This window comes from Peribacillus sp. TE19612, from assembly GCF_056279465.1.
This window is the reverse complement of record NZ_JBWCCL010000003.1, coordinates 230,687-287,001: the sequence shown is the minus strand read 5'-3', so window position 1 is coordinate 287,001 and position 56,315 is coordinate 230,687. Positions and strand designations below refer to the sequence as shown.

The 56,315-nt window shown below is 42.0% G+C and carries 64 protein-coding genes, 1 pseudogene and 2 riboswitches (2 of these 67 running past the window's edge); of the genes and pseudogenes, 21 read left to right on the top strand and 44 right to left on the bottom strand.

The annotated features are described in order from the left end of the window. Nucleotides 1-1,293: the 3' portion of a hemolysin family protein gene (locus ACZ9AO_RS07320; RefSeq protein ID WP_096339913.1), read on the top strand. The gene continues 39 nt to the left of window position 1, outside the view; 1,293 of the gene's 1,332 nt are visible here — the last part of the coding sequence; its start codon lies off the left edge, out of view; the stop codon is at nucleotides 1,291-1,293. A gap of 56 nt (nucleotides 1,294-1,349) precedes the next feature. Here ACZ9AO_RS07320 and uptA read toward each other — a convergent pair whose 3' ends face one another. The 4 genes from uptA to ACZ9AO_RS07300 form a co-directional block, all read right to left on the bottom strand. Beyond that, entirely contained in the window at nucleotides 1,350-1,979 is a 630-nt protein-coding gene (gene uptA, locus ACZ9AO_RS07315) for an undecaprenyl phosphate transporter UptA (RefSeq protein WP_251543561.1), read from the bottom strand. Between the two features lie 161 nt (nucleotides 1,980-2,140). Then, on the bottom strand, nucleotides 2,141-2,305 hold the full coding sequence (locus tag ACZ9AO_RS07310) for a hypothetical protein (RefSeq protein WP_156319568.1): 165 nt from the start codon (nucleotides 2,303-2,305) through the stop codon (nucleotides 2,141-2,143). Nucleotides 2,306-2,397: 92 nt separating this feature from the next. Continuing rightward, nucleotides 2,398-3,111, bottom strand: a complete 714-nt coding sequence (locus tag ACZ9AO_RS07305) for a FixH family protein (RefSeq protein WP_053534025.1) — start codon at nucleotides 3,109-3,111, stop codon at nucleotides 2,398-2,400. A 94-nt stretch (nucleotides 3,112-3,205) separates the two neighbouring features. Beyond that, nucleotides 3,206-3,778, bottom strand: a complete 573-nt coding sequence (locus ACZ9AO_RS07300; protein ID WP_048678063.1) for a YitT family protein — start codon at nucleotides 3,776-3,778, stop codon at nucleotides 3,206-3,208. 618 nt (nucleotides 3,779-4,396) lie between these two features. Between ACZ9AO_RS07300 and ACZ9AO_RS07295 the strand changes: the two genes are divergently transcribed. Next, nucleotides 4,397-5,749 (top strand): hemolysin family protein, encoded by a 1,353-nt coding sequence (locus ACZ9AO_RS07295; RefSeq protein ID WP_048678061.1) that lies wholly within the window; start codon nucleotides 4,397-4,399, stop codon nucleotides 5,747-5,749. A 343-nt stretch (nucleotides 5,750-6,092) separates the two neighbouring features. Here the strand turns inward: ACZ9AO_RS07295 and ytvI are convergent, their stop codons facing one another. Further along, complete coding sequence (gene ytvI, locus ACZ9AO_RS07290) at nucleotides 6,093-7,136, bottom strand: sporulation integral membrane protein YtvI (RefSeq protein ID WP_197281806.1); 1,044 nt, start codon at nucleotides 7,134-7,136, stop codon at nucleotides 6,093-6,095. 128 nt (nucleotides 7,137-7,264) lie between these two features. On the opposite strand from ytvI, the gene ACZ9AO_RS07285 reads away from it, so the two are divergent. Beyond that, nucleotides 7,265-7,468, top strand: a complete 204-nt coding sequence (locus ACZ9AO_RS07285) for a hypothetical protein (protein ID WP_082196735.1) — start codon at nucleotides 7,265-7,267, stop codon at nucleotides 7,466-7,468. A gap of 665 nt (nucleotides 7,469-8,133) precedes the next feature. Beyond that, nucleotides 8,134-8,553, top strand: a complete 420-nt coding sequence (locus ACZ9AO_RS07280; protein WP_034314851.1) for a MarR family winged helix-turn-helix transcriptional regulator — start codon at nucleotides 8,134-8,136, stop codon at nucleotides 8,551-8,553. Between the two features lie 65 nt (nucleotides 8,554-8,618). Here the strand turns inward: ACZ9AO_RS07280 and pdxR are convergent, their stop codons facing one another. Then, nucleotides 8,619-10,010 (bottom strand): MocR-like pyridoxine biosynthesis transcription factor PdxR, encoded by a 1,392-nt coding sequence (gene pdxR, locus ACZ9AO_RS07275; RefSeq protein WP_476108775.1) that lies wholly within the window; start codon nucleotides 10,008-10,010, stop codon nucleotides 8,619-8,621. A gap of 103 nt (nucleotides 10,011-10,113) precedes the next feature. Here pdxR and ACZ9AO_RS07270 point away from each other — a divergent pair, with 103 nt between their 5' ends. Beyond that, on the top strand, nucleotides 10,114-10,692 hold the full coding sequence (locus ACZ9AO_RS07270) for a GNAT family N-acetyltransferase (protein ID WP_476108774.1): 579 nt from the start codon (nucleotides 10,114-10,116) through the stop codon (nucleotides 10,690-10,692). A 47-nt stretch (nucleotides 10,693-10,739) separates the two neighbouring features. On the opposite strand, the gene ACZ9AO_RS07265 is transcribed toward ACZ9AO_RS07270, so the two are convergent. From ACZ9AO_RS07265 to ACZ9AO_RS07255, 3 genes are all read right to left on the bottom strand, one after another. Further along, on the bottom strand, nucleotides 10,740-10,883 hold the full coding sequence (locus tag ACZ9AO_RS07265) for a hypothetical protein (RefSeq protein ID WP_161922753.1): 144 nt from the start codon (nucleotides 10,881-10,883) through the stop codon (nucleotides 10,740-10,742). A gap of 75 nt (nucleotides 10,884-10,958) precedes the next feature. Then, nucleotides 10,959-11,414, bottom strand: coding sequence for a GNAT family N-acetyltransferase (locus ACZ9AO_RS07260; protein ID WP_251543559.1), 456 nt, complete (start codon nucleotides 11,412-11,414; stop codon nucleotides 10,959-10,961). A 17-nt stretch (nucleotides 11,415-11,431) separates the two neighbouring features. Next, a complete protein-coding gene (locus ACZ9AO_RS07255) occupies nucleotides 11,432-12,448 on the bottom strand; it encodes a nitronate monooxygenase (protein WP_476108773.1) in 1,017 nt (338 codons plus the stop codon). A 141-nt stretch (nucleotides 12,449-12,589) separates the two neighbouring features. On the opposite strand from ACZ9AO_RS07255, the gene trhO reads away from it, so the two are divergent. Next, nucleotides 12,590-13,555 (top strand): oxygen-dependent tRNA uridine(34) hydroxylase TrhO, encoded by a 966-nt coding sequence (gene trhO, locus ACZ9AO_RS07250; protein ID WP_048678052.1) that lies wholly within the window; start codon nucleotides 12,590-12,592, stop codon nucleotides 13,553-13,555. Nucleotides 13,556-13,861: 306 nt separating this feature from the next. Here trhO and ACZ9AO_RS07245 read toward each other — a convergent pair whose 3' ends face one another. Together ACZ9AO_RS07245 and ACZ9AO_RS07240 are read right to left on the bottom strand one after the other, a co-directional pair. Beyond that, nucleotides 13,862-14,494: a superoxide dismutase family protein gene (locus ACZ9AO_RS07245; protein WP_476108772.1), complete on the bottom strand. Its 633-nt coding sequence runs from the start codon at nucleotides 14,492-14,494 to the stop codon at nucleotides 13,862-13,864. 172 nt (nucleotides 14,495-14,666) lie between these two features. Next, on the bottom strand, nucleotides 14,667-15,974 hold the full coding sequence (locus tag ACZ9AO_RS07240; protein WP_048678050.1) for a CitMHS family transporter: 1,308 nt from the start codon (nucleotides 15,972-15,974) through the stop codon (nucleotides 14,667-14,669). Nucleotides 15,975-16,175: 201 nt separating this feature from the next. Between ACZ9AO_RS07240 and ACZ9AO_RS07235 the strand changes: the two genes are divergently transcribed. The 3 genes from ACZ9AO_RS07235 (at nucleotide 16,176) to ACZ9AO_RS07225 (ending at nucleotide 20,412) form a co-directional block, all read left to right on the top strand. Then, nucleotides 16,176-17,387 carry an MFS transporter gene (locus tag ACZ9AO_RS07235; protein ID WP_053534017.1) on the top strand — a complete coding sequence of 404 codons (1,212 nt, stop codon included), beginning with the start codon at nucleotides 16,176-16,178 and terminating at the stop codon, nucleotides 17,385-17,387. Between the two features lie 251 nt (nucleotides 17,388-17,638). Further along, nucleotides 17,639-17,729, top strand: a riboswitch (cyclic di-GMP riboswitch). A 993-nt stretch (nucleotides 17,730-18,722) separates the two neighbouring features. Then, nucleotides 18,723-20,180, top strand: coding sequence for a SulP family inorganic anion transporter (locus ACZ9AO_RS07230; protein WP_476108771.1), 1,458 nt, complete (start codon nucleotides 18,723-18,725; stop codon nucleotides 20,178-20,180). Nucleotides 20,181-20,265: 85 nt separating this feature from the next. After that, complete coding sequence (locus ACZ9AO_RS07225; RefSeq protein ID WP_153246080.1) at nucleotides 20,266-20,412, top strand: hypothetical protein; 147 nt, start codon at nucleotides 20,266-20,268, stop codon at nucleotides 20,410-20,412. Between the two features lie 100 nt (nucleotides 20,413-20,512). Here the strand turns inward: ACZ9AO_RS07225 and ACZ9AO_RS07220 are convergent, their stop codons facing one another. Continuing rightward, nucleotides 20,513-21,442: a manganese-dependent inorganic pyrophosphatase gene (locus tag ACZ9AO_RS07220; protein ID WP_034314865.1), complete on the bottom strand. Its 930-nt coding sequence runs from the start codon at nucleotides 21,440-21,442 to the stop codon at nucleotides 20,513-20,515. 292 nt (nucleotides 21,443-21,734) lie between these two features. Then, a riboswitch (cobalamin riboswitch) is annotated at nucleotides 21,735-21,915 on the top strand. A gap of 138 nt (nucleotides 21,916-22,053) precedes the next feature. Here ACZ9AO_RS07220 and ACZ9AO_RS07215 point away from each other — a divergent pair. The 4 genes from ACZ9AO_RS07215 to ACZ9AO_RS07200 all read left to right on the top strand — a co-directional run bounded on the left by ACZ9AO_RS07215 (nucleotide 22,054) and on the right by ACZ9AO_RS07200 (nucleotide 26,145). Then, nucleotides 22,054-24,351, top strand: coding sequence for a ribonucleoside-diphosphate reductase subunit alpha (locus ACZ9AO_RS07215; protein ID WP_476108770.1), 2,298 nt, complete (start codon nucleotides 22,054-22,056; stop codon nucleotides 24,349-24,351). A 45-nt stretch (nucleotides 24,352-24,396) separates the two neighbouring features. After that, entirely contained in the window at nucleotides 24,397-25,449 is a 1,053-nt protein-coding gene (locus tag ACZ9AO_RS07210; protein WP_476108769.1) for a ribonucleotide-diphosphate reductase subunit beta, read from the top strand. Continuing rightward, a complete protein-coding gene (locus ACZ9AO_RS07205) occupies nucleotides 25,421-25,858 on the top strand; it encodes a flavodoxin domain-containing protein (protein ID WP_476108768.1) in 438 nt (145 codons plus the stop codon). The genes ACZ9AO_RS07210 and ACZ9AO_RS07205 overlap by 29 nt, the downstream gene beginning before the upstream one ends. A 119-nt stretch (nucleotides 25,859-25,977) precedes the next feature. After that, a complete protein-coding gene (locus tag ACZ9AO_RS07200) occupies nucleotides 25,978-26,145 on the top strand; it encodes a hypothetical protein (RefSeq protein ID WP_153246079.1) in 168 nt (55 codons plus the stop codon). A 41-nt stretch (nucleotides 26,146-26,186) separates the two neighbouring features. On the opposite strand, the gene ACZ9AO_RS07195 is transcribed toward ACZ9AO_RS07200, so the two are convergent. After that, a complete protein-coding gene (locus tag ACZ9AO_RS07195; RefSeq protein ID WP_028393295.1) occupies nucleotides 26,187-26,384 on the bottom strand; it encodes a cold-shock protein in 198 nt (65 codons plus the stop codon). Between the two features lie 197 nt (nucleotides 26,385-26,581). Then, complete coding sequence (locus tag ACZ9AO_RS07190; protein ID WP_034314870.1) at nucleotides 26,582-27,073, bottom strand: hypothetical protein; 492 nt, start codon at nucleotides 27,071-27,073, stop codon at nucleotides 26,582-26,584. Between the two features lie 110 nt (nucleotides 27,074-27,183). On the opposite strand from ACZ9AO_RS07190, the gene ACZ9AO_RS07185 reads away from it, so the two are divergent. Both ACZ9AO_RS07185 and ACZ9AO_RS07180 read left to right on the top strand, forming a co-directional pair. Continuing rightward, nucleotides 27,184-27,312 carry a hypothetical protein gene (locus tag ACZ9AO_RS07185; RefSeq protein ID WP_476108767.1) on the top strand — a complete coding sequence of 43 codons (129 nt, stop codon included), beginning with the start codon at nucleotides 27,184-27,186 and terminating at the stop codon, nucleotides 27,310-27,312. A gap of 9 nt (nucleotides 27,313-27,321) precedes the next feature. Next, nucleotides 27,322-27,669: a GNAT family N-acetyltransferase gene (locus ACZ9AO_RS07180; protein ID WP_476108834.1), complete on the top strand. Its 348-nt coding sequence runs from the start codon at nucleotides 27,322-27,324 to the stop codon at nucleotides 27,667-27,669. Here ACZ9AO_RS07180 and modB read toward each other — a convergent pair. Beyond that, the gene (gene modB / locus ACZ9AO_RS07175) at nucleotides 27,631-28,284 is read right to left on the bottom strand and encodes a molybdate ABC transporter permease subunit (RefSeq protein WP_048678036.1); all 654 of its coding nucleotides are present in this window, start codon (nucleotides 28,282-28,284) and stop codon (nucleotides 27,631-27,633) included. The genes ACZ9AO_RS07180 and modB overlap by 39 nt on opposite strands. 247 nt (nucleotides 28,285-28,531) lie before the next feature. On the opposite strand from modB, the gene spx reads away from it, so the two are divergent. Beyond that, on the top strand, nucleotides 28,532-28,927 hold the full coding sequence (gene spx / locus ACZ9AO_RS07170; RefSeq protein ID WP_034314875.1) for a transcriptional regulator Spx: 396 nt from the start codon (nucleotides 28,532-28,534) through the stop codon (nucleotides 28,925-28,927). 54 nt (nucleotides 28,928-28,981) lie between these two features. Here spx and ACZ9AO_RS07165 read toward each other — a convergent pair whose 3' ends face one another. The 5 genes from ACZ9AO_RS07165 to ACZ9AO_RS07145 form a co-directional block, all read right to left on the bottom strand. Then, the gene (locus tag ACZ9AO_RS07165) at nucleotides 28,982-30,412 is read right to left on the bottom strand and encodes a HAMP domain-containing sensor histidine kinase (RefSeq protein WP_207118124.1); all 1,431 of its coding nucleotides are present in this window, start codon (nucleotides 30,410-30,412) and stop codon (nucleotides 28,982-28,984) included. Continuing rightward, nucleotides 30,402-31,094 carry a response regulator transcription factor gene (locus ACZ9AO_RS07160; protein WP_251543524.1) on the bottom strand — a complete coding sequence of 231 codons (693 nt, stop codon included), beginning with the start codon at nucleotides 31,092-31,094 and terminating at the stop codon, nucleotides 30,402-30,404. The genes ACZ9AO_RS07165 and ACZ9AO_RS07160 overlap by 11 nt, the downstream gene beginning before the upstream one ends. A gap of 274 nt (nucleotides 31,095-31,368) precedes the next feature. After that, nucleotides 31,369-32,295 (bottom strand): cation diffusion facilitator family transporter, encoded by a 927-nt coding sequence (locus tag ACZ9AO_RS07155; RefSeq protein WP_476108766.1) that lies wholly within the window; start codon nucleotides 32,293-32,295, stop codon nucleotides 31,369-31,371. A 206-nt stretch (nucleotides 32,296-32,501) separates the two neighbouring features. Further along, complete coding sequence (locus tag ACZ9AO_RS07150; RefSeq protein ID WP_260088715.1) at nucleotides 32,502-32,630, bottom strand: hypothetical protein; 129 nt, start codon at nucleotides 32,628-32,630, stop codon at nucleotides 32,502-32,504. A 98-nt stretch (nucleotides 32,631-32,728) separates the two neighbouring features. Continuing rightward, entirely contained in the window at nucleotides 32,729-33,472 is a 744-nt protein-coding gene (locus tag ACZ9AO_RS07145) for a metallophosphoesterase family protein (protein WP_476108765.1), read from the bottom strand. Between the two features lie 215 nt (nucleotides 33,473-33,687). On the opposite strand from ACZ9AO_RS07145, the gene ACZ9AO_RS07140 reads away from it, so the two are divergent. Then, nucleotides 33,688-33,822 (top strand): YjcZ family sporulation protein, encoded by a 135-nt coding sequence (locus ACZ9AO_RS07140; RefSeq protein ID WP_065421098.1) that lies wholly within the window; start codon nucleotides 33,688-33,690, stop codon nucleotides 33,820-33,822. 202 nt (nucleotides 33,823-34,024) lie between these two features. Here the strand turns inward: ACZ9AO_RS07140 and ACZ9AO_RS07135 are convergent, their stop codons facing one another. After that, complete coding sequence (locus tag ACZ9AO_RS07135; RefSeq protein ID WP_476108764.1) at nucleotides 34,025-34,990, bottom strand: NAD(P)H-dependent flavin oxidoreductase; 966 nt, start codon at nucleotides 34,988-34,990, stop codon at nucleotides 34,025-34,027. Between the two features lie 82 nt (nucleotides 34,991-35,072). Here ACZ9AO_RS07135 and ACZ9AO_RS07130 point away from each other — a divergent pair, with 82 nt between their 5' ends. Continuing rightward, complete coding sequence (locus ACZ9AO_RS07130; protein ID WP_251543515.1) at nucleotides 35,073-35,585, top strand: gamma carbonic anhydrase family protein; 513 nt, start codon at nucleotides 35,073-35,075, stop codon at nucleotides 35,583-35,585. A 64-nt stretch (nucleotides 35,586-35,649) separates the two neighbouring features. Here ACZ9AO_RS07130 and paaX read toward each other — a convergent pair whose 3' ends face one another. From paaX to ACZ9AO_RS07055, 15 genes are all read right to left on the bottom strand, one after another. Continuing rightward, nucleotides 35,650-36,531 carry a phenylacetic acid degradation operon negative regulatory protein PaaX gene (gene paaX / locus ACZ9AO_RS07125; protein WP_095391064.1) on the bottom strand — a complete coding sequence of 294 codons (882 nt, stop codon included), beginning with the start codon at nucleotides 36,529-36,531 and terminating at the stop codon, nucleotides 35,650-35,652. A gap of 85 nt (nucleotides 36,532-36,616) precedes the next feature. After that, the gene (locus tag ACZ9AO_RS07120) at nucleotides 36,617-37,393 is read right to left on the bottom strand and encodes an enoyl-CoA hydratase-related protein (protein WP_095390983.1); all 777 of its coding nucleotides are present in this window, start codon (nucleotides 37,391-37,393) and stop codon (nucleotides 36,617-36,619) included. Nucleotides 37,394-37,460: 67 nt separating this feature from the next. Further along, nucleotides 37,461-38,669, bottom strand: a complete 1,209-nt coding sequence (locus tag ACZ9AO_RS07115; protein ID WP_476108763.1) for an acetyl-CoA C-acyltransferase — start codon at nucleotides 38,667-38,669, stop codon at nucleotides 37,461-37,463. Next, nucleotides 38,666-39,538, bottom strand: coding sequence for a 3-hydroxyacyl-CoA dehydrogenase (locus tag ACZ9AO_RS07110; protein WP_476108762.1), 873 nt, complete (start codon nucleotides 39,536-39,538; stop codon nucleotides 38,666-38,668). Before ACZ9AO_RS07110 ends, ACZ9AO_RS07115 begins: the two co-directional genes overlap by 4 nt. Nucleotides 39,539-39,656: 118 nt before the next feature. Next, complete coding sequence (locus ACZ9AO_RS07105) at nucleotides 39,657-41,177, bottom strand: aldehyde dehydrogenase family protein (protein WP_048678761.1); 1,521 nt, start codon at nucleotides 41,175-41,177, stop codon at nucleotides 39,657-39,659. Nucleotides 41,178-41,200: 23 nt separating this feature from the next. After that, entirely contained in the window at nucleotides 41,201-41,974 is a 774-nt protein-coding gene (locus ACZ9AO_RS07100) for an enoyl-CoA hydratase-related protein (RefSeq protein WP_476108761.1), read from the bottom strand. 10 nt (nucleotides 41,975-41,984) lie between these two features. Next, entirely contained in the window at nucleotides 41,985-42,761 is a 777-nt protein-coding gene (locus ACZ9AO_RS07095; protein WP_048678754.1) for an enoyl-CoA hydratase/isomerase family protein, read from the bottom strand. Continuing rightward, on the bottom strand, nucleotides 42,758-43,063 hold the full coding sequence (locus ACZ9AO_RS07090) for an EthD family reductase (RefSeq protein WP_251543505.1): 306 nt from the start codon (nucleotides 43,061-43,063) through the stop codon (nucleotides 42,758-42,760). The genes ACZ9AO_RS07095 and ACZ9AO_RS07090 overlap by 4 nt, the downstream gene beginning before the upstream one ends. An 18-nt stretch (nucleotides 43,064-43,081) precedes the next feature. After that, entirely contained in the window at nucleotides 43,082-43,579 is a 498-nt protein-coding gene (gene paaD / locus ACZ9AO_RS07085; RefSeq protein ID WP_054397354.1) for a 1,2-phenylacetyl-CoA epoxidase subunit PaaD, read from the bottom strand. Nucleotides 43,580-43,603: 24 nt separating this feature from the next. Then, on the bottom strand, nucleotides 43,604-44,404 hold the full coding sequence (paaC, locus tag ACZ9AO_RS07080) for a 1,2-phenylacetyl-CoA epoxidase subunit PaaC (protein ID WP_476108760.1): 801 nt from the start codon (nucleotides 44,402-44,404) through the stop codon (nucleotides 43,604-43,606). Beyond that, on the bottom strand, nucleotides 44,394-44,753 hold the full coding sequence (paaB, locus tag ACZ9AO_RS07075) for a 1,2-phenylacetyl-CoA epoxidase subunit PaaB (protein ID WP_034314912.1): 360 nt from the start codon (nucleotides 44,751-44,753) through the stop codon (nucleotides 44,394-44,396). The genes paaC and paaB overlap by 11 nt, the downstream gene beginning before the upstream one ends. 17 nt (nucleotides 44,754-44,770) lie before the next feature. Next, nucleotides 44,771-45,727: a 1,2-phenylacetyl-CoA epoxidase subunit PaaA gene (gene paaA / locus ACZ9AO_RS07070; RefSeq protein ID WP_034314915.1), complete on the bottom strand. Its 957-nt coding sequence runs from the start codon at nucleotides 45,725-45,727 to the stop codon at nucleotides 44,771-44,773. Nucleotides 45,728-45,854: 127 nt separating this feature from the next. Beyond that, entirely contained in the window at nucleotides 45,855-46,085 is a 231-nt protein-coding gene (locus ACZ9AO_RS07065; protein ID WP_251543497.1) for a ferredoxin, read from the bottom strand. Between the two features lie 49 nt (nucleotides 46,086-46,134). Beyond that, a complete protein-coding gene (locus tag ACZ9AO_RS07060) occupies nucleotides 46,135-46,314 on the bottom strand; it encodes a hypothetical protein (RefSeq protein WP_476108759.1) in 180 nt (59 codons plus the stop codon). Next, nucleotides 46,295-47,623 carry a phenylacetate--CoA ligase family protein gene (locus ACZ9AO_RS07055; RefSeq protein ID WP_251543492.1) on the bottom strand — a complete coding sequence of 443 codons (1,329 nt, stop codon included), beginning with the start codon at nucleotides 47,621-47,623 and terminating at the stop codon, nucleotides 46,295-46,297. The genes ACZ9AO_RS07060 and ACZ9AO_RS07055 overlap by 20 nt, the downstream gene beginning before the upstream one ends. Before the next feature lie 264 nt (nucleotides 47,624-47,887). On the opposite strand from ACZ9AO_RS07055, the gene ACZ9AO_RS07050 reads away from it, so the two are divergent. The 3 genes from ACZ9AO_RS07050 to ACZ9AO_RS07040 are packed head-to-tail and all read left to right on the top strand — an operon-like array spanning nucleotide 47,888 to nucleotide 50,250. Then, on the top strand, nucleotides 47,888-48,241 hold the full coding sequence (locus ACZ9AO_RS07050; RefSeq protein ID WP_476108758.1) for a DUF485 domain-containing protein: 354 nt from the start codon (nucleotides 47,888-47,890) through the stop codon (nucleotides 48,239-48,241). Beyond that, nucleotides 48,238-49,788 carry a solute symporter family protein gene (locus ACZ9AO_RS07045; protein WP_476108757.1) on the top strand — a complete coding sequence of 517 codons (1,551 nt, stop codon included), beginning with the start codon at nucleotides 48,238-48,240 and terminating at the stop codon, nucleotides 49,786-49,788. The genes ACZ9AO_RS07050 and ACZ9AO_RS07045 overlap by 4 nt, the downstream gene beginning before the upstream one ends. A gap of 15 nt (nucleotides 49,789-49,803) precedes the next feature. After that, on the top strand, nucleotides 49,804-50,250 hold the full coding sequence (locus ACZ9AO_RS07040; protein ID WP_214806627.1) for a PaaI family thioesterase: 447 nt from the start codon (nucleotides 49,804-49,806) through the stop codon (nucleotides 50,248-50,250). 284 nt (nucleotides 50,251-50,534) lie between these two features. On the opposite strand, the gene ACZ9AO_RS07035 is transcribed toward ACZ9AO_RS07040, so the two are convergent. The 8 genes and pseudogenes from ACZ9AO_RS07035 to ACZ9AO_RS07000 form a co-directional block, all read right to left on the bottom strand. Continuing rightward, nucleotides 50,535-51,797, bottom strand: a complete 1,263-nt coding sequence (locus ACZ9AO_RS07035; protein WP_476108756.1) for a pyridoxal-phosphate-dependent aminotransferase family protein — start codon at nucleotides 51,795-51,797, stop codon at nucleotides 50,535-50,537. A gap of 186 nt (nucleotides 51,798-51,983) precedes the next feature. Then, complete coding sequence (locus ACZ9AO_RS07030; RefSeq protein ID WP_476108755.1) at nucleotides 51,984-52,355, bottom strand: hypothetical protein; 372 nt, start codon at nucleotides 52,353-52,355, stop codon at nucleotides 51,984-51,986. A gap of 522 nt (nucleotides 52,356-52,877) precedes the next feature. Further along, nucleotides 52,878-53,036, bottom strand: a pseudogene (locus tag ACZ9AO_RS07025) (hypothetical protein); the annotation flags it as partial. A 148-nt stretch (nucleotides 53,037-53,184) separates the two neighbouring features. Further along, nucleotides 53,185-54,096, bottom strand: a complete 912-nt coding sequence (locus ACZ9AO_RS07020; protein ID WP_476108754.1) for a purine/pyrimidine permease — start codon at nucleotides 54,094-54,096, stop codon at nucleotides 53,185-53,187. Continuing rightward, nucleotides 54,026-54,403: a purine/pyrimidine permease gene (locus tag ACZ9AO_RS07015; RefSeq protein WP_476108753.1), complete on the bottom strand. Its 378-nt coding sequence runs from the start codon at nucleotides 54,401-54,403 to the stop codon at nucleotides 54,026-54,028. The genes ACZ9AO_RS07020 and ACZ9AO_RS07015 overlap by 71 nt, the downstream gene beginning before the upstream one ends. A gap of 217 nt (nucleotides 54,404-54,620) precedes the next feature. Further along, entirely contained in the window at nucleotides 54,621-55,004 is a 384-nt protein-coding gene (locus ACZ9AO_RS07010) for a cupin domain-containing protein (protein WP_207117649.1), read from the bottom strand. A gap of 128 nt (nucleotides 55,005-55,132) precedes the next feature. Beyond that, nucleotides 55,133-55,897: a (S)-ureidoglycine aminohydrolase gene (gene allE, locus ACZ9AO_RS07005; protein ID WP_476108752.1), complete on the bottom strand. Its 765-nt coding sequence runs from the start codon at nucleotides 55,895-55,897 to the stop codon at nucleotides 55,133-55,135. Nucleotides 55,898-56,233: 336 nt separating this feature from the next. Next, nucleotides 56,234-56,315: the 3' end of an allantoinase gene (locus tag ACZ9AO_RS07000; protein ID WP_048689595.1), read on the bottom strand. 1,271 nt of this gene lie beyond the right edge of the window; only the last 82 of its 1,353 coding nucleotides appear in the window; its start codon lies off the right edge, out of view — the gene reads right to left on this strand; the stop codon is at nucleotides 56,234-56,236.

Here is a 56,315-nt window from a genome sequence, read left to right as displayed (position 1 = left end):
GCTTTAACAGCCTTTTTTGTAGCTTCGGAATTTTCGATCATAAGGGTTCGCAGCTCCAGGATCGATCAACTGATTGAAGAAGGAAACAAAAAAGCCATTGCGGCAAAGAAGGTTACATCCGATCTTGATGAATACCTATCCGCGACACAGCTAGGAATTACCGTTACTGCCCTTGGACTGGGGTGGCTAGGACAACCGACCGTCCTTAAATTGGTTGGGCCCTTATTCAATGCCTTGAATATCCCACAAGAAGTTACAAGCATTCTGACATTTGTCATTTCATTTTCCCTGATTACGTTCCTGAATGTGGTTGTAGGTGAATTGGCTCCAAAGACGGTTGCCATCCAAAAGGCTGAGCAAGTGACCTTGGCAATTGCCGGCCCGCTGATTTTTTTCCATAAGATAGCCTTTCCCTTCATCTGGGCCTTGAATCATTCTTCCCGATTCGTTGTCGGATTATTTGGCTTTAAGCCAGCATCCGAAAGCGAAATAGCCCATACGGAAGAAGAATTGCGTTTCATCCTGTCAGATAGCTATAAAAGCGGGGAGATTAATCAGTCGGAATTTAAATATGTAAATAACATCTTTGAATTCGATGATCGAGTTGCCAAGGAAATCATGGTTCCACGGACAGAAATCATGACCATATCCAAGGATGAAACGGTACAGGAATTCGTCGATGTGGCCAAATTGGAAAAATACACCCGATATCCTGTTGTCGAAGGTGATAAAGACCATGTCATCGGCCTAGTGAACTTAAAGGAAGTTTTTTCGGATCTTATCAAGAACCGGGAAATCCATATCAAAGCGATTGAAAATTACGCTCGTCCGATCATTCGGGTAATGGAAAATATACCAATTCACGATTTGCTGTTAAAAATGCAAAAAGAACGCATTCATATGGCTATTTTGATGGATGAATACGGCGGAACTTCCGGACTTGTCACAGTCGAGGATATCCTCGAGGAAATCGTTGGGGAAATCCGTGATGAATTCGATATCGATGAAGTTGCCTCAATCAGGAAAATTAAAGAAGGACATTATATTTTAGACTCTAAACTTCTTGTAAAGGAAGTGAATGATCTACTTGGCATTCACTTGGAAGAAGATGATGTCGATACGATAGGAGGATGGGTCCTTACGGAAAACTATGATGTGAAGGTAGGGGACATCATGGAAAAAGACGGATTCTGCTTTAAAGTGATTGAAATGGAAGATCACGCCATCCGCTCCATCGAAGTCACAAAAAAGGTCGTACATCTTCCTCTTGAAGAGGATCTTACCCAAGGTTAATGATCAAAAACAGCCACGTAAAAGGTTATTTTACGTGGCTGTTTTTTACGATTTGTTCATTTATCGGGAAACCGTCCCATTTTTTTGACCGTTACGATTGGAGGTGTGCTCTTTTTTTTCCATAAGATATACAGCATGATGAGGGTAAAGGAAAAACCAGCAGCCGGTATTAGATAAGGTTCTGTTATTTCCCGGATTTGCTGCCAATTCTCGCCGAGGATCCTTCCTAAGGTCAGGAACAATATGGTCCAAGGTATGACAGCCGCAACCGTATAAAATATAAACTTCCATACTGACATCCTCGCAATTCCGGCAGGGATGGAAATGGCATGGCGAACAACCGGAATGAATCGAGCCGTAAAAACCACTCCCACGCCATACCGCTTAAACCACTCTTCAGCATGTACAATATGATTTTCTTTAATTAGAATATATTTTCCATATTTCAAGAGAAAGGGCCTTCCTCCGTAATACCCCGCCCAATAGAGAAATAATTGTGCCATCGTCCCGCCTGCCACACCGGCAAGAACAGCTCCCCAAAAATTCATTTTCCCCAGGCCGACCACATAACCACCGTATCCAAGAACAAGCTCACTCGGGATGATTTCAACCATCAGCCCCAATAAAATCCCCATATAGCCCATTTCCGCGAACCAATTCAATATCGTCATAATAAGCTGTGATATCATGCTATGGACTCCCCTTACCGCTAATTTCAAATTGTTTGTCCTTCTATCCTATTCAGCTCATAACGTTCTATTCGATTTTTCATATCCAGTTTCACAATGCACCACATTCAGGATTGCACAAAAAAAGACCAGCTGTTATGTACTCCGGTCTCTTTACATCAATATTCTTTTAGCTCCCCTTTTTGGGAAATTTGAGAAAAAACAGCGGTAGTGAGTAAGGATGAATCATTTTGTGAAACATTAGTGAAAATCTCCTGCCGTGATTTCGTTTTTTCAATATGAATCCCGAGATCTTTATACTTGTTGATTATTTGATTATTCATGCTTACCCTCCTTTTCTGCTGTACCGTTATCCTTTAACTTCCCATTTAACGAAGTAATAAAACCTGTTTAAACGTTTCGATCCAAAAAACAATCAATTGACATGAATGGTTTGCAGTTGGTGTTCATGCACTTCGTCTTTTTCAACATGGACCTGGACCTTATAGGTTCCCGCTTCTTCGAAAGATACCTTATTTAGATATGTTCCATTCCCATCTTCTTCAGCTTTGGTGAAATGACTCTCTTCGCTGCCTTCCTTCCACACCTCGAAATTCACATCTGCATTTGTCAGTGGCTTCCCATTCAATTCAACCGTCGCTTCAAAGTTCGAACTGTTTCCTGCCTTTACAGGGTTACTTTGAAACCCGATAGATACATCCGTACTAGGATGAACCGATGCACCTTCACTTTCATGTCCTGGAACGACAACTTCTTTTTCAGGCATTACATGAAGGCCTTTAGCCGTTACATGGGACACTACAATATATTTGCCTTGTTCCTCAAAAGTATGCATCACTTGATACATGCCACTTCCAGTATTCTTAGCTTCAAGCATTTCCCGTTTATCCTGTCCGGACTTTCTCACTTCAAACAGCACCTCATCAGCTTCATTCACCAATTGGCTTCCCTGTTTCACTGTCGTTTCAAGAATGACTTCTTTTCCAGGCTCCACTTTCCCTTTAATGACAATTGATGCATCCATCGATTCTGGAACAGCACTGTTAACTTCCTTATCCTCTGGCATTTCAGACTCTTGACACCCTGCCAACATAACTAACAACGCAGTACACATATAAAGTTTTTTCATATGAACTTCCCTTTACTATTTATTAGACTAAAACTCTGTCCTCTTCATATTGCCCATCCTTTCCTTTTTCCAGATTTTTATACATAATTTAACATCAAATAGTTCGCATTACGGTGACTGAAGTCAGCATGGCTACCGCGATGATCGTTAAAAATGAATATAAAAAGATTGAAGTCCCCACAACGCTCAATCCGCAAAGCAGTACACACCCATCAATGAAAAAAATCAGCAGACCTACATTGAGTCCACTTTTCCTGGAAAGGATCTGTGCCAACATATCGGTTCCGCCTGTAGAGGTCCCATACCGAAGCATTAAACCGATGCCAAGTCCAATCAACCCTCCCCCGATTATCGCACTTACATAAATGGGAAGGTTCCATCCTGTGACAGCGTCGGAAAAAATATCGATGCATAAAGAGGAAAAAAGCAAGCCATGCAAGCTGTTCAGGAATAATTTTTTTTCAAAGTACCAAGCATATATATATAATGGAATGCTGCTCAAAATCACACCCAGTCCTGTCGGAAGTCCTATATAGTAATGAAAAATCAGCCCAATCCCTATCATGCCGCCATCCAATAAATGATAAGGTATCAGAAAAAAATTGATTCCCACACCTACAAGCATGCTGCCGGCAATGATCGCTGCCATCCGTTCCATGATTTTCATGGCTGCCACCCCCTTTAATTCTTGCATTTAAAACTTGTCTTGGTTTCTATAGAATATGTTTGTACCATCAAAAAAATAATGAAACGGACCAATTTTTTATGAAACGACCATCAGTTTTCTGAATATTCTATAATATGTTACAATAAAGTAGAGAAAACAGTCAAAAACAGCTAATTATTAGCTCAAACTGATCCTTTACAAGCAATTTTCCGGATTTAAGGTGCCGTAAGCTGTTTGACTGAATGATTAACTCTTTCTATAATGAAAGTATTTAAATTAATTAGATTGAGGTGATTTGATGGGGCATTAAAGAATGTTCGTTTTGACGGAAGGGCGCTGCTTTGCGTAACGGATATGTGCATCCTTTTGGAAAATGGCTGCACTCCTTCAGACAGAAATTCTTCTATTTCCCGTCTACGCATCGCTAATCGGCATATACTATTATTCTCTTCATCACTAAAAGAAATGGGAGTTCAAGCGGCTGCACATCTATGGCCACAGGCCTTTTTGAAGCAATCCCGAAAATATTCAGCACGGCAAAAAAAATATACTTGTATATTTTAAAAATGTAGGAGGTGTACTCCTTATTCGTCTCGAAGGCGAGTTAAGGGAGACTATTTGGACATAATAAACTTGGTTCTTATTGCCATTTTAATTGCTTTAACAGCATTTTTTGTAGCTACGGAGTTTGCGATTGTTAAAGTGAGAAGCACGAGGGTCGATCAATTAATTGAAGAAGGAACGAGGAATGCTATTTCAGCAAAGAAGGTCATCTCCAACCTGGATGAATACCTCTCAACTTGTCAGCTCGGAATTACCGTTACAGCTCTAGGGCTTGGATTCCTTGGAGAACCGACAGTTGAAAACATTTTGCACCCACTCTTGAATCAATTGAATCTTCCAAATTCAGCTTCACATGCACTCTCGGTTGCAATTGCCTTTTCTTTCATTACGTTCATACATGTCGTTGTTGGAGAATTGGCACCGAAAACATTGGCGATTCAAAAAGCGGAGCAAGTAACATTATTGGTTTCGAAACCTTTAATTGCCTTTAACAAAGTCATGTATCCATTCATCTGGGTACTGAATGGCTCTGCAAGGACGCTTACAAGAATGCTAGGATTAAAAGCGGTTTCCGAACATGATTTGGCTCATACAGAAGAAGAGCTTCGAATCATTGTTTCCGAAAGCTACAAAAGTGGCGAAATTAACCAATCAGAGTTTAAATATGTGAATAAGATTTTTGAATTCGATGATCGGATCGCAAAAGAAATCATGGTTCCACGTACAGAAATTGCAACGGTATCCAAAGATGATACAATCCAGCAGTTTTTCACCGTAATGGCGGAAGAGAATTTTACGCGATATCCTGTCATTGATGGTGATAAGGATCATGTTATCGGAATGGTCAATATCAAAGAGCTATTCACTGAAATGATAGACAGAAACAATCAGGCAGCGTCAACGATCGACCGATATGTTCGTCCGATCATCCGTGTCATTGACAGTATCCCGATTCACGATTTACTTTTAAAAATGCAAAAGGAACGGATCCACATGGCCATCCTCATGGATGAATACGGCGGTACGTCAGGTTTGGTTACCGTTGAAGATATCCTTGAAGAAATCGTTGGCGATATCCGCGATGAATTCGACCTGGATGAAGTTCCCGATGTCCGCAAATTAAAAGAAGATCACTACATCATCGATGCCAAGGTATTAGTAAGTGAAGTGAATGATTTACTTGGATTGGATATCAATGATGAAGATATTGATACGATGGGCGGATGGATCCTTACCGAGGATTATGAGGCCAAACAAGGTGATATCCTGACTTATGGTCCCTATAACTTCAGGATAAAGGAAATGGAAGATCACCATATTCGTTATATTGAAATATATAAACAAGCAAAAGTCGTAAGCGAAGTGAAAGAATTCCCGATCATATCACAAACCGAAATCGTTTCATGATAATAACCCCCGTTCCTAAAACACTAGGAGCGGGGGTTATTTTTTTCAACTGGTACATGAAATAAAATAAATACATATTATATAAAACCTGCTTCATTTAACATTGGATGATTACATGAAGTATAGTTCTACCTTTATTGTTTCATACTGTTAAAAAAGCGATACTTTTTGAAGGAGTGAAGAATCATGAAACTCATAACCATTTGCCAGCACTGCAAAGGGAAAGGGAAAACCCGTTATCTTCAATTCTTTTCCCGGGACTGTAATCATTGCAACGGTCAAGGTAAAGCGGTAAAAGATATGTCAAATTTAAGAAATCAGGCCAAAAACATCTAATAATCTTTCATATTTTGAAGTTGGTTTTAATTACACCTGCCCTCTTTAACGTATCATAAACAATCAGTATCGAAGGTCCAAGGAAAAGCCCAAGGAAACCAAGCATCTTAAACCCTAAATAAAGACTGACCAACGATGCCAAGGGGCTTAATCCCATATTTGCTGAATAGATTTTTGGTTCAATGGTCCTTCTTATGATGGTAATGACCAGGAATAGGATGATGAGGCCAATACCAAGATGATGATTTCCTTGAGCCCAAACGATCGCTGCCCATGGAACCAGCACAGATCCCGTCCCCAAGATAGGAAGAATGTCCACAACCACTATTAACAGTGCCAATGGAATCATATACTTTACATTTAACAACCATAGTCCTCCATAAGCCATGATGAACGTTATTAAACTCAACAGGATTTGTGCCTTTATGAAGCCTACGGCTGCCATACTTAAATCTTGATAAACTAGCGAAATCTTTTGATAGGTGGATGTCTTTAAATAAAAGACTGCCTTTTTTCTTAATTTAGGCAATTCAAGACTGATTAAGAATAAAGCGATTAAGTAAATTAAAAAGTCAATGAAAAATCCCGGAATGAGTGTAACGAACTGAACCATATCCTGAACAAAGCCCTCTGCGAACCCCTCCAGAGCCATGACTCCCTTTTCCATCGTCTGTTCCACCGATTGGATGAGATTTGGCGGCAAAGTTTGCGAATACCGTTCCCATTGCCTAATGACTGGCAATATAGCCGTCAAATACACTTCACGTATGAAACCGGGAAATTCTTCCGAATAGACAATGACCTTCTTGATTAATACCGAAAAAGAAAAATAAGTGATGCTCATAAGCCCGCCTACATATAAAACAAATGAAATCAATACGGCCCAAAAACGATGCAGCTTTGCCGTTTCACCAATCATTCTGACCAATCCATCCAAAAGAATGGCGGTGAGCAACGCTAAAATCAACGCCCATGAATAGGGAATGACGATTAATATGACTAAAAGGAGAATCCCCCTCCAAAACCAGCGAAAAAAGACGGCGACATTCACTGAACAAACCCTCCTTGCACTTTCCTGTTCTCCTTATATTTATGAAACGGGGTCACATATATTTCGCTTATACGTTTTATTTTCTCAATAAAGGGAAAAAGAGATACAAAGAGATGGAGGGATTGACATTGGATAATAAAGATAAAGAAAAGTATATTGAGGAGCGTAATGATAAATCCAAGGCCTTCAAGAAAAATCAGGAAAAACAGCTGGAACGTGATCAAGTGGTCATGCCCATTGATGATTTACCAATTGATGAAATTAAATATGAACAGCAAGAAGAACGAAATAAAAAAGAAACAAAGCACCGCTCCACCAGCGAGAAGTTTTAAACAAAAACCAGCCACTTTTTAGAGGCTGGTTTTTGTTTGCAGGATATACTGCATTCAGCGCGTTTTATACCTTTACCAATTTCGTCGGCACTTATGGACCATTTCAAAGAAAAATATATTCTTCTCATCATATATTACAAGCAGTAGACTAAAAGGGGTCCGGAAAGTGTATCTATCTTTAATTGATGTACCGGCAGCACCTTCAACTCCTCAGGTATCTTTCTAACTAAATGTTATAACAAAATTGATTCGGGTGTTCGAGACTCCTGCGGGAAAAGCGCGTCCAAGGGAGGCCCCGCACGTGTAAGCCGAGGAGGCTCCCCGGACCGCCCACGGAAAGCGATTGCCTGGAACGGAAATAAACGCCCAAATGGACAAACCACAAAAAAACTGCAGGCAAACATGAATTCTCGAATTTGTCTCTAGGCTGAAATATATTCCATCATGATTAAGGTTCTTCTTGTGATTGTGCAGATGCTTCCCCCCTTTGTTGTTTGAGATTTGGGAAGACTGAGCTTTCCCTCAATTCATTCATTGCCAGAATTTTACCCTTCCCCGCTTTGCTTCCAAAAATAAACATTGACTGAAATAAATGATTCTTTACAATAGACTTTTAAGAATTAAAGAATATAATGGACTGGTCGACCATTATAAAGGAGAATCATATGACGAACCCTACTCAATTATTTCATCAATATTTACAAGTATCGAGATCATTAGTCAGCAAAATGAATGAACAAATTACAGCCCTTGAAATTTACCATAATCAGTGGACAATCCTGAATTACTTAAAGAACTGTGGCTATTCCACAATCCCCGATATTTGCAGTTACCTGGATGTAGACAGTGTGATCATCACACGTTCGGTCAACAGCATGGAACAGAATAATATGATTAAACAAGTTCCTGGTAAAGATGAACAGGAAAAACGAATCGAACTGACCCCCCGGGGCAAAGAGGTACATACAAAATGTCTTAAGATTGCAGAAAAAATCGAAGGAAAGGCCTTGGAAGGCATTACTGAAGAAGAACAGGAAGTATTTTTCCAGACGGTCCTTAAAATCCTCAATAATATAAGAAACTAAAATGGGTAGCTTGTATCATTGCAGAATAAGTGTGAAGCAAGGAATTTCCTTACTTTCACACCAAGCTATAGCCATGCCTTTTTTAAAAGGCGGATTCCAGCTTCGATTTCCCTTTCGGTTAAACCACCGTACCCAATCAAAATAGTCGGATCTTTCACTTTCTTTGAATGATAAACCGATGTTGGGTGGACTTTAACCCCCACACTGGCAGCCCTTTGGATGAGCTCTGCCTCACTGCTGCCGTTTTTTACGTTTAAAAGAACGTGCAATCCTGACTTTTCACCGATTATGGCTACACGATCATGGAAGCTCTCTTCCATTGCGTTCAGCAGCACCTTATTCTTTTTACGATAAATCGTTCTCATTTTATTCAGATGGCGTTCCCAATGTCCATTTTTCATAAAAAGACAGAGCGTTTCCTGAATCAGTCTGGAAACGGTCTGTTTATATCCGATTAACATCTGCTGAAATCGGCAAGACAACTCCATGGGTAACACCATAAATCCCACCCTGATCGATGGTATGAACGACTTTGAAAACGTGCCTAGGTAGACGACACTTCCATTTGTGTCCAATCCCTGCAACGACGGAATCGGTTTGCCTGCATGTCGGAATTCCCCGTCATAATCATCCTCAATAATATAACCTTTTTTTTCCACCGCCCAATTCAATAATTCCACCCGTCTAGTTATCGGCATGATCATACCGGAAGGAAATTGATGGGAAGGTGTGACATAGGCTACATCCGCTGTACTCTCTTTCAAATAGTCCACACTCATTCCACTTTCATCCAAAGGTATGAATTCCGTAACCGCCCCCTCCAGCCTCAGTACCTCCCTTACCCGATGAAAGCCAGGATCTTCTAACCCAAATACCCGCTCATTTCCAAGTAGTAACCGCAGAAGATGGATGAAATACTGGGTACCTGCCCCAATGATGATTTGATCAGCCCCGCAGCGAACTCCTCTTGATTGGAATAGATAGGATGAAATCTCAGCCCTAAGCCCCCATTCACCTTGCGGATCACCGCTCATGAACATTTCCCTTTCCTGTAGATACAACGTATTGTTCAAGCATTTTTTCCATACGGCATGCGGGAAAGAATCCACGTCCACCCGGCCATGATTGTAATCTATCTCATTTCTTTCATTCAGAGGGTCCATCATCCCTTCTGTTACAGGCAACGGCTCATTCAAAGCTGAAATCGGTTCTAAATCGGCTACGTAATAACCTTTCCTTAATTGACTTTCCACATATCCTTCTGCCATCAACTGCTGATAAGCCGTATCAACTGTATTCAGGCCTATCCCTAAATGCAAGGCCAGTTTTCGTTTAGAAGGCAGTTTCATTCCGGCCTTTATTTGTCCATTCTGGATTTCCTTTATAAAGTATTTATACAATTGCACATATAAAGCTTCTTTGTTCGTTTTATCTAGGGTTAGAGTGATTTCAAACATTTGGTCCTCCTTCAAACTGGTTCCATAAATTATATCAGCATTGGTCCTTATTGCAGAACCAGAATATTTTTATAATGAAGATATCAATCAAGAGGAGGAAACTATGGAGCATTTCGAATTATACGGTAAACACGTGATACTCACCCCGATGATGGAACATCATATCGAACCGCTTTACGCCGCTTCCCTGCCATCTGAAATATGGGAATGGAGTGCAACAAAGATTTTGTCATATGAAGAGGCGATCTCCTATGTAAAGGAAGGCATTCGAGCAAGGGAACAGGAACTTCATCATCCATTTGTCGTTATCGATCAGACAGATGATTCGGTAGTTGGCAGCACGAGCTTAAGGAATATTCACTTTCATAATCAATCGCTGGAAATCGGCGCGACTTGGTATCATCCCGACAAATGGCGAACAGCCATTAACACTGAATGTAAGTACTTGTTATTGCAGCATGCTTTTGAAAAGTGGCAAATGAAACGGGTTGAATTCAGGACGGACGAATGCAACAAAAGATCACGTTCCGCAATAACCAGGCTCGGCGCCCTTGAAGAAGGGATTTTGAGGATGGAGAAAAAGCTGCAAGATGGGAGGATCAGGAATACGGTGGTCTATAGTATTCTCGAGCATGAATGGCCCAGTGTGAAAAGGAATTTGGAAGCTTTTTTAAAAAGGTGAAAATGTGAAAAAAGAGTGCCGTTGTTTTGCACTCTTTTCTCTTAGTGCTATTTTTCATGTGAGTCTTTACGAATTTTCGATAAAGAATCCTTTTGCCTTTTCGTTGATCGAATGAATATGAAAACACCAATCGCAAATAAAAATGGCATTAGTAAAGCAAAAAGAAGATAAATCATATCACCAAAGAACAAGTTCATTACCCCCTAAGCAATGCGACGCACACTTTCGTCTGTAAAGCTTTTCTGTCAGACTTGGATGATCCCTGCTTAGTCCAAGCTTTGTGACAAGCGAATCATATCCTGGCACTGAATCCCATTTTCATAAATGGCCTCGGAATAGTTTCTAGTAAAAAAATCCCGATCGACCCCAGTTATTCTAAAACCGCATTTTTGGTAAAGGGCAAGCTGCCCTATCCCCGAATTCCCCGTTCCGATTTCAATCATTTTATATCCCTGTTCCCTTGCATGGCCTATCGCATGTTCAATCAATTGCCTGCCGATTCCTCTTCCATGGTACTGTTCATCGACCGCGATGTTCATTATCTCTATCAGTTCCGGGCCTTTTTGCAGTAAAACACAAACGCCGATCATCCGGTTATCACGCACGGCAACAAAGCACGTTCCGCTTCCCAAATATTCCTCGACCAATTTCCTTGAAGGATCTGCCAAAAGCAATAAATGCATCGGGGGTGGCTCATCCAAGAATAATTCCCTTATCTCCATCAGCATCAAAACCCTCCTCAGTTTAATTCATCCACAAGCAGTTCAACCAATTCCGATGCAGGAAGTTCCCTGCTCAACTTATAACCCTGTCCTGCCCACAAAGCCATCAATTCAGGATTGTTCTTTTGTCCGGCTGCTTTTCGCATTTGTTTGGTCATGTGATGGACATAAGGATAGGCGACCGGTGCAACACTATCATATTCCGTTAAAAAGTGATTCACCAACCCGCGTGCCCTCCGGCCGCTGAAGGCTCGGGTAACAGCAGTCTTAGTAAATCGGGGATTCCCCAGCGCCGCCTTATGGACCGGACTTGCCCCGCTTTCGGGACAGCGAAGGAAAGCGGTACCCAATTGTGCCGCTGTTGCTCCCGCTTCAAGCACGGCCGCGATATCCTTTCCATGCATAAGTCCGCCCGCGGCAATGATCGGTAAGTCCAGCTCAGCCTTTATCATCCGAATCAATACTAAAAGGCCGTAATCATCTTCTGTGCGGTTATCAAAGCTGGCCCGGTGCCCCCCTGCTTCAAACCCCTGCACACATAGAACGTCCGCGCCTGCTCCCGCCGCCTTTTTTGCTTCCTGAAGGTTGGTTACTGTCACGGCTATAAGGGAACCGACATCTTGGAGCTCCCTTATTACATCTTCCGTTGGACATCCAAACGTAAAACTGACGACCGCGACCCCAGCCTCCTTCAATACATCTAGTTTATTTCCCCAATCATCGTCATCACTATCGGCTTTTCCAATCTCAGCCCCGACGCTCTCGGCCTCTTTTTCGATCTTTTCACGATAGCCAGATAATATATTTTCATCCACCGCCTCGTTGCCTGGCACAAATACATTCACGCCAAAAGGGCGTTCAGTCAACTGACGGGTCTGCCCTATCTCGTCCATCATCTCTTCCGCAGTCTTATAGCCAGCTGCGAGAAAGCCCAATCCTCCTGCATTGGATACAGAAGCCGCAAGCTTCGGAGTGGAAGCTCCTCCAGCCATCGGTGCCTGAATGATTGGGTATCTCATTATCTCTTTCAACATTCGATACAACTCCTCTTGATTTTTCTCCATGCCCTTATCATTTTTACGTTTTCTTGATATAATGATTATCTGTAAGAGAAAAGTGTCTAAATGATCACCCTTTATATCTTGCAAATATAAAACATAGGTGGTAAATAAAAAATGGAAACAAAACCATATAGAGTATTACTTTATTATTTGTATGTACCTATCGAGAATCACGAAGAATTCGCAGCCGAGCATCTTGCGGCATGTAAAGCCCTTGAATTGAAAGGCCGTATCTTGGTGGCTTCAGAAGGTATCAACGGAACGGTTTCAGGTACGATTGAACAAACCGACAAATATATGGACATGATGAAAAGCGATCCCCGCTTTGCCGATATCGTGTTTAAAATAGATGAAGCTGAAGGCCATGCTTTCAAAAAAATGCATGTTCGTCCACGCAATGAACTTGTAACGCTTCGCTTGGAAGACGACATCAACCCGAACCAGACGACAGGCAAATACTTGAGCCCGAAGGAGTTCTTCGAGCAAATGCAAGATGAAAACACCATCGTCCTTGATGCCAGAAATGACTATGAATTTGATTTAGGACATTTCAGGGGTGCAATCAAGCCAGAAATCACGAATTTCCGTGAACTTCCGGAATGGGTACGGGAGAATAAAGAAATGTTCGAAGGCAAAAAAATCCTAACGTACTGCACTGGCGGTATCCGCTGTGAGAAATTCTCCGGCTGGCTTGTCGAAGAAGGCTTTGAAGATGTAAGCCAGCTGCATGGCGGCATCGCAACATACGGGAAGGATCCCGAAGTCCAAGGTGAGCTATGGGATGGCCAAATGTATGTTTTCGATGAAAGGATTGCCGTACCTATCAATCAAAAGGAACATGTAATTGTCGGACGCGATATTTATTCCGGCGAACCTTGTGAACGCTATGTCAATTGCGCAAATCCTGAATGCAACAAGAAAATCCTTTGCAGCGAAGAGAACGAACACAAACATATGCGCAGCTGTACCCATGAATGCCGAGTGCATCCGCGTAATCGCTATGTAGTCGAGCATAACCTTTCTGAAGAAGAAGTGGCTGAGAGATTACAGCTAATCGAAGATTCCATTACGGCAAAATGATTTTAGCAAACCCGAATCAGTGGACATGATCCCTATTCGGGTTTTTTTATCGATTCCAAACCAAATCTTATTTTTCTATATTAAACCTATGCCTTGGACTTCATTCCACTGTAAGAATTAACTTTAATCTTTTAATGCCATCTGCTTTTACTGCAATATTACTTCCATTCTTACTTCTATATCACAATAGAAAAAACCTTCTTAATACGTAAAAAGAATGGTTTCCGCTTTTAGATTTTAGCGGTCATCAGTCTTACCTACATGAAAAGAGCGATTCCTCTTTAGAGGAATCGCTCTTCATTCATGTTATTTTGCCTCTGCACTTACAACAATCCCGCAAGCTTGTCTATCGCCTGCATCACCAGTTTTCAAAGTATCTGCATCCGGTCCTTTTTCTCCATTGGCTTCATAGCGGTCAGGAATATTGGCAAAGTTGTCTGGGTTAGCATGAACGATTACAGCCAGTTCTTCTTTCTTCAGTTGGTCTATTGTCATGTTATCCAATGTTGCCGTATATTTTGCTTTCCCATCTTCTTTTACATATAAAGGGGGCATATCACCTGCGTGTTTAGAATGCGTTTCATCAGTTGGGTTGAAGTGTCCTCCCGCTGTAGTGAAAGGGCCATCCTTGGCATCCGCCTCACATGCTGCGTTCTCGTGAACATGGAATCCATGGTAGCCTGGCTCAAGACCTTCCAAAGCGGTCTCGATCACTACAGAATTCTCTTCAGCGGTAAAGTTCACCGTCCCAAGTGTTTTACCTTCTACATCTTTAACTTCCGCTTTCACCTGCGGATCAACCTCTGTATCTGTTCCTTGTCCCACTGTAGTCATGTCCTCGGCATTATTATCGGCCTCATTTGAATCATCCGCTGAATTGCATCCATACAGTAAAAAGGCAGCACACATAGGCAGTATAAGCTTTTGTTTATAGTTCATGATAACTTCCCTCCACTCTCTTATATGTATCTTCCTCTTATTACTTTCCACTATTATGGAAGAATAAACAGATAGCGGCATAAATAGGAAAATAGATTACACCAATGAGAGTGAACACCTTACTAAATTCACAGACAAGGATATTACACTATAGCTTAATGGGCTCACATTTTTACAAAGTGATGACCCCGAAAGTAATGGCTGCGATCGTCATGATGATGGTTGTCCCAAACGCCCATTTAAACAGGAATTTTTGATGATCCCCAAAATCCACGCCTACAAGGCCAATCAATATGAATGTTGCAGGCACCAATGGCGATAAGGGGAACCCTGCGGTCGAATGACCTAATAATGCCGCCCTTCCGATTTCTACAGGGGCAATGCCGAAGTTCGATGCCGTTTCACTTATGATTGGCAGAATGCCAAAATAATAGGCATCAGGTGAAAAAATGAACCCCATCGGTATGCTCGTCAGCGCTACCACCAGTGGCAAATGTGCCCCGAGCCACTCCGGAATGACAGTTACGATTGAAGCAGCCATCGAGTCCATCATCTTTGTTTCCGTGAATACACCCGTAAAAATCCCAGCTGCGAAAATGAGTGTACAAATCATCACGAAACTATTGGCATGACTTAAAATCCTTTCCTGCTGTTCTTTTGGGTTCGGAAAATTAACGAATAGTGCAATCGCAAAAGCGGAGGCAAATAAGATTTGGATCGGCAGCACTTCCATCACCAGCAAAACCATCAGTAAAATCGTCAAGAACCAATTAAACCAAAAAAGCCTGGATGTTCCTTGAGGTGCGGTTTCAACAGCTGCAGCCTGTTCGCCCATACCAGGTTGCATGTTCGTCTCCAGGGAACCGACCCCCAATCTCTCCCTTTCCTTTTTGCCAAGTACATATGCCGAAAAAAGCGTCCATAAAAGACCGCAAATCATGACCGGAATAAGAGGTATGAATAACTCCGATACTTCCACCTGAAGGCTCGCGGCCGCCCTGACCAAAGGACCTCCCCAAGGAATCATGTTCATGACGCCAGCGGCCAAACCAACGACACAGGCCAATACGAGCCTGTTCATCCCTAATTTGATATAAAGCGGCAGCATGGCCGAAACAGTGATCATGAATGTAGAAGAACCGTCTCCGTCCAAACCTACCAATATGGTTATTATGGCGGTTGCCATGACAACCTTTAGTGGATCTCCTTTTACAAAACTCAGTATTTTAGCGATCATGGGCTCGAATAAACCAACGTCAATCATTAAACCAAAATACAGAATAGCAAAAACGATCATGACTGCCGTCGGTGTCACCTTTAAAATACCCGCAACCATCATATCTCCCATTTCCGAGGCAAACCCACCAATCAGACCAAAAGCTATCGCCGTGAAGATAAAAGCGACAACCACTGATAACCGCTTCGTGATGACCAAGACCAGAAACGTTAAAATCATACAAAACCCTAAAATCGTCAACATGTTTAAAACTCCTTTAATTGGAAAAATGAATACCTTTTGTTTATTTAACTTTTCTGAAAAATCAGTATTTTCACATTATACCCTTTGCCCATTCATTAAAAAACCTGTTAAACAAATTCGTTTAATAAATTAGTTAATTTCTGTATACTATTATTTAGGAACCCGAAGTTTTTTTCGGAGGAAAGAAGTGTTGTATGTAAAATGAACGCTCATAAAATAGCTAAACGGAACCTTTTCATCATGTGGTTCGCCAATTTCTTCATAGGCGGGAGCATGACGATGGTTCTCCCATTCATATCCTTATACATTGGTACATTCGGAGATTATTCGACTCAATATATCCAGCATTGGTCCGGATGGACTTTTGGAATCACTTTCGTGACAGCCTTTTTATTTTCCCCCATTTGGGGACGGATTGGTGACCGGTATGGCAGAAAGAAAATCTTGATTGCCTGCGCCTTTGGGATGGGCCTGTCCATCTTCCTGATGGGATTCGTCGAAAATGTTTGGCAGCTATTCGTCCTAAGGATGTTCACAGGAATATTCACTGGCTTCATTTCCATGTCCCAGGCCTTCATATCAACGCAGACACCAAAAGAAATTGCCGGTCGTGTACTGGGAACCTTACAAACGGGAAATATAACCGGTTCCCTTTTCGGACCATTGCTTGGCGGCGTGCTTGCAGACACACTCGGCTATTCAACCGCCTTTAAATTCACCTCCATCACCATTTTCATCTCTGGTCTTCTTGTTTTTGCAACCAAGGAGTACCGAATGGAGCGGCAGAAGGGAACGAAGTCGAGCTATACAAGCAGGGAGGTTCTCTCACATATCTTAAGGAATCCCATCCTGGTGAATGTCATGCTCATCTCCACGCTTGTCCAAGTTGCCCACTTCAGCATCCAGCCCATTCTTTCTTTATACGTTGGTGAGCTGCATGGAACTTCCAATCTTGGTTTTTATTCAGGAATCGCCTTTTCTGCAGCAGGCCTGGGGAATTTATTGATGGCGCGTCACTGGGGCAAGATAGGTGATCGGCATGGACATGTGAAGATTCTTGTGCTGCTTCTTTTTCTGACAGCTCTTGTCTACTTGCCCGGTGCCTTCATCAATCATTTTTGGCAGCTTGTCTTTGTACGTTTCATACTAGGCATGGCAATAGGCGGCATCATCCCTGTAAGGATTGCCTACATTCGCCAAGAAGCGCCTGTCGCAATGCAGGGGGAAGTGCTTGGGTACAATACGAGCCTGCGCTTTTTAGGCAATATCATCGGACCAGCAATGGGCGGAATGGTTGCTGGTTTCTACGGATTCTCTGCCGTCTTCATCACGACCAGCACGTTACTCCTCATAGCCGGACTTGTCCTCTATTTCGCGATGCACCGCAATCCGGAGTTGGCCAGATCACATTAATCACATTTTTGGCAAGAAAGCCTGCTTCCATCTTTAAGCAGGCTTTCTCCTGTTTAATGCTCATACAGCTGTAGTGTGCTGGATACTTCTGGAACTTTTTGTATATGGGGAATTATCAAAAAGAAATCAAGGAAGAAGATTTGAAGGGGTCACGTTCATGCCTATCTGTAAAGTCCACCACCCCTTATGACACACCCACAAACTGATAAGTATTTTTCCTGCACTTCATAACACATCAAATTTTATGTTAAGATTAATTTAGGCAAATTTTATGAAAGTAAAAGATGCAAAGCCACGGGCCTAAACCAACAACTTAGTTGTCATGGCAGCCGGGTTGCCAAGATTTTTCTTGAACGGATCACTTTATAATTAATTTACTTGCCCCTTTTTAATTTGCCTAAAATTAAAACAAGGAGGGTTATATATGTTCTTTCCAACCATTTATTCAGCTACTACGGATGAGAGACACATAGTTAAAGATAAAAATACTTGTGCATGCGGCACAAGATATAATGCATTCGCAATGTTATCCAGAAGAGACCTTCGGAAGATCAGGTTCAAGCATTATAAAGAAGTAACATGTCCTTTATGTAAATCCAGTATCATTGATGAGGAATAGCCTTTTAACACAATGACGATCCCTACTCCCAAACTTTGATAGAGCTGGCCTTTTCACCCTCACCACTTCCATATATGGTAAAAGGGGAAAATATCATTCCGATAAAAAAACTCTCTTACCTCCTGCCCACATATTGGCACAGTTAGAGCACGATCTTTTTTTCATTATAGGAATGGTAAAGGTTCAGTCACCCTTTAATGGGCTCGATAAGATATAAACCATGAAGTAATCATTGATTGTATCGCGTTTCGATAGTTCTAAAACCCATTTCTAGAATGTCATGAATCGGTTCCAATCGGTGGCGTAAAGCTAGTAGGAAAGGGAAATCCATGTTTTATTGATTTTTTAATTATGAAATAGATCTCTACCGTTTTACCACTCCCCCTTAGCGGGAATTTCACAAAAGCCTATAGGAGCCCCTTACGTCAAAAATGGCCAAGCCATTAACGGAAATCCAATTCGACTGACTTTATTACAAGTATGACCTGTATGCATTCGCCCACCTCCATATAATTGACTTCCCTCACATGATAGCTCAATCACCTTTTGCACCAATTCTTCTCTCTTAAAGCATTTTTCCTTCGTACGATAAGAAATGAATAGCCCTCGATTTGTCGTTTATATTATCCATATAGATAGAATAAAGGACTCATGCTATAATTTAGTGCGTTAAAAAAGAAATGAACACATATATAAAAGAAAGAAGGAGTGTTTCTTTGAATACATCTGCATACAAAAAGGAATGGTTCGGCAACGTTAGAGGAGATGTTCTATCGGGAATTGTCGTTGCCTTGGCATTGATTCCAGAAGCGATTGCCTTTTCGATCATTGCTGGCGTTGACCCAATGGTTGGTCTATATGCCTCATTCTGCATTGCCATCGTCATCTCCTTTGTCGGTGGAAGGCCGGGAATGATATCGGCTGCCACTGGCGCAATGGCACTCGTCATGGTCGACCTTGTTAAAGATCATGGCTTGAACTATTTACTTGCTGCAACAATATTGACTGGTTTGCTGCAAATTTTACTAGGGGTTTTAAAAATCGGGAAATTAATGAAGTTCATTCCGAAGCCGGTCATGACTGGTTTTGTAAATTCTTTAGCCATCTTAATTTTCACGGCACAACTCACCCATTTCGTGGGCGAAACATGGATCATGTATGTCATAACAGCCGTTTCATTAGCTATCATTTATCTTTTTCCTCTGATCACGAAAGTCATACCTTCACCACTTGTCGCCATCATATTCATGACGATCGTTGCAGTTACCACGGGGGCTACGGTGCGGACGGTTGGGGATATGGGGCAATTGACCGAAGCGCTTCCGATGTTCATGCTTCCAGACATCCCTTTGACCTTCGAAACTTTGGCGATCATTTTCCCTTATTCCATTGCCCTTGCGTTTGTTGGACTGCTTGAATCGTTATTGACGGCTCAAATTGTCGATGAGATGACTGACACGGACAGTAATAAAAATAAGGAAGCCAAAGGCCAGGGGATTTCGAATATCATCGCCGGATGTTTTGGCGGCATGGCAGGATGTGCGATGATCGGCCAATCCGGTATCAACATTAAATCGGGTGGAAGGGGCCGGCTCTCGACATTTGTAGCGGGCGCATTCCTTATGGTATTAATCGTGGTATTGAATGATGTCCTTATCAAAATACCGATGGCTGCACTTGTCGCAGTCATGATCATGGTTTCAATCGGGACATTTGACTGGTCTTCCCTAAAGAGCCTCACTAAAGCTCCTAAGTCGGATGCAGCCGTGATGATCGTGACGGTCCTCATTGTCCTTTATACACATGACTTATCAAAAGGGGTATTTGCCGGAGTGCTTTTGAGCATGATTTTCTTCTCGGCTAAAATTTCTAAAGTGGCAGTAGAGAAAACGGCAGACATCCAGGCTAAGAAAATCACTTATCGTATCAGCGGACAAATATTTTTCGCTTCTGTCCAGGACTTTGTTTCAAAGTTCGACTTCAAGGAAAAAGCCGATGCAATCGTCATCGACTTCTCCCATTCCAAGATCTGGGATGCTTCCGCAGTCGGTGCTGTCGATACGGTTATTCTTAAATATCAGCTCTTGGGAATACCTGTCCAAGTCCAAGGACTCGATGAAGAAAGTTCGACATTGCTTGAAAAACTCGCCACCTCAGAAAGTAAAATATCTTAAAGAAGTAAAATTCTGCTGAATAGAAACTTTTCAAACCGACAAAATAGATAACATGAATCATTTCCTTTTGAAAGGAGCGAAAAGCATGACACCAGAACAGGATTATACGGCAGCAAATCTGTCACCGGATTTATTGAATGAACTGAAAAGCTTTGAAAGCAAACTTGGCGAGGAAGCCAATAAAGAATTGATTGTCATCGCCTATGAAAAAGAAAAGGAATCTTTAAATTAAGAAAAAAGACTCAAACACCCTTAATGGGATGGTTGAGTCTTTTTCTTGAATGTACAGAAAAAGGGTGCCCATGTTTTTAATGAGCAACCCTTTTCCTGTATTATTTGCTGAATACGTCGGTTAAGACCGGCACGATTTGTTTTTTACGCGATACAACGCCTTCCAACACGGCGATGTTATTGTTTAATGAAACGTCATATGCCTTTTCAACTGCATATGCCGCTTTACCAAGGGCCAAGGCAACGGAATCATTAGTCAGGATATCCGTTACGACGAATAGGAACAAGTCCAATTCCTTCACTGCGATGACCGCTTCAATCGCCGCTTCCAATTCAGCTTGCTTAGCAAGGACTTCGTTCGGATCAACAGCATTGACCTGTGCTATTTCCACTTTAGCCATTCCCATGGAGAATTCCTTTGCATCAAGAGTGATGAGCTGGGCAATCGTTTTGTCGCTTAAGTCAGCTCCCGCTTTCAACATTTCCAAGCCATATTTTTCAGCGTCGACTCCCGCAATGGCAGCCAGTTCCATTGCTGCGGCAACGTCTTGCTCCGTGCAAGTCGGGGATTTGAACAATAAAGAATCGGAAATGATGGCAGATAGCATAAGACCTGCGATTGCTTTAGGGACTTCAATGCCGTTTTCTTTATAAATTTTATTTAAGATGGTTGCCGTACAGCCAACTGGTTCCGCACGGTAATATAATGGATCGCTTGTTTCAAAGTTAGCGATACGGTGATGGTCGATAACTTCCAACACACGGACTTGGTCAATATCTTCAGCACTTTGCTGGCGTTCGTTATGATCGACCAGGATTACGCCATCAGCTTCCCCTGCAACTTTTTCCACAAGACGGGGAGCATCGAATTTGAATTGGTCCAATGCATATTGAGTTTCACCATTCACTTCACCCAGACGAACTGGTTCAGCGTTGATACCTAACTGCTTTTTCAGATCTGCATAAGCGATTGCTGAACAGATTGTGTCTGTATCCGGGTTTTTATGTCCAAAAACTAATACTTTTTCCAAGATTTTATCCCCTTTTTCATAAATATTTTTCCGCGAATCCCCTCACCGCAATAAGGGAGAGCCACCTTAACTAGACACTTTATTTTAACACAAAATCCCGTAAAATCAGCGCTTGATTTATCCATTCCCCCATAAAATCTTTCATTCCCCTATCCTCTTCCATCACTTTGTCAATAGATAAGGGTTGGTTTTTTTCAAATATATTAGTTGAATTATCATCGTATATGGCTTACGATAATATAAGCATAAATACTAGATATTGATTACATAAACAATTCCAATAACTATATATAGAATTTTTATAATCCAAGGTGCCAGTGATGGCTGAAAAGGGAATCCGGTGTAAACCCGGAACTGTCCCCGCAACTGTAAATGTGACGAAATGAGAAAACCACTGTATAGCTCTCTATACGGGAAGGACTCAAAGTAGGATGATCATGAGTCAGGAGACCTGCCTTGAATTTTTCACGTTTCTTATTCTTCGGGGATTGAGATGATGAAACGATAGTATAACGGCTATTTTTTCATGGCTCTTTTATTCTATCGTTTGATCCGCTCAATTCTTTGGGCGGTTTTTTTATTTTAGCGGAAGTTAACAAGGAGGATTATTAATGACTCAAACATATAACTCTACCATAAGTGAAAATGACACAGAAGCGAAATCCATCCAGCTTGAGACGTTATCGAAGGAATTCGAAGGCCGTCTCGATATGGAAAAGTTCAAAAGGCGTTTTACAAAATGGCTTGATCGCAAAAGTGACTCAACCGAAGAACAGGCATCAAAAAAACTGATTCAGCTCGCTCTTGAAGGCGTGGATATCGATGCTCCGGATTGGACTTTCGTTGCTGCAGCAGAACTGTTGAATACAATGTATAGGGATGCACAAGCCAATCGAGGATATGAAGGCAAGAGTTATGGCCCATTCTATGAGCTGATCACAGAACTCTCCCAGCTATCGGAAGGTCAGCGTTATCCCATTTATAAACCAGAACTGCTATCTTCATATACAAAAGCGGAAATTGAGGAATTGGGATCGGTGATCGACCCGGAAAAAGATAAATTATTCTCTTACATAGGCATCTACTTATTGAATGACCGCTATCTGGCCCGCCCAAAAAAGGACAAGGTCTTCGAACTGCCACAAGAACGTTTCATGATCATCGCGATGGAAATCATGCGAATGGAAAAAACGGAGCACCGCCTGCAACTGATAAAAGAAGCATACTGGGCCATGTCCAACCTTTATATGACCGTTGCGACTCCTACACTCTCCAATGCAGGTAAAACACATGGACAGTTAAGCTCCTGCTTTATCGACGCAATTGAAGATTCCATTGACGGAATTTACCTATCAAACTACGATGCGGCAAAAGTATCTAAATTCGGCGGTGGTGTCGGTCTTTACGTCGGTAAGGTTCGCTCGCTTGGTTCCGATATCCGCGGTTTCTCTGGAAACAGTTCCGGCACTACGCCCTGGATTCGACTATTCAACCAGACAGCTGTAAGTGTCGATCAATTGGGTCAACGTAAAGGTGCCATCGCGATTTACTTGGATGCCTGGCATAAAGATATCATGAGCTTCCTCGATTTGAAGACTCAAAACGGGGATGACAGATTAAAAGCACATGATATTTTTACAGGTGTATGCATACCGGATTTATTCATGGAGGCTGTACGCGACAGAAAAGAATGGTATCTTTTCGATCCGCATACCGTTAAGCAAACCCTTGGATTTTCACTTGAAGATCTTTATGACGAAAAGAAAGGCGAAGGAAGCTTCAGGAATCATTATGCACTTGCTGTCGAGGCCGCAGAAAATGGCACGCTTCCAAACTATAGCTTTGAAAAAATCAATGCGATGGACATCATGAAAAGCATCATGATTTCTCAATTAGAAGAAGGCGTACCGTATATGTTCTACCGCGATGAAGTGAATCGGAAGAATCCGAATAAACATAGAGGTATGATTTATTGTTCTAACCTTTGCACGGAGATTGCCCAAAACCTAAGCCCTTCGACGATTACGGATGAATATGAAACAGAAGATGGAGATGTTGTTGTAGTTCGTAAAAGCGGCGATTTCGTTGTCTGCAACCTTTCATCCATTAACTTGCCACGAGCGGTGGGCAGCGATGTTCTGGAAAGATTGATTCCCATTCAGATCCGTATGCTGGACAATGTCATTGATGTGAATAATCTTCCTGTCAAACAAGCATCCATCTCGAACAAACGGTACCGGGCAATTGGTTTAGGAACGTTTGGATGGCATCATTTACTTGCCACACAGAATATTTATTGGGAATCCGATGAGGCTGTTCACTATGCAGATGCTTTATACGAAAAGATCGCTTACTTAACTATCAAGGCATCCAATGAATTGGCCAAGGAAAAAGGATCTTACCCATATTTTGAAGGTTCTGATTGGCATACAGGGGACTATTTCGAACTGCGTGACTATACAGATCAAAAATGGCTGGATTTAAAAGCAGACGTGCAGGAGCACGGGACCCGTAATGGCTATTTAATGGCGATTGCCCCTAATTCATCGACAGCCAAAATCGGTAATTCCACGGATGGAATCGATCCTTTGTATGAAATTGAATTTTACGAAGAAAAGAAAAACTTCAAATTCAAGGTGACCGCACCAGGCTTGACGCCAAATACGTATGAATATTATAAAAAGACGCGATTCAATTTGGATCAACTGGAAAGCATCAGGCAAAATGCAGCCCGCCAACGCCATATTGACCAAGCAATCAGCTTTAATCTGTATGTACACAATACAATCAAAGCGAAGGTCCTGTTGGATATCCATTTAACAGCATGGGAAAGCGGGTTGAAATCAACGTATTATGTTCGTTCGACGTCTTCCGAATATGACAATGCCTGTGAAAGCTGTTCAAGTTAACGTCAATCATGGCCCAGTAATCTATTCTTAAAGGAGTTTTCACGAATGACCAATCATATAAAAAAAATTCGGATGCTCGAACCGACGCATCCAACCAAGGCAACCGGTGTTTTCAAAGGAGAAGCTTCAGGCTTCCTCCTTTGGAACGATATTCAGTATGAAAAATTCTATGATACCTATACACAGCTCATCAATAACTTTTGGAAGCCTTCGAGCGTGAACATGATTCAGGATAAAAAGCAGTGGGGCGAATTGGATGAAGATATCCAGGACGCTTTTCTCGATATCCTTACGATGATTGCTGGAATGGACAGTCTTCAAACGCCCACTTTAGTAGAGATCCTTCGGTACATCAAAGATCCGGCGGCAAAAGCTATCCTGGCCAACATGGCCCAGCAGGAATCGATCCATAATGAGTCTTATTCCTATATCCTTGCTTCCTTGATCCCGGTAGGCAAGCAAAAACAGCTTTTCGACCGCATTAAAGAACATCCTGAAGTGATTAAGCGTAACCAACCGATCGTTGATGCTTATCAAACGTTCGTGGACGATCCCAGCCCTCAGCATTTATTCGAGGCACTGATCCATTCAACGAACCTTGAAGGGATTTATTTCTATCTGGCTTTCGCCTTTTATTATAATTTAGGACGCCAAAATCTAATGACCGGTTCCGCTACGATGATATCCTATATTCATCGCGATGAAATGGTCCATTTCGATTTCATTGGCATGCTCGTTCAAATCTTGATGTATGAATATCCTGAGTTAAATAATGAAGAAAACATGAAGTTCATCTATACAACGATTGAAAAGGCAGTCGAACTCGAAAAGGAATGGTCTGAATATATGCTCGAAGATATCCAAACGAAAGCCGATCTCGATTTGGAAGAATTCAATGAGTACATCGAATATATCGCCAACAAACGGTTACGTATGCTAGGCCTTGAAAATTTGTATAAAGAGTATGGCGAGAACCCGATGCCATGGATCAAAACGTTCGATGATGAATCCATCGGCCTTACCAAAACCGATTTCTTCGAACAGAAGTCAAGGACTTACAGTCAAGTTAATGCCAGCAATGGGTTCGATGAGCTGTAAAATTGCCATTGTCTATCATTCTGCCGGCGGCAATACAAAAGCGCTTGCCGAAGCCCTCGCTGCCCTTTTACCTGAGGCTTTCCTATATCGAATGAATGAATTCGATTTACGTACATTGCCGGATTATGATGCATTGATCGTCGGCACCTATACATGGGGCAATGGGGAGCTTCCCGCTAAATCAGCTGCCTTTTATAAAGAACTGGAACAGTTGCCTATTGCTTGCCTGAAAACGGGAGTCTTCGGCACTGGCGAAACCAACTATAATCATTTTTGTGGGGCGGTCGATCATTTCCGGGACATGCTATTTGCCAAGAGCCAGTTATTGGTGACATTGAAGATAGAACAGATGTATCAAGAATCAGACCTGCACAGACTTCAAAAGTTCGCCTCGCTATTCCAGAACTGACTGAAAGGGGATATGCGTTTTCGCATATCCCCTTTCAGTGTTTTTTTTAAAACTCGGCTCCCTCAATCATAGCAACGGTAAGCATGAAGTATAATGGAGAAAAAAGGAGATGATATCCAATGACTGAGAATGTAACACAGTTCCTGCCTATCCTTTTCATGCTAGTGCTTGTCGCATTCGTTATATTCATCGTGTTTTTCCTGTCAGGGCATTTTAATCGTACTAAACGGATCGAAGAAAAATTGGACAAAGCATTAAAGGAAATCGCCGAAAAAAAGGAAAAATAAAAAGACTCCAAAATCGGAGTCTTTTTTTTATATGCGTTCAATTATTTTTGAACGTTAGCAGCTTGTGGTCCACGAGCGCCTTGCTCGATTTCGAAAGAAACTTCTTGGCCTTCTTCAAGCGTTTTGAAGCCTTCACCTTGGATAGCTGAGAAATGTACGAATACATCGTCTTGGCCTTCAACTTCGATGAAACCGAAACCTTTTTCTGCGTTAAACCATTTTACTTTACCTTGTACCATGATAGTTCCTCCTGTGTTTGGAAAAATCCATTTTATTACTATTTTTGGTTCTGGATAATGTTTCAAGAGGAATCCTATTACAGTAAATCCTTCTATCAAACTTTTCCGAACAAAAATAATTACTCATATTATATCATGGAAAATCCTAAAAAAACAAGATTATCGCCGGAAATCAACCGACAAATTATCCTAAAATTCTACATATTCCTCTTCTTGCTTTGTCGGAAGCCTTCGTCCAATAAGTAGCGCTCCGCCTCAACCGGACTTTCGAAACATTCCTCAAGATTCGACCCTGAATAAACATTCCAAAGCAGGTCTTCCTTTTGAAGTGTAAGCTCTTGCTTTTCAGGGCCAATCCATGCCCCTTCCAACCTAGCGAACTCGTTTTCCTCTTCTTCGATTTCAGCCGGAGGTTCAGATAGGTAATCCACGCTTCTTTGGATCAATTCTTTTAATTCCGCTTCATTATAGTCACGTATATTGATAAACCCTTTACGGTCAGTGTCTTTTTTTCTCATATGCCCTGCGTAAACGAACCCATTTCCATTGGGATGCAAGTGCTGAACGACGATCTTTTTCTCCTGGACGCTATCTGGATAATGGAAGTTCACACGTCCCAATGAAACGTCTTTTCGCTGTAATTCCGGAAAAGTTTCAATGATGCTCAATTTTTCTTCAAATGTTAACAAATTTCTTCCTCATTTCATTAGTTCATATTGTTTGTCGATTATAACACAGACTGATTAGAAACAATAATCCCCCTCTTCCATTATAATGTAATGAAAAGGAGTGATAGGATTTGATCATGAGAATTCGGGACCTGGAATCAGACTATGGCCAGCAGCTATTTAAACTGCAGAAAGAATCCTATAAGGTGGAAGCGGAAATGATCGGTTTTGCCGATATACCTCCTCTATTGGAAACATAAGAACAATTCATACATTGCCATGAAACGTTTTTATGCTATTTAAAGGGTTATGCCTTAGCTGGTGCCATATCTTATACAAAAGAGAATGGCCAAATGCTGATTTGCCGAATGATCGTCCATCCTGATTATTTTCGGCAGGGTATTGCGGACGCATTGTTGCATGCTCTTCAATTACACGTCGACTGGGAAAAGATATCCGTTTCGACCGGTAAAATGAACCTGCCCGCACGAAACCTTTACGAAAAAAACGGATTCACCCATAAAGAGGACGTAGAAGCCGCACCTCGCCTATCCATAAGCATTTACGAAAAACAGCATTCATTTTATGTATGTCACGATAAAAAGCATAATGAATGAAATGACAATGATTACGGCAACCCATAGCCAGGCCAATGTCATATTCCCGGAGTCCATGGCGATATAAATCGCGGTCGGTATGGTTTGTGTCTGTCCGGGAATGTTTCCGGCAAACATGAGTGTGGCCCCGAATTCCCCCAACGCACGCGCAGAACTTAAGATGGCACCTGTGACAATTGATTTGACCGCCAATGGGAGGGTTACAAACAGGAATAACCTCCACTCGCCGGCCCCGTCAACCCTTGCTGCATTTTCAATTTCTTCATCTATACCTTCAAAGCCCGTTTTAGCCGATTGGTACATTAGCGGAAAAGCTACCACTGTAGATGCAATGACCGCAGCCCACCAGGTGAACATCAAGGGCTGGTCAAAAACCCTTTCAATGAATTGTCCCGGCAGTCCATTCTTGCCAAAAATCACGATCAATAAAAAACCAACGACGGACGGCGGCAAAACAAGCGGCAATAAAAACGCTGTTTCCAACAGGACTCTTCCCCTGAATTGCTTTTTAGCCATCATTCGCGCCAGGAAAATCCCTAAAATGAAAACAAGGATACCCGCTAGTCCCGCTACTTGTATCGATAGCCTGACTGGTGACCAAAAATCCCCTGTCATGATACTTCTCTCACACCACTATTAAATATCGGCATATGCAGGTCCTTATTCGGTTTCATTACCCAAACCGGTTCTTTTTCATTAAAGGCAGATTTCATTTCATTTTCTCCCTTTCCTTTTAAAATAACATTTAAGTTTATTTTTCTTGACATCTTGCTGACACAAAGAAACGTTAAAGTAAGAGTATCACAAATATAAAAATAATTTCATTCCAATAAACTTGAAAACTTTGAAGGAGTCGATTTTAATGGTAACAATTTATACTACTCCAAGCAGTTTAGCCTGTCGTAAAGCAAAAGCTTGGCTTAAGAAGAACGAAATTTCCTTTAATGAACGTAACCTATATTCCCAACCTCTTTCTATAGAAGAAATAAAAGAGATTTTACGTAAAACGGAAGGCGGGACAGATGAAATCATCTCAACCCGTTCCAAAAAATTCAAAAGCCTGAATATCGATATAAATAATACACCGCTTAATGATCTTTGCAAGCTTATTCAAGATAACCCGGATTTACTTCGCCGGCCAATCATTTTCGATCATAAGAACTTGCATGCAGGATATAATGAAGAGGAAATGGGACGCTTCCTTCCAAGGAAGGTCCGTCATGTACAATTATGGCGGGCAATCAGCCAATTAGCTTAATTAGTTAGCATTCTGCATAATAAGAGGGTTGTCCATTACCAGGACAACCCTTTTTTATATTTGATCCGCTTTTTCTATGACAATCGTGAAGATGGTGCCTTGTTCATTACTATCCTTAAGCACAAGATCTCCCTTTTGCGCTTTTGCGAGCATCTTACTGAATGGCAGTCCCAAACCTAAACCGCGTACCTTCAACTTTTTGTTTTCGCCTCGATAAAATGGTTCGAACACATATTGCTGTTCATGCTTGGGAATCCCCCGCCCGCTGTCCAGAACATCAATGCAAATTCGTTCTTCATCCTTTTCATAAAGATGAATCGCTATTTTCCCTTTGCCGTCAAGTGCATGTCTGGCATTATTCAAAAGGTTAATGACGATTTGCTGCATCCGCAAAGAATCAATTTGACCAAAGACCGGTTCATCAGGAACTTTTATTTCAAAAGCGAACGCTTGATCATCATCTTGGGTCACCTGCCAGCGATAGGCGATTTCCTTGATGAATATATTGATATTCTCTTTTTGCACCCGGATTTTAAAAGCGCCTGCCGAAATGGCATTATAATTGAGTAAATCCTCTATCATACCTTGTAAACGCTGAGTTTCCTTTAAGGAAATATCGAGGAATTCCTTACTTTGCTCTCCCTTGACGACATCATCCTTCACCGCTTGTATCAGTCCGCTAATGGAAGTGACAGGCGTTTTCAAATCATGGGTTACGCCCGCGAGCAATTCCGCCCGCAACTTCTCCATGACCTTCAATCGATTGGTCATTTCCTTAAATGATTCTATCAGTTCATAGATTTCTTCTTCCTTGATTTCCTCTTCCTCTTTGAAATGGATATCATAGTTGCCTTCACGAACCTGGACCGCGGCGTTAGCTACGTCTTGGATGGGGCGCGAAATCTGCCTGGAAAGAAAATAAATGACGCCCGTTCCGAGAATCAGAAGTCCTCCAATCATGATCGCCAACAAGCCATGATCTTGGTTGATTTCCTTCAATGCCCCTTCTTCCTGGGCGATGACCACCCAGCCTCTCGTCTCATCATTGAACGTAATGGGGGATTTAACGACATATACTTTATTATCGGAAATCTTGACCTTCTGGACCAACTCCGTATTTTTCATGATGACGTCCGGGAGTTTATTTTCATCCGGATCGATATACAACTGTGGCATCGTATATATGATGGTGGCATCGGGATCGACGATATAGATGATTGGCTGTTGATTCAGATGGAGGATTTTCTCCCGTTCCTCAACAATTTCCGAAAGGATCGGGCCAACGACAATCTGGCCATTTTCCTTAATCGCCCGATCAGATGTTTCATCCGCTAAGTACTTTAGAAGGCTGAGCCTATATTCCAAAGCCGTTTTTTCCATCCACCATAAGGAAAAAACAGATAATAATATCAAACCGGAAATCAAGGTCAATACGTATCTCTTTGTCCAATAGCGTTGTAAAGTGGTTCTTTTTTTAGTTTTCATAGACACTCAATTGATACCCCAATCCACGCAATGTTTTTATTTCCCCCTCAGTTACCGGCCATGCATCTATCGCCTTCCTGATTCGTTTGATCGCCAGGTCCACCGCACGGTCACTGCCGTCATAATCCATGCCCCACACCTGGTCGAGTAGCTGCTCCCTCGTGAAAATTTGATTAGGGTGCTTAGCGAAAAAAACGAGCAGAGACAAATCACGCGGCGTCAAGTTTATCTCTTCCCCATTCAAATGCACCATATATGACAGATCATCGATGGTTAAACTCCCAAACTCGTGTACATGACCATCTTCCGTAGCAACCGATGATGATGATCTTCTTAAAACGGCATGCACCCGGGCCACGACTTCTTCAGCAACGAAGGGTTTGGAGATGTAATCATCCGCACCTGACTTAAATCCTGATAATCTGTAATCGACGTCTGTCAGTGCAGTCAACATGATAACCGGACATGTATCGTCCTCACGAATTTCCTTCAATATATCCCAGCCTTCCTTACCCGGCAGCATGACATCTAGCAGGACAAGGTCTGGCTTCGTTTCTTCAAACATTGGAATGGCCTTTAGCCCATCGTAAACTTGGACTACATCAAAACCTTCCCGCTCCAAATATGCTTTCAATACCATCGATATGGCAATTTCATCTTCTACTACAAGAATTTTCTTCATATATGGATTCCTCCTTCCTGAATTATAGTGGAATTATTTTGTATATGCTAACTATTAAAAAACACCAAGCCTTTTCCCTCAATTTTACCCTTTTTATGTGTCAGGATTATGTTCGCAGTAAAATTAACCGGTGTTTTCACTTCGTAACTTTGTGTAAGTGATCTCGATTCATTTTAACAGGAATGCCGCTACATGATCGTAAAAATCATACAGAAAAACTATGAGCTCCTCATTACACTCTAAAGAGGCTGGCTCTAAACTGAGCCAGCCCTTTTCAATTACATGTCTCGTGTGGATTTGGACAACCCGCTTCCTGCCTTTCCACTTGGATCGTGCTATGTTCAATTCCAAACTGATCATGAAGTAGTTTTTGCGCTTCTGCTAAAACTGAATCGTGATTACCGTTCTCATCTATGACAACATGGCAGCTCATTGTCAAAAAACCAGAGGTGATCGTCCAGATATGGAGATCATGGACATCGGATACACCATCCAATTCCAGCAAGGATGCTTTCACTTCATCTATATCGACTTGGTCTGGTGTGCCCTCCATCAAGATATGGAAAGAATCCCTCACTACCCTAAAACCGCTGATAATAATTAAAATCGCGACTATGACGCTCGCAATCGGATCTGCAATTCCCCAATCGAAAAAATAAATCAAGAGTGCGGCCGCAATGGCACCCACAGATCCAAGCATATCACCAATGACATGTAAAAAAGCACTTCGCACATTCAGATTGTCTTCCTTATCTCCGCTCATTAAAATCCAGGCGGCAATGACATTAACAAGTAAGCCGATGATTGAAATCATTAGCATTCCCATGCTTTGAACCTCAGGAGGATCCAGGAACCTCTTAATTGCCTCTGCGAAAATGAATACGGATATGACGATCAATGTCAATCCATTCAAGCAAGCAGCAATGATCTCAAACCGTTTATACCCAAACGATTTGGACGATGTCGCTTTCCTTTCCCCCAACCTTATCGCTGTATAACTAAGCCCTAATGCTGCCGCATCGCTAAGCATGTGACCTGCATCCGACAGTAAAGCCAGACTATTTGTCAAGAATCCCCCAATGACCTCGACTATCATAAATGTGGAGATTAATAAGAAAGATGCCAACAATGCTTTTTTATTGTTAGAATGGTGGTGGTGTCCGTGCCCATGATCATGGGAGTGACCATGATGATGTCCCATGCCATCCCTCCTCTCGATTTGAAACTTATATATAGTATGGAATAAATCCAGAATGGTTTCAAATGATTCACTTCCGGGATTCACTGGCTGTAAAAAGAGCGATCAAACGGGCAGGAAGTGAGTTTTTACGAAATATAAAAATCGGCCTTCAATCAATTCAAAGTAAAAATAAACGCTACAGACATTTCCTGCAGCGTTTTCCCCGTTTATTTTTCCTCTTGCATCGTATCATCGACAATGGCAAACAGATCCTTATTAAACAATTCATCATTACAGACAAGACTATGCCGTTCCATCTCTTCCTGCTCTTGAATTACCTGTTCATTTTCCTTCATGACCTACCTCCAGCTTCATGATGTTTGCCTATTAGCGTATCCGCAGGCATGTACCTTTATGCTCAACATTTCCCTATACTTCATCTTTTATAAACGTCTTAGGCCTGCTGCCCGCCATGGAAGGCACGTATAATGAATTCTTTCTCTGGAACTTGTAAGCTCTGGTACGATGACAGGAACGATGTATTATCATAGGCCACTTTTTCAAGCTTTACCTGAATACCCGCATTTTCAATTGAAACAATGGCAAAAGGAGCAACTGGTTCACCATTACAGCCAAGAGAGCCAGGGTTCAGGAATATCGTTCGGTCATTTTTATAAAGGTGGATAGGATGATGGTGTCCGAATCCTATTAAATCGTGATGCTGATCTTTGAAAAGCATTTCCAAGTTATTTAAACTCGGTTCAACGATTTTACTATATGGATTTTGGCTTATGTGCTCATCCAATTTCTTCGATTCCATGTGATAATGAGTGAAGAAAACGGAGTGATCATTAATGATATGATGTATGGTTCGAGGCAATTTTTCCAATTCATTTATGAATTTCCGCTGCATCCTTTCAGCTATCCATTCATGATGCTCCTTAACATGAATATGTCCGTCCGGATGCGGCTCCCCGTTAATGATGGCCAGGACAGCTTCATCATGATTTCCAGTTATCATCGACAAATCATTTCTTGAAAATAAAAGTTCAAGGACTTCATTTGTATCCGGGCCAATCCCAACCATATCTCCCAAACAATAGAGACGATCTATTTCTTCCCTTTTGTCAATATCCTTAAGGACGGCTTTTAACGCTGAAGCATTACCATGCACATCCGTTATAATGGCAACTTTCATGACTTAGTTCAGCTCCCTTCCTTCACAATCCACATGGTATATTATAACATTTAAAACGAAATCAAAAAAATATTCGGGCTTAATCCCTTGATTTGCCCACGCCCATTTTTTATGAATAAGCAAACACTTCGGCCTAGAATACATAGTATGAAGTATTCCCGGTAAAGATGTTTTGCTAGGTATGTAATTCATAATATATATGAGGAGGAAATCAAATGGGTGGAAATGGTAACGAATGTTGTGGCGGCGGTTTCGATAACGGATTCGCATTGCTGATCGTATTATTCATCTTGCTGATCATCATTGGATGCAGTTGGGGATTCGGCGGCGGCTTCGGCGGCGGCTGCTAATAATGACATAAATCAAAAAGGCGCCTGACCATGGCGCCTTTTTTGTTATGGATTGACTTTTTAGTTTTTGTTTTTACTATTCCAAAGAGGCTTTCCCTCTTCAAACTTTTATTACATAATACGAGGCCAAAATTTCAGATGTTAACCTAGGGAAAACCTTCTTCTAGACATGAACGGATGGCAAATTAGGTACCTTCCGCACTCAAATCATAAAAGGGGCAGAGAGCCTGCTCAATCCATCCTCCATATGTTTTTTCGCATCTTTCATCATGCCATCAAGTAATTCCTTTACCGTGGGTATATCGTCAATCAATCCGGCAACCTGGCCGCTGTTCATAAAACCATTGGTAACATCCCCGTTCATCGCTCCATTAATATGATGAACTTCAGAGGTCATTTCACGATAATTCACGGGAGACAGTCCCTGCTTCTCCATATCCAGCACTTTCTCGGTATATGGGTCCTTCAATACCCTCCTGACCTGTCCAAATGATCTGCCCAAAATTACCGTATCATTGCCCATCGCTTCGATTAGTTTCTGCTTATATGATGGGTGGAACGGTGCTTCTTGTGTAGCAATCAGCCTGGTTCCCAATTGGACGCCTGAAGCCCCCAGCATCAACGCAGCTGCCAACCCCTGCCCATTGCCTATTCCGCCAGCGGCCAAAACGGGAAGCGTCACATGCTTGCTGATTTGCGGAATGAGTGTAAACGTCGTCATTTCCAGGTTCGAGTTGATGCCGGCAGCTTCAAACCCTTCTGCGACCAGCACATCTCCCCCTGCATCTTGCGCTTTTTGTGCGTGCTTGACCGACGCAACGATGGCAATCACTTTTATATTCTTATTTTTTAATAGTGGAATGAAAGGGGCAGGATTCCCTGCAGATAAGGAAACTACAGGTATATCATGCTTCAGGACAAGATTCACTAACTCATCTGTATATGGACTAACGTTTATTGGAATGTTCAACGCAAAATTGTTATTGGTTTTATCTTTGGTTTCGAGAATGATGGCTTCTACCTGTTCAGGAATCATGGTACCGCACCCTATTGTTCCCAGGCCCCCTGCATTGGATACTGCAGCCGCTAGACTTGCATTGCTTATATTCCCCATACCGCCTTGAATAATTGGATATTTTATCGCAAAAAGTTCACAAATATATTTCACTTTCATCCCTCCCAGTCAATTTAATGTTATACTATATTCATTAGAAAAACAATTCTGACTTTTTAAAAAAAGGAGCGAGACTATGATTATTCCGTACAATAATAAAAAACCATCCATTGATGATACCGTTTTCGTGGCACCGGGTGCTCATTTAATCGGTGATATTTCGATTGGGAAAGAATCGACCATTTGGTTCAATGCGGTACTGCGCGGTGATGAAGATTCAATTACAATAGGAGAAAAATGCAGTATTCAAGATAACTCCACCATTCATTTATTTGAAGGATGCCCGGTTGTCATTGAAGATGAAGTGACGGTCGGTCACAATGTCATCCTGCATGGTTGTAAAATAGGCAAACGATCCATTATTGGTATGGGTTCCACGATATTGGATAATGTAGAGATCGGCGAAGAATGCATCGTCGGAGCGAACACATTGATTTCCTCTGGCAAAATCATACCTCCGCGTTCATTGGTCATTGGTTCCCCGGGGAAAGTGGTTCGCCGTTTGAATGATAAAGATCTTGAATTGATCCAACTTTCCATCGATACATATGTTCAAAAAGGGAAAGACTTCAAGATGATACTTGATTAATTATTGCAAGGAATTTGAAAAGAGCTTCGGCAAGTCGTCGTTAACGGCTGGCCGAAGCTCTTTTTCACTTAATGATAAGTGGATGGTCCTTGGCATCATAGGTTTCATCTTTCCGGCATAAATCATTGTTTTCCTGAAATACGCTTTCAAAGAAACGGCTTGCTGGTTCAGCCAAGACTTGATAATATTGGCTAAATAAAAGAGCAGCATGATTCCCATTCCACTTAGAAGGCAGAAGTTCCTTTGGCAGGCCCGGATCGATGAATAAAAATTTACGGTATTCATGCACCAAGTTCGTTCGTTCCACAAAACAATCTGCATCGGACATTTCGCCCCTGCTAATGATGCTTTGATGAACGATGAATTGTTTACTGTATTTCTCGATGAATTCTTCATATTTATTTTCAATCTCTTCTAATTGCCAGCTCTTCTCTACAAGCGATTGGTTTTCTTTTGGACCTTTGTACTCCGAGATGAAAAAATCAACATATTCATCTATGTCATATTTCTCGATCAAGCGATTGATTTGCTTCTCCAAATCATTGGGGGAAATCCAGCAACCACTTGAAAAACTGCCAAATCCGCTCCATAATAATTCTTTGCGGAGATCATCCCGTAATTGCCGCTTATCTTCAGGGATCGTGTACATTAAGATGCGCCATTTACCGTCCCATTCATTCGGTTTCATCTTATATATGCGATTGGCCGCTTCATCCATTCTCTGCACACCGCGATCAGTCAAAAAATAATAGCTTTTATTTCCCTGCTTCTCTGACTGAATCCACCCTTGCTTGACCATTCGTGAAACGGCTACACGAACGCCCTGCTCATTATGGCCGAATTCCTTTAACAAACGAATTAAACTGCCTATCCAGATTTTACTTCCATAGTTACGGATATAATCGCCGTATATCGTAAAAATCATGGATTGTGTATTAGTACCTATCTTTCTCACCTCGTCCTAACATTGTTACTATTTTCACACGGAAGACATAATAATTATTATATCTTTTTAAAATGAAAGCGCAATATTATTCACCAGTAAATCGCGCTTTTCTCCGTTCACTAAATGCCAGGAGCGCTTCCGATCTATCTTGAGTCGGAATGGTCAATTCATAGGCTTTTCCTTCTATAGCCATTCCCGTTTGCAAGTCCGTATTCATTCCTTGGTCAATCGCATATTTGGCTTGTTTGACTGCAATCGGCCCATTCTTCATGATATTGGCTGCCAATTCCTCACAGGCTGACATAAGACGATCCCTTGGCACGACCTTCAAAAGGATCCCTAATTGACATGCTTCTTCCGCAGTCAATTTTTTAGCGGTGAAGATCAATTCCTTCGCCTTCATTTCCCCAATCAATCTCGGCAGCCGCTGTGTCCCGCCTGCTCCCGGAATAATGGCCCAGCTAGTTTCAGTGAGCCCCAAAGAAACACCTTCCGCAGCAATTGCAAAGTCACATGAAAGCAGCCATTCAAATCCTCCCCCCAATGCATATCCATTGACGGCAGCCATTGTCGGCTGCGGAAGCCCTGCGATACTATTAAAAACATCGCGAATCGCTTTAACGTTCCTTCTTACTTCGGCATCATTCAAAGACTTCCTTTCTTTCAAATCCGCTCCCGCGCTGAATGCTTTTTCCCCTGCACCGGTGAAAATGACGACACGAATATCGCCGTCATAATAAACGGCATCGATGACTTCCTGCAGTTCACAAAGTGTCTCATAGTCGAAGCAGTTCAATACGTCGGGCCGATTCACTGTTATATACCCGATTTGATTTATCACTTTATAAATAACCTTGGACATGAGTCTCCTCCCCTTTTGAAAAAGTGACCCCTTATGCAGATAAAATTAATAAGGGCCATACGCATAATCATTCTTTGTCAATATTTTCTATAATGGCGGATATGCCTTGGCCGACGCCTACACACATCGTCGCAAGGCCATAGCGTACTTTCCGCTTTTTCATTTCGTGGACGAGTGTTGTTAAAATACGCGCCCCGCTTGCACCGAGCGGATGGCCAAACGCTATTGCACCTCCGTTGACATTCACTTTCTCCTGATCCAATTTCAATTGGCGGATGCACTCCAAGGATTGGGAAGCAAATGCTTCATTCAATTCCACCAGCCCGATGTCTTCAATCTTCAAACTTGCCCTCTCCAATGCTTTTTTAGTGGCATGAATCGGGCCAAGGCCCATAATGGACGGTTCCAAGCCCGCTACCGCCCCTACAACATATTTGGCCAGAGGCTTCAATCCAAGCTCCCGTGCTTTTTCTGCACTCATCAAAAGCAGTGCCGAGGCTCCATCATTTACACCTGAAGCATTACCGGCGGTTACAGTGCCGCCTTTAAAGATCGGTTTGAGTTTTTCCAGCTTTTCGATGGTCGTGTCAGGACGAGGGTGTTCATCTTTATCGAAAATGACCTCACTCCCTTTTCGATCCTTATATCGAACAGGTACGATTTCATTAATGAAACGCTCATTTTCCACTGCGTTTTTCGCCCTTTGCTGGCTTTGATAAGCGAATTGATCTTGGTCCTGCCTTGAAACAGAAAAACGCAGGGCGACGTTTTCAGCCGTTTGAGGCATGGAATCCGCACCATACATTTCTTTAAGTTTCTCATTCGTGAAACGCCATCCGATCGTTGTATCCTGAAGCTCCATTGAACCCCGCGGAAATTCACTCTCAGGTTTGGCCATGACGTACGGAGCCCTTGTCATGCTTTCAGTACCCCCTGCGATATAAATATCGCCTTCACCGACTGCAATGGAGCGTGCTGCATACATGACGGCATCCAATCCGGATCCACATAAACGATTTATTGTCGTTCCAGCTACATTTACCGGAAGACCAGCTAAAAGGGCGGACATCCGGGCCACGTCGCGATTATCCTCTCCCGCTTGATTTGCATTCCCGAAGATGACATCTTCAATTTGATCAGGCGGCAGCTCTGGATTGCGATCTATCAGCGCCTTGATTACAATTGCGCCGAGATCATCCGGGCGAACGCTTTTCAATGCGCCTTTATATCTTCCGATTGGTGTTCTCACAGCATCAATGATCACAACATCCTTCATTTCCTCACCAGCTCGCCATCTTTTGTATAATCGTACACACCTTTACCAGACTTACGGCCGAGCCTGCCAGCTTTAACATACTGTTCAAGGAGGGGAGCCGGGCGGTATTTCTCACCCAGTTTACTATGTAAATATTTCAAATTATTCAAACGGGCATCCAATCCCACCAAATCACCTAGCTCAAATGGTCCCATTGGGTAATTCAGCCCTAACTTTATTGCCTTATCGATTTCTTCTGGTGTTCCTAAGCCTTCTTGAAGCATAAAGAACGCTTCATTACCTACCAAACAGCTGATCCTGCTTGTAACAAACCCAGGGAATTCATTTATGACCACGGTCTCTTTCCCCATTTTTTCGGCTACCTCTTTTATTATGGCTGCCGTTTCATCGCTTGTTTCAAGACCACGTACAATTTCAACGAGCGGAATCTTTTGTACAGGATTGAAAAAATGCATGGCAATCGTTTTTTCGGGACGCTTTCCATAAGAACCAATTTCTGTCGGACTCATCGTGGAAGTATTGGTTGCAAAGTAACAATCTTCTTTTGCATGGACTTCAATCGTTTCGAAGACTGCCCTCTTGATTTCCGCCTTTTCCGGAACTGCCTCTATGATCAAGTCGGCATATGCTGCTGATTCTTTCAGATTGGCAGAATAGGTAAATCTGCTTTTTGCAGCTGCCGCTTCTTCCTCGGTAATTTTTTGGTAGCGCAAACCCTTTTCAAAAATGGAATCGATTTCGTTTCTTGCACTTTCCAAAGCATCCTGATTCACATCCACCAATACTACATTAAAGCCCCCTATTGCTCCTACATAAGCTATTCCCCTACCCATGACACCAGATCCGACAACCACTAGATTACTAATCATTCGTTCATTCCTCCTTCAAAAATAAATAGGGCTGGCTGCGGATGAATCAGATCAGCATTCAACCATACCTGAATTACTTTTCCGACATACCGTTCAGCCAGCCGTCTATTTTTTTGTTTTATTGAATTCCAAAGGGATTTAAGGGACGGCTTCCATGATAGGAAATGATGCTTTTCGTTTCTGTATAAAGATCAAGTGTCTCAATGCAAAGTTCCCGGCCGAATCCTGACTGTTTATACCCTCCGAAAGGTGTTCCAGGAAATGCGGAGAATGGGCAATTCACCATGACGATTCCCGCTTCTATTTGATTGGCCACTCTAGTCGCACGCCCGCCATCTTTTGTCCAAAGGGCTGAACCCAAACCGAATTCCGTATCATTCGCGAGCCTCACAGCTTCTTTTTCATCTTTGAATTTCATTATGACAACGACCGGCCCGAATATTTCCTCTTTCACTACATCCATTTCATGATTGACATTCGCTATGACCGTCGGCTCATACCAATAACCGTTTTCGAAACCTTCAATGACCGCCGGCTTTCCTCCCGTCAGGATCTTCGCTCCATCAGTAATGGCAGATTGGACATAATTGTCGATGACATCCAATTGCCCTTGATCTATGACTGCACCGATGTGTGTTTCTTTGTCGAGCGGATTGCCCAATTTCAATTTTTTCGTCTTTTCTACGAATCTGGCAACGAACTCATCGTATATGTCTTCGTGAACGTATAAACGGGATCTAGCTTCGCAAGACTGCCCAGTATTATAGAAAATTCCATATAATGATCCATCGATGGCTGCTTCAAGATCTGCATCTTCAAAAACAATATTAGGGGACTTGCCGCCAAGCTCCAATGTGACCCTTTTTAATGTCTGTGAAGCCTTGCCCATAAGATCTCTGCCGATTGGCGTAGAACCCGTGAAGGCCACCTTATTCACTTTCGGATGCTGAACAAGGTAATTCCCTACGTCCGATCCAGGACCTGGAATGATATTGACCACGCCTGAAGGAACACCTGCTTCTAAACAGATTTCCCCTAAAACAATGGCCGTCAGCGGCGTTAACGAGGCTGGCTTAACGATTACTGAACAGCCAACCGCGATTGCAGGTGCAATTTTCCACGCTGCCATCATCATAGGGTAATTCCATGGGATGATTTGGGCACAAACGCCTACTGGCTCTTTTTCCGTATAGTTATGGAATTGACCAGGCACATTATTCACAGATCCGCGGTGTGCAACTAACGCTCCTGCATAAAACTCGAAATCTTCAATTGCCTGCATGACTTGGCCTTGCGCTGCAGAAATGGATTTGCCGCTGTTCAGGACTTCCAATTCAACCAATTCATTAAAGCGTGAACGCATGATCGCTGCAATTTTGTTCAAAACACGTGAACGTTTGTTAATCGGAGTCCTCTTCCATTTCCCGTTATCAAATGCTTCACGTGCAGCTTGAACAGCCTTTTCTGCATCTTCCTTGGTCGCCTTTGCAACCTTGGCAATGATTTCACCAGTCGCAGGATTGTACGCATCAATCGTGGAACCATCCGAGCTTTCCACTCTTTCCCCATTAATGATCAGATGATAATAATCACGCTTCATTTCCGCTTTTTCAAATGCCGCCTCTTGTACTCTAACCATGTAATCCCACTCCCTTTTCTATATTACTTGCCTATGAAATGAGCTTTCCTTTTTTCAGCGAATGCTGCCACACCTTCTGCATAATCCTTCGTTAAGCCAGCAATGCGCTGACCCTCCGCTTCTTCTTTTAAGTATTCTTCCAATGAAAGATGATAGGACGCCTCTAAGTATCTTTTGATTAATCCGATTGCCTTCGTTGGTTTGTTTGCGATATTCTCTGCAAAGGCTTTCAAATGCTCGTTCCACTCATCCACACCGATCACTTTTGTAGCGAGCCCGATATTTTTCGCCTCGCCAGCCGTAACCTTTTCGCCCAATAAAGATAATTCCAGGGCTTTCGCATGACCAACGATTCGCGAAAGGTAATACAGATTCCCCGAATCAGGAATCAATCCGATATTGACAAAGGCATTTAAAAAACTGGCTTTTTCAGAAACAAGCCGAAAATCGCATGCCAGCGCCAGGCTGAAGCCAGCACCTGCAGCCACTCCATTGACTCCTGCAATGATCGGTTTTTCACAGTTTGCTATTTGCTCCATCATCGGACCGTAATCCTCACGCAGCTTCTGGCCTAAATTCATGCCCTCATCAACATCCGATAAATCCTGCCCCGAACAAAATGCCCTGCCTGCCCCAGTAATGATAATGGCCCGGACTTCATCTGCCCCCGCGGATATTTTGATCGCTTTCTGTATTTCCTTATTCATTTGTGACGTAAAGGCATTTAGTTTATCAGGACGGTTCAAAGTAAGCCAAGCCACTCCATTTTCAACACTATATTTGATCGTTTCGTACATAGAGCACCCCTTATCCGCCTGTGAATTTTGGCTCCCTTTTTTCAACAAATGCTTTCATTCCTTCTTTTTGGTCCTCTGATGCGAAAAGGATATAGAAATTCTTCCGTTCAAATTGCATGCCCTCATTTAAGGGATAATCAACGGCCTTATTGATGGATTCTTTGATCAGCCTTACAGCTAACGGGGGTTGCTTTGCTATCTTTCTAGCAAAATCAACCGATTCTTCCATTAACAATTCAGGTGCCACGATCTTATTAATGAAACCATATTGCAGGGCTGTCTTTGCCTTTATCCTTTCAGCCGTCAATATCCATTCAAGTGCCTTCGTCTTGCCTACCAATTTCGTCAACCTTTGGGTTCCTCCTGCACCAGGCATGACCCCTAGTGTCACTTCAGGAAAGGAAAACTGGGTATCGCTGGCGGCAATCAGGAAATCACAGGATAAAGCAAGTTCAAAACCACCGCCGAATACAAAACTTTTCACCGCACCAATCACAGGCTTCTTGACTAGGCTTATTCGGTCCCAATCGGCAAATTGGTTCGTTAACTCCATACTGATTGGATCATCGTTCACCATCTCGTCAATATCAGCTCCAGCGGAAAATGCTTTTCCATTGCCCGATAGCAAAATCACCTTCACTTGTGGGTCCCGGTCGAATTCTTCCATGGTTGAAACTATTTCCCTAACCATTATCCTGTTAAGGGCATTAAGTTGCTTCGGCCGATTTAAAGAGATATAACCAATTCCATCCGCGATTGACGTTTCGATGAATTGAAGCGCATTCATTTTATTTCTTCACCGATCATCATAGTTACAAGTTTCCCGGCAAAGCCCATTAGGTCTTTCCCTGATGCTTTTCCTTCCGGGGAACGCATTCCTTTTTGCAATGCATCATGGTCTTCATAATACATTTCACAAAGAATATAGTACTCAGAGTCTTTGCCCATTGGGGTCCCTACAATTTTAGTGACCTCCATTTTTTGAAGACCAGGAATTTTTTCCGTTATCGGGCCATGTACATTGAAATAGTGCTCATCGAACTCTTCCTTGTTTTCAGGTTGTTTGTATAGGGCGATTAACTTTACCATTTTATAACCTCCATTTTATTAGATTAGTTTTATCATCGGTTTCATCGCTTCGAACGGATTTTTGCATGCTTTACAATATAAAATGCTGCGGCAGGCCGTAGGACCGAAGATATTTTCCATCGTTACATATGTCGATTCACAATATGGGCAGTCCACATGCCATGATCCATCACTTTTCATTTGTCGAGGAGGAGGGGAGATTCCGAAAACCTTCAATCCAGCTTTCCCCTTTTCCGTGATTCGATCGGATGTCCAGGAAGGGGAACGTAAAAATTCCACACTTACATTTTTTACGGCAGGCAGCTGTTTAAGGGCTGTTTCCACATTTTTTTGAATGATCGACAATGCCGGGCACCCTAGAAAAGTTGGCAGCATTTTTACCGAGACGTCCTGGCCCGAAACCGTCACGTCTTCAACCATCCCTAAATCCAAAATACTTACTGTATCGATTTCGGGATCTTTAACGTCTTCCAGGAGCTTATATATTTCTTCTGTGTTTAACTGTACGGTCGACATGGTACCCCTCCCCTTTCTATTGAATTACCATGAAGCTGCTTTATCTGTTGCGTACACTTCACTTAATGTTTTTAGCGCCTTTTCCAAATCTTCCGTATGCTGGCCATTACGGCCATCACCTCTTGCCATGCCTATTTCAATAGTTGTTGCCAAGCCTACACTTTCAAAAATAGGGGTAATGGCCTCGAACCATTTTTTCTGTAAGTCAGCTTCGCCCTCTATCAAGCCGAGCTCAACCATTTCCTCCCCATATTGTCCCAGTGAAAATACGCCAGCAAAATCGGGCATTGTTTTTCCGATCGCCGCTTTCATTCTCGAAACCGCTTCCAAGTGACCAGATCCCAGCAATTGGACGAACCAGGTTTTCCAGTGCATCAAATGATAGTAAAGTTCCATCTGTACCTTTTGTGCCACTTCAGCAAGCGGTTCATATGAACATGAATGAAGGGATTGAACCTTAATTGCTTTGGCTTGTGTATAAAAATAATTCCGCACTACCGCAAACGCCCAATCATAATCCGGGTCTTTCATATAGTGACCAGGACCATTGACCAATTCGAGAATGATCGCATTGCGCCGTTCCTTGGCGGGACGGTCATGAGCCAGCTTATCCGCATCCCCTTCACCGAGTTCATCAAGCAACTTATAATAAATGGCTGCATGCCCCATCGTGTCTTGGGATATCGAGGCGGATGCAACATCTTCTTCGATATGCGGTGCGAGTCCCAACCATTCTGCACCACGGTATGAATGGATGAAGTCATCGTCCGCCAGTTGAAGCAGCAATTCCTTGATTGCGATGTCCTTCAATGATTCATTCCTCATTTTTCACACCTCCAGCCCAAGACATTATCTCTTTTTCATCGAGCATTCCCTGCTCATACTTCCGCCATTTTTTCTTTAAATACCCGTACCCTTTTGTGGTCCTATAGTCTTTATTATCGATACGTTGAAGCGTTTTCTTTTCCTCGGCCGTCATTTTCCGTATATTCCGTCTTTTCACGACCCAGATATCATCAACCGCTTCACGTCTCATGAAGTTTTCTTGTGCCATCATGATGGCGATATCCTCATTCGGCGCCAGCAGGCTGAAGTGGTATTGAACGGGTGATGATTGCGTTTTACGGCTGAATACTTCAAATTCTTCAAAGTAATTTCCTTGTCTAGTTTCCATATCGTCCTCCCCCTCCCTTAAATGACCTTTGGCGCCAATGCCTCGCGTACCCATTTATTTTTTTCATAAGAATTTCTTCGAAGACTTAAGCGATCCTGCGAACGGGGACCTTCATTCCTTGCGAACACCTTCAATTTCCCCCAATCGGGTTGTTGGTAAATCCAGGTTTCAGACTCTTTGTCAAACCTAAGCGTTTCATCTGGAATGCTGAAGCCAAGTGAAAGGATCCGCTTCACATATTTGGAAAAAAAAGCTTGTCGAAGTTCTTCATTCGTACTGGTTCTGATTTTGTACTTAATCGTTATATCCTGTTTGGATGTGCCCACTTCTTTCTTACTGGGAGGTCCAAAGAAAAGCAATAAAGATTCCCACCAATAATTGATGGAGTCTTGAACCAATTTCCTTTGTTCTTCCGTCCCTTCAGCCAAAGCCATGATTATCGCTTCACCATGCTGCGCGTGAAAAACTTCTTCCGCGCAAATCCTCTGTAATGCCCGGGCATAAGGCCCGTATGAGGCGCCAAGCATGTTCGTCTGGGAAATGATGGCTGCACCATCAACCAGCCAGCCAATCAATCCAGCATCGCCCCAGGATTTGGCTTCCATATGGAAAACATTATGAAACTTTAAATCTCCTTTAAACAAATCTTGCATGAGGTCATCCCGTTTTTTACTGTAAGGCTTTAGCAAATCCTCGGCGACCCGAAGCAATAATTGCCCATGCCCCATTTCATCCTGCACCTTTGCCATGATTCCAAGTTTCCTATTTAAAGTCGGGGCTTTAGGTACCCATTCCTTTTCTGGAAGCGCCCCCATGATTTCACTGATTCCATGCATCGATATTAATTTGATTAAAGTGCCCCGGTATTCTTCCGGCATCCAATCATCCGCCTCTATCTTTTCTCCCGCTTCGATTCTGGCAATGAATTGATTTAGCTTTTCTTCTCCTGCCATATCATTTAAAAGAACGTTCATCCAAATCACCTCTTTTTTCAAATATAACGTTTATATAACGTTATTATATTTTACCGTTATACTTAATGCAAGACTATTCTGTCTTTTTTAAAAATAAAAGGAAATTTTCTGGGTTTCTTTGAATCTTTTAATCCACTAAAACTTTAAAGGGAGAAGTTTCCACTTTGATAGAATCTGTCGGACAACCCTCCAACGCATCATCCAGATCATCAAATAAACCTTCCGCGACCTCTGCAGTTCCTTCATTTTCATCCAGGATGACAAATGCCACTCCCTCATCATTATAATCAAAGATTTCAGGTGCAGCGGCACCGCATGCAATGCAGGTTTCTTGATCCACAACTGTATATTTTGACAAGAGGCCCTCCTCCTTCTCCATTTCATGATTGGCTCCATCTTCTCTTCCATTAAGAGATAAACCCATATTTAAACACGATGGCATCCGCTTTATGTATGGCGTTTACTTGTTCAATTTCTTCAGCTCCACTTATTCCAATCGATACTTCAGCTGGAAAGAACTGAACGATAGAATCGTCGGTTTCAACATGCATTTTCATGGTATCGAATTTATAAACGAATGACTTCATCCTTCCGCTTATCAACGACACGAATCGCTTTTCCTTCTGATCGGGGAATGCTTTTTGGGATGTTGACAACAATATCCATCGTGACAAGACATGCGGACTTCAAATGATGCTGAATCGTTTTCCTTAATATCTCTACATTCCCATGCGTTAAGTCTTCTTCAATCTCCCTGTAGAAACCGCTTTCAATTTCAATATGCAGTTCAACACCGTCCATATTTCCCTTCTTAACCAGATGAATCTGATAGTGCGGCACAATTCCCTCCATTTGGAATAACACACGCTCTATTTCAGATGGAAATACATTCACTCCCCTGACTATGATCATATCATCCGTTCTGCCCTTAACACGGGACATTCTAGTTGTCGTACGCCCGCATTTACACGGTTCATGTGTAATTGAGGCGATGTCACCTGTACGGTAACGAATGATTGGAAGCGCTTCCTTTGTAAGGCTGGTAAAGACAAGTTCCCCATCTACGCCGTCCTCAACCCGTTCAAGCGTGTCCGGGTTAATGACCTCGACAAGAAAATGGTCTTCTGCGATATGGAGTCCATCCTGTGCTTCATGACATTCAATCGCCACTCCCGGCCCCATGATTTCACTTAATCCGTAAATATCGATGGCTTTCAAGTTCAGTTTCCTCTCAAGTGTTGCCCTCATTGCCTCCGACCATGGCTCAGCTCCGAAAATCCCATACTCAAGCCCATTATCAGCAGGATCGATTCCCATCTCTTCCATCTTTTCAGCGATATTCAAAATATAAGTAGGGGTTCCGCAAATGCCTCGCGGTTTAAAGTCATTGATGATCGTAATCTGCCTATCGGTATTCCCCCCTGAAATGGGTACTGTCGCAACTCCTAGCTTTTCTGCCCCGCAATGCAAGCCCAGGCCCCCTGTAAACAGACCATATCCATATGCGTTATGGAAAATATCTGACTTGCGGCCTCCTGCAGCTACAATTCCACGTGCGACGATTGTTGCCCAGTTTTCCAAATCATTTTTTGTATACCCGACAATTGTAGGCTTTCCGCTCGTTCCGGATGAACCATGAATGCGTGTTACATCCTCCATCGGAACGGCAAATAAACCGAATGGATACTGATCACGAAGCGTCTGTTTTTTTGTAAAGGGAAGCTTTATCACATCGTTTAGAGTTTGAATATCTTCTGGTTCCAGGCCCATCTCTCTAAATCTTTCTCTGTAATAAGGTACATTTTCATAAACATGGCTAATCGTTTTTTTAAGGCGTGCCATTTGTAGACTTTCCATTTCAGCACGCGAAGCCGTTTCAACTTCCGGATTGTACATTTTTTTCAGTCCCCCTCAATTTTACTATTGTCCAACCGACATTCATAACGGTAATAAAACGGATATTAAATTACTGTTATGATTTAGTTCAAGATTAATACGTCATTTCTACGTTGTCAATAATGTTTTTATAATTCAGATAAAATGGATGAATAGACAAAATACTAATTTACTAAATTTTCAGACTATGTTACTTTTAACAATGATATATCATTTTATCAAACACTCGTTTTAAAAGCGTGCTACACTAAAAGGGGGCTTACCATGGAATCACAGGCTAAAACTGGGCATTCGCCATCAGGACATGACAGAAGAAATAAGTTTCGTCAATTAATTGAAACGGAAGAATTCAAGGAACTAATCCAAAGGAAAAAAGCTTTCATCGTACCTGTCACTCTCTTTTTTCTTGCTTTTTATTTTGTTCTGCCAATTTTAGCTGCTTATAGCGAAGTGTTGAAAGGCGAAGCCTTCTTCCATATTACATGGGCTTGGGTATACGCACTCCTCCAATTTGCCGTCGTATGGATAGGGGGAATCGTCTATATAAAAAAAGCAGCGAAGTACGACAAGATGGCTAAAAATATCTTGAATAAATATGAGAAGGAGCTTGGCGAATGAGCATTTTATCCCTCACGCTTTTTTTGGGCATCATCTTGTTAACGCTTACTATAACCTATTACTCTTCTAAGAAGACGAAAAATGCCAGTGATTTTTATACGGCCGGCGGCGGATTGACAGCATGGCAGAATGGATTGGCCGTGGCAGGTGACTTTATGTCAGCCGCATCTTTCCTCGGAATTACGGGTGCAATCGCACTGATTGGTTTTGATGGCTTTTACATGAGCATCGGGAACCTTGTTGCCTTTCTTGTCTTATTGTATCTTGTGTCGGAACCACTACGCAATCTAGGTAAGTTTACGCTGGCAGATATGATTTCAGCACGCTTCAAATCAAAAAAAGTGCGAGGGATAGCTGCGGCTAATACACTTGTCATTTCAATCTTTTACATGATTGCCCAACTTGTCGGTGCAGGAGGATTAATTAAACTCTTGCTGGGCATCGATTATTGGCTATCCGTTCTTCTTGTCGGTGTACTGATGACGATTTATGTGATTTTCGGAGGGATGACAGCGACAAGCTGGGTGCAGATCACCAAAGCGGTTCTCTTGCTAGGCGGTTCTGCTGTGTTGACGTTCATCGTATTTTCACGCTTTAATTTCAACATTTCAGAGATGTTTCATCATGTCCAAACTGCAACACCGCTCGGAAAGGATTTTTTGAATCCAGGAAATAAATACACCGATGGACTCGACATGATTTCATTTAATATGTCGCTTGTCCTTGGAGCAGCCGGCCTTCCGCATTTACTCGTCCGCTTCTTTACAGTAAAGGACGCAGCTACTGCAAGGAAATCCGTCGTATATTCCACATGGTTTATAGGGGTATTTTTCATCATGACGATTTTCCTTGGTTTCGGCGCTGCATCTTTCGTCGGGTTTGAGCGGATCGTCGATGCAAACCCGGCTGGAAACATGGCCGCTCCTCTTCTTGCATTAACCATAGGTGGTGAATTTTTATTCGCATTCGTTTCTGCTGTAGCATTTGCCACGATTTTAGCGGTTGTATCCGGTCTCGTTTTAACATCGGCATCCGCTTTTGCTCATGATATATACGGTGAAATTATCAAGGATGGAAATATTACTGGAAAACAGCAAGTATTCGTTGCCCGATTGGCTTCTGTCGGCGTAGCGGTCATTTCGATTCTACTTGCTTTATTCGCACAATCAATGAATGTCGCTTTTCTTTCAGTCCTCGCGCTTGGGATTGCTGCCAGTGCCAATTTACCGATCATCCTTTGCACAATATATTGGAAACGCTTCAACTCAACCGGAGCGATCACAGGAATGTCATTCGGGTTACTCAGCTCCATCATACTGGTCATGCTTAGCCCCAATGTATGGAATCCGGAACCTGGAATGGGGATTTTCACAGGCGATCCCCTCTTCACCATGAGCAACCCGACAATTTTCACCGTGCCGCTAGGCTTTATTGGAGCTTATTTAGGCACAATCTTGTCAAAGGCAAAAGATGAGGAAAACAGTTTTGCTGAAGTACTGTTCAAATCAAACACCGGATATGGGATAAGTTCAGCAAAAGACCATTAAATAAGGGGGATTTCCATGACCACACATTTAGATAAGGATATTCACGAATTGCATTACGATCAAATCAAACAAGTACTGGTCGACGAACCATATGCTTCTTTTCTAGGGATGAGGTTGACGAAACTCGGTCCCGGCACAGCGGAAGCAGAATTGATTCCAAGTGACCACATGCTAAATAGCCACGGAACGGTTCATGGTGCCATTATCTTTTCACTTGCAGATTACGTGTTTGCAGCAGCCAGCAATTCATATGGCAAAATAGCGGTTGGCGTTTCAAACAACATTAATTTCTTATCAGCTGGCAAACGGGGTGAGACTTTAACTGCCAGAGCGGAAGAGATCAAGAAAAACCATAAACTGGCCTGGTATAAAATAGACGTGTTAAATGAAAGGGAATTGATTGCAACCATGGAAGCGATGGTATTCAGGAAAAATCAATATTTCGTCGACCAAGTTGAATAAGTAATGTTTGAAACCGGACAAGCAATCCATTTGTCCGGTTTTCTTTCCCTTGATTTGCCAAGGATACGTACGCATAGAAAAAAAAGGGGGATTCCCGATTGGAATCCCCCTCCTCTATTTATAACCCTTCTTCTAGTTATTGACCGCAATACTGGAACCTATCACTATTAACGACTCCCCGCACTCCCGTTCACTTATCCCATCCGTCTGATAAGCGATTTTCCCTCTATGCCTTCCCGATGATCATGGCCAGATTTGCTGAAATCCATATGGACGTCCATTATTCAAAGAGACCGTTGTGATGCTACCATTTTCTCCTTCTTTCCTGCATATACATCCAGCGCAGCCTGCAAAGCCTCGCCCCGATTAACTTGGAACCCCTGGCGCAAAAGGACAGCTTCCAAGGAGGCCAATACAAACAGGATGTTTTCTTTCCTGCAACTGAATCCCATGGTCCCGATTCTCCAGATTTTCCCGTGAAGCGGACCAAATGAGGAAGCGATTTCTATGCCAAATTCATTCAACAGCATGTCTCTTACAGCTTCACCATCGGTTCCTTTTGGAATTTCAATGCAAGTTACACACGGAAGTTTGTTTTTCCCATCCCCGAATAACATTAGTCCCATTGCCTTGATCCCTTCAACGAGAGCAGCTTCGTGGAGTTCATGACGGGCAAAGCGCGTTTCCAGACCTTCTTCGAGCACAAGGCGCAATCCTTCACGTAACGCATAAATCATGGAAGTTGCTTCTGTATGATGATTCAAACGACGCGGTCCCCAATAATCCTGCAGCATGCTTAAATCGAAATAATTACTGGCGATCGGACGGCTGAGCGAAACCTGTTGGTTGTCTTCATCCGTGGCAATACCACGTTCCACCTTTTTGCGGGACTGGATGATTTCTTCTATTCGCTCATTATAAGTAATCGGTGCCATACCGGAAGGAACGGACAAGCATTTTTGCGTCCCTCCTATCAATCCATCAATACACCATTCATCCACCTTAACATCGGTGCCCCCGATGGAGGCAACCGCATCCACAACAAGCAGGACACCCAATTCACGGCAGGCCCGCCCGATTTCCTTCAAAGGCTGCATACAACCAGTGGAGGTTTCCCCATGTACGATTGCTGTTATTTTTGGGGAGACTTTCTTGATTTCCGCAATGACTGCTTGCGGTTCGAACACTTCTCCCCAAGGACATTCCATCGTATGGACTTCAGCTCCGTATCGCTCACAGATCTCCACCAATAAATGACCGAACCTTCCGAATATAGGAACCAGGACCTTATCCCCCGGCTCAATGATGCTGCAAAGAATCGCTTCATTACCGGATCTTGAGGTGCCATCAATCGGGAACGCCCATTTATTTTTCGTTTGAAAAACCAAACGCAGCATTTCCATCACTTCATTCATGATAGTGGTGAATGCAGGATCGAATTGCCCTAATATCGGTGTGCTCATCGCCCTTAAAACACGCGGGTCAACTTCGACCGGTCCTGGTGTCATGATCGTTCTCATCGGTGCATTCAATTCTGAATATGCCATTTTTACCAACTCCTTCAATAGGCTATTTTATAAAATATTTCATTCAAAAATCCGATTCCCTGATCCATATCCATCGCAACAGGTTTGAATCCATCCATTGTGAAACCCCAGCTTCATTTCCGCTTTCTTTGCCAGGGAATCGAGAGTCGAAAAGTGTCCTTACAAAACCTTTCAAAAACCTCTTCCTCACCGATGCCATTCGGAACATTGAATTCCGAAGCCAGACGACAGCATCCTTCCTGTAGGAATGGGAGTTGTGCCCGCATGATCACTCTTACAAATGATTTCCACCGTATAACGGCGCAGCCCGACAATATGGCTGACGACCCCATATGCGCCGCCATATTCCCCCCATCCTTGTCCGTTTCCATATGGGAACTGGTCAGAATGATTCCACCGGAGGGACGCCCTAAAGCAAACACTATCAAAATATGTAATAAGTTTTTTCCCATCCTCAGCTTTCTTTGCCTGCTGAGCGCTCATCCTTTCCTTGGAATATAATACCCGGGTCACCCCATTACTCTCAGTTGCCCCGAAAAATGCTAACCATTCTATCATCGAACGCAACATCATCCTTTTCATCTATTAATTTTTCGTTTTGATTGCCCATCTTATCGCTTCCCTTCGCAATAGCCTTTGATGCCATGAACATTCACAAAATTTATGTCATCTATTATTTTACTTGCTTTCGCATTTAACTTCATTGACAATTTTGTTAGTATTTCGGTGTTTTTTTGTGCAAAATAACCAACTGAAAGACAACCAATAATGTGTATATATACAGATTTCTATGATCAAAAGAACTTTTGTTATAGTCAGCTCCTTATCATATTGACTGGTATTTTTGATAAATTAAGATACTAGTTCTACTTATGCCAGCCAAATTAACTTTTGATGGACTGCAAACCTAAAAAGATGATGACTTATCTTTATTACATCTAATTCACATATGTTTTATTTGCTTTTTCTTTTTATAAAGAATTAGACCAAAATGGGGAACAAGTAATCGTAATCACTTGTTCCCCATTTTATCGAATAATCACTTATTTTAATCCGAAGCCCCGTATGAATTACTGGTAGAAGCAACCCTATATTGTTGATATCTGGTACTTTGGAACAACCAATTCCTTGTTCTACCCAACGTACAACATAACCGAGGATACCTTGAGCATTGTTATCCAGCTCTTGCTGAATTTCTTCCGGACTCCATTCGGGGTTTTGAGCCACTGGGATTTCTAAATATCATCACATACTTCTTATAATCAATTTCAAGTTTATCGTTAGAGATGTCCAATCGTATGAACACCTTTTTTCTTCAATCGTAAAATGAAATAACTTTTTTTTAGAATAATCACCTTATGTTTCCATTATCAGGTAGATATATCGGTTACTGCCCGACTCCCAACTTATTTGTTAATTTGTTCCAATTAATAAATTTTTCCAAAAAGATCGATATAATGACACCCATAATGAGACCATTTGTAATGAAAGGCTGCAAGAGGACAGGTATACTGCCGAATAATGCTGGCGGGATATTCATAATGCTAACTCCAACTAGGACTGGCCCCGCTAAACGGAGTATCGTTTCAGAGTTGAATAACGTTCCTTTCAGGCTGTTTAATGCGGTCCCGAACAATTGAAGGTATGCGACAAATAAAACAGCGTTACCTATTGTTAATGGTATTGTTCCTAAGAATCTCCCTAATGGCGGAATAACTCCAAGGAGAGTAAACAAAAATCCGCTTATAATGAATGGCTTTCGTTTGAATAACTTTGTACTTTGTAAAAAACCTATGGTAGATGTAAATGGTGTAAAAGGGACCAAGCCAAAAATCGAAGTGATAAACGCAAAAATACCTGTTACAAAAATAGATCTCCTGTATTGACTATGTTCCACCTTTTCCTTGTAAACATCTGCAACAGCTTGAATAGAAGCGAAGGAATTCGTTAAATTCAGAAGGACCGCAAAAAAGGAAACAAAAATAATACCAATATTCAAGTTTGGAGTTCCAAGTGGAAAGAAAGTGAATGCCATACCTGAAGAGCTAGCCGTCGGAAGATCTGAAGGGAAAATAATTCGATATAATGACCATCCTACGATAATTCCGATCAGGATTGAGAAATTGCCTAGTATTTTCCCTCCTTTAATCCTTAAAAAGCCAACGAAGATAACTATCAAGATTGAAAACAAACTGACAGGGAGATCAATTGTTCCACTTTCGGTTATTTTAAACATACCTTTGAAGAAAATAAAAATGAGCTGAAAGGTCAGTAAAAATATATAAACACTTATCACCATCGGCTAAATTACTTTCGGTTGCAAAATCCAATCCGAGTGCAGATGCAGAGATGCCCATATTTATCATCAGACCCCACATTAGCCCCGAATGGCTGTCCAATAATGGATAACGATGCCCAATCCAGGCCTGCAGAATACAGGATATTCCTGTAAAGATAAAGGAGCATCTTATCGTCATTTCAATTGTTTCTGCAGGAAGCTGGAATGCTGCTCCTACAGAAATTGGTACGACAACCGTGTTGGCAAAAATAAAAAAAAGCCACTGTAAAGAGGAGAATAATGTTACAGTAACTCCTTGCTGTTTCATCTTAATCATCACCATTTCCGATTTCTGGATTTTTATAAAATCTGTTTGCTAGTTTTTAAGGATGCTAATTGGAGAAATTACAACTCATCACATTTTATAAATAAAAATATAAGCGAAGCGCTGTCTTCATTACAATCGCTTCGCCTTAATCACTTTTTTTGTTTTTTAAAGAAGAAACTTAAATTATTTTGTAATGTTTAATAATCTTAGCCTTTTTCTAATATCTTGTTATATCCATAGGCAATGCCCCTGCAGCAAAGCCTACAAACATGAATCGGCTGTTTCCTGTATTACGCATTCCATGAATTTGATTAGGCTTGGCCAATACTACCATTCCTTTTCTGATCGTGATCTCATTCTCTAGATCAGGAAAGTATGTTCCTTCCCCCTCAATGCAGACCCAAATATCATCAACATTCGAATGGGAATGTAAAAATACTTCCTGCTCAGGTTCAAGACACCAAACTGCCCCAACAGTTTTATCCGTTTCATAAAAATAATTTTTTTGTGGTGCATTAGAATCGAATTTTGCTATTTTATCGATTTCAAAAACTCTTTCCTCAATTATCGACTTTTTGTTCAAAATTACATTCTGGTCCATACCTCAGCACCTCTTTTATATTTAATGGTTTTGAATTACACTTACCGGATCTCCCTAAAATACAATTCTGCCCGCATTAAATCTCTTGAAGTTGTCATCTACGCATTTCTTCTAAATGATGTGACCTTTTACAAGGATGCATCACGATTACAATCTTTAGAGTAAACATATGTTAAATTTTCTCTGCCTACCGCATAGGCTGCTTGATGTACATATGGACCCATGAAAATGTAATCTCCTTTCTTTACAGGAACCCACTGATTATCCAGGTTATACATCCCTTCTCCCGAGAGTAAGTAGGCTCCATGTTCTTGCACATGTGTTTCGATGAACGGATGAGATGCAGCAGGATCAAAGGAAAGAATATGAAAATTCATATCAAAATCTATATCAGCAGGCAATAGATCCTTAAGATGGACATTATGCATATCATCATAAATCCTGAATTCAATGTTGTTCGCATGGTTTGAATAAACCCATGGCCTCCGTCCTTCAAGTGGACGATACTTTTGCTTATATAGGAATAGTTTAGAATCTCCATCCGATTGGTTTTCTAAATACATCTTTGTTCCTGGCGGACAGTATAAATAACCGCTTTCATCGAGGACAAACTCTTGTTCACCTGCAACAGCTTTTATTTTCCCTTCAATAACATAGACAAATGTCTCAACATCTTCTTGTCCACCAAACCCTTCGCTGTTCTTTCCTTCCTTTTGCATTGTCACAATGTAATCGACAAAGCTTGCTCCAAGCTTTGGAGAACCCAAAATGGAAATGATACAATTCTCAAATCCCGGAACAACATTATTAACCAATCCTTCAGGTGCAATTAAAGCATATTTACCGTGCTCAATTATTGATCTGCTTGCTAATAAATCTTTAGGATAACCCATCTTTTAAACTCTCCTTTTAATCGTATTTTATTTGAAATATGTGACTCATGGTGTGCCCTGTTCCCGCTATAAATCAACTTATAATTGAAGCTTCTTTTCATATATTATTAGCTTGTGTTAGAAACAATTAAGTCCCTTATATAAATATTAACCGCTTTCATTTAATTAGTCTTTATGCCTTATCGATAAAAACGTTTTATATTTTTGTTCATTATAGATAAACATATTACCTTCATATATTTTCTCTTTCAGGTAAGGTCCTGGTTCCTTATATGCTTCTTTTGCTTTTAAGATTGTGCAATAAGATTTTCTCCAGTCCTTTATAGCTTAACAATCCTAGATTTTAATTTTTTCCACAGTGGTAATGCTGCCATTTTCAAAAACAATAGCCCCATTGACGATCGTTGTTGTTACTTGC

Bases quoted from the DNA above. Each gene is read 5' to 3' on its own strand.
- ACZ9AO_RS07310 (WP_156319568.1), bottom strand. From the start codon at position 2,305: ATGAATAATCAAATAATCAACAAGTATAAAGATCTCGGGATTCATATT.
- ACZ9AO_RS07305 (WP_053534025.1), bottom strand. From the start codon at position 3,111: ATGAAAAAACTTTATATGTGTACTGCGTTGTTAGTTATGTTGGCAGGG.
- ACZ9AO_RS07300 (WP_048678063.1), bottom strand. From the start codon at position 3,778: ATGAAAATCATGGAACGGATGGCAGCGATCATTGCCGGCAGCATGCTT.
- ACZ9AO_RS07280 (WP_034314851.1), top strand. From the start codon at position 8,134: ATGACGAACCCTACTCAATTATTTCATCAATATTTACAAGTATCGAGA.
- pdxR (WP_476108775.1), bottom strand. From the start codon at position 10,010: ATGTTTGAAATCACTCTAACCCTAGATAAAACGAACAAAGAAGCTTTA.
- ACZ9AO_RS07270 (WP_476108774.1), top strand. From the start codon at position 10,114: ATGGAGCATTTCGAATTATACGGTAAACACGTGATACTCACCCCGATG.
- ACZ9AO_RS07260 (WP_251543559.1), bottom strand. From the start codon at position 11,414: ATGGAGATAAGGGAATTATTCTTGGATGAGCCACCCCCGATGCATTTA.
- ACZ9AO_RS07255 (WP_476108773.1), bottom strand. From the start codon at position 12,448: ATGTTGAAAGAGATAATGAGATACCCAATCATTCAGGCACCGATGGCT.
- trhO (WP_048678052.1), top strand. From the start codon at position 12,590: ATGGAAACAAAACCATATAGAGTATTACTTTATTATTTGTATGTACCT.
- ACZ9AO_RS07245 (WP_476108772.1), bottom strand. From the start codon at position 14,494: ATGAACTATAAACAAAAGCTTATACTGCCTATGTGTGCTGCCTTTTTA.
- ACZ9AO_RS07240 (WP_048678050.1), bottom strand. From the start codon at position 15,974: ATGTTGACGATTTTAGGGTTTTGTATGATTTTAACGTTTCTGGTCTTG.
- ACZ9AO_RS07235 (WP_053534017.1), top strand. From the start codon at position 16,176: ATGAACGCTCATAAAATAGCTAAACGGAACCTTTTCATCATGTGGTTC.
- ACZ9AO_RS07225 (WP_153246080.1), top strand. From the start codon at position 20,266: ATGACACCAGAACAGGATTATACGGCAGCAAATCTGTCACCGGATTTA.
- ACZ9AO_RS07215 (WP_476108770.1), top strand. From the start codon at position 22,054: ATGACTCAAACATATAACTCTACCATAAGTGAAAATGACACAGAAGCG.
- ACZ9AO_RS07210 (WP_476108769.1), top strand. From the start codon at position 24,397: ATGACCAATCATATAAAAAAAATTCGGATGCTCGAACCGACGCATCCA.
- ACZ9AO_RS07205 (WP_476108768.1), top strand. From the start codon at position 25,421: ATGCCAGCAATGGGTTCGATGAGCTGTAAAATTGCCATTGTCTATCAT.
- ACZ9AO_RS07200 (WP_153246079.1), top strand. From the start codon at position 25,978: ATGACTGAGAATGTAACACAGTTCCTGCCTATCCTTTTCATGCTAGTG.
- ACZ9AO_RS07195 (WP_028393295.1), bottom strand. From the start codon at position 26,384: ATGGTACAAGGTAAAGTAAAATGGTTTAACGCAGAAAAAGGTTTCGGT.
- modB (WP_048678036.1), bottom strand. From the start codon at position 28,284: ATGACAGGGGATTTTTGGTCACCAGTCAGGCTATCGATACAAGTAGCG.
- spx (WP_034314875.1), top strand. From the start codon at position 28,532: ATGGTAACAATTTATACTACTCCAAGCAGTTTAGCCTGTCGTAAAGCA.
- ACZ9AO_RS07165 (WP_207118124.1), bottom strand. From the start codon at position 30,412: ATGAAAACTAAAAAAAGAACCACTTTACAACGCTATTGGACAAAGAGA.
- ACZ9AO_RS07160 (WP_251543524.1), bottom strand. From the start codon at position 31,094: ATGAAGAAAATTCTTGTAGTAGAAGATGAAATTGCCATATCGATGGTA.
- ACZ9AO_RS07155 (WP_476108766.1), bottom strand. From the start codon at position 32,295: ATGGGACATCATCATGGTCACTCCCATGATCATGGGCACGGACACCAC.
- ACZ9AO_RS07150 (WP_260088715.1), bottom strand. From the start codon at position 32,630: ATGAAGGAAAATGAACAGGTAATTCAAGAGCAGGAAGAGATGGAACGG.
- ACZ9AO_RS07145 (WP_476108765.1), bottom strand. From the start codon at position 33,472: ATGAAAGTTGCCATTATAACGGATGTGCATGGTAATGCTTCAGCGTTA.
- ACZ9AO_RS07140 (WP_065421098.1), top strand. From the start codon at position 33,688: ATGGGTGGAAATGGTAACGAATGTTGTGGCGGCGGTTTCGATAACGGA.
- ACZ9AO_RS07130 (WP_251543515.1), top strand. From the start codon at position 35,073: ATGATTATTCCGTACAATAATAAAAAACCATCCATTGATGATACCGTT.
- ACZ9AO_RS07120 (WP_095390983.1), bottom strand. From the start codon at position 37,393: ATGTCCAAGGTTATTTATAAAGTGATAAATCAAATCGGGTATATAACA.
- ACZ9AO_RS07115 (WP_476108763.1), bottom strand. From the start codon at position 38,669: ATGAAGGATGTTGTGATCATTGATGCTGTGAGAACACCAATCGGAAGA.
- ACZ9AO_RS07110 (WP_476108762.1), bottom strand. From the start codon at position 39,538: ATGATTAGTAATCTAGTGGTTGTCGGATCTGGTGTCATGGGTAGGGGA.
- ACZ9AO_RS07105 (WP_048678761.1), bottom strand. From the start codon at position 41,177: ATGGTTAGAGTACAAGAGGCGGCATTTGAAAAAGCGGAAATGAAGCGT.
- ACZ9AO_RS07100 (WP_476108761.1), bottom strand. From the start codon at position 41,974: ATGTACGAAACGATCAAATATAGTGTTGAAAATGGAGTGGCTTGGCTT.
- ACZ9AO_RS07095 (WP_048678754.1), bottom strand. From the start codon at position 42,761: ATGAATGCGCTTCAATTCATCGAAACGTCAATCGCGGATGGAATTGGT.
- ACZ9AO_RS07090 (WP_251543505.1), bottom strand. From the start codon at position 43,063: ATGGTAAAGTTAATCGCCCTATACAAACAACCTGAAAACAAGGAAGAG.
- paaD (WP_054397354.1), bottom strand. From the start codon at position 43,579: ATGTCGACCGTACAGTTAAACACAGAAGAAATATATAAGCTCCTGGAA.
- paaC (WP_476108760.1), bottom strand. From the start codon at position 44,404: ATGAGGAATGAATCATTGAAGGACATCGCAATCAAGGAATTGCTGCTT.
- paaB (WP_034314912.1), bottom strand. From the start codon at position 44,753: ATGGAAACTAGACAAGGAAATTACTTTGAAGAATTTGAAGTATTCAGC.
- paaA (WP_034314915.1), bottom strand. From the start codon at position 45,727: ATGAACGTTCTTTTAAATGATATGGCAGGAGAAGAAAAGCTAAATCAA.
- ACZ9AO_RS07060 (WP_476108759.1), bottom strand. From the start codon at position 46,314: ATGAAGTCATTCGTTTATAAATTCGATACCATGAAAATGCATGTTGAA.
- ACZ9AO_RS07055 (WP_251543492.1), bottom strand. From the start codon at position 47,623: ATGTACAATCCGGAAGTTGAAACGGCTTCGCGTGCTGAAATGGAAAGT.
- ACZ9AO_RS07050 (WP_476108758.1), top strand. From the start codon at position 47,888: ATGGAATCACAGGCTAAAACTGGGCATTCGCCATCAGGACATGACAGA.
- ACZ9AO_RS07045 (WP_476108757.1), top strand. From the start codon at position 48,238: ATGAGCATTTTATCCCTCACGCTTTTTTTGGGCATCATCTTGTTAACG.
- ACZ9AO_RS07040 (WP_214806627.1), top strand. From the start codon at position 49,804: ATGACCACACATTTAGATAAGGATATTCACGAATTGCATTACGATCAA.
- ACZ9AO_RS07035 (WP_476108756.1), bottom strand. From the start codon at position 51,797: ATGGCATATTCAGAATTGAATGCACCGATGAGAACGATCATGACACCA.
- ACZ9AO_RS07030 (WP_476108755.1), bottom strand. From the start codon at position 52,355: ATGATAGAATGGTTAGCATTTTTCGGGGCAACTGAGAGTAATGGGGTG.
- ACZ9AO_RS07020 (WP_476108754.1), bottom strand. From the start codon at position 54,096: ATGGTGATAAGTGTTTATATATTTTTACTGACCTTTCAGCTCATTTTT.
- ACZ9AO_RS07015 (WP_476108753.1), bottom strand. From the start codon at position 54,403: ATGAAACAGCAAGGAGTTACTGTAACATTATTCTCCTCTTTACAGTGG.
- ACZ9AO_RS07010 (WP_207117649.1), bottom strand. From the start codon at position 55,004: ATGGACCAGAATGTAATTTTGAACAAAAAGTCGATAATTGAGGAAAGA.
- allE (WP_476108752.1), bottom strand. From the start codon at position 55,897: ATGGGTTATCCTAAAGATTTATTAGCAAGCAGATCAATAATTGAGCAC.